This is a genomic window from Massilia sp. LC238 (assembly GCF_000735635.1).
Taxonomy (GTDB): domain Bacteria; phylum Pseudomonadota; class Gammaproteobacteria; order Burkholderiales; family Burkholderiaceae_D; genus Telluria; species Telluria varians.
Genome location: NZ_JNNN01000007.1, coordinates 1 through 57671 on the forward strand (window position 1 = coordinate 1; position 57671 = coordinate 57671).

The window sequence follows — 57671 nt, forward strand, 5'->3', positions numbered from 1 at the left end:
GTCGACGACTTCCTGCCCTGGAACTGTGCCGCCAAGCTGGCCGGCTGAACTCCGCTTCCCAGCGGTGTAGCAAGCATCATCTCGTTTTTGCTACCGGTGCTCAAGACGGTGCTGGGATGACGCTTACTACTCAACCATATACGGATGAGGTGCGCCAGTATTGTTAAGTTCTGCGGCACGAAGCTCCGGGTCTTTCCTCGAATAGCCGACTTTGACCAGATCGGGTATGGCTTTATTGGTGATAACGTAGACCCAGCCTTTCATACGTTAAATCCTCTTTATGTCCAAGCTAAATGTGCGAAATGCACCTAGAATTGATGTCGATACATTAACAGACACTTGCAATTTTATGCAATTGAATATCGTCACTGCGTTATAAGTGGCCGATAATTAGTTACGACCTGGATCGCTTGGCACGGGACGACCGAGAGCGGTGCAAGCCGGTAAGCTTTGCGCGTAGGGCAAGTTGTCGATGGGTCGTCTCACACTCCGTACCCCTCGAGCTTCCGTGTGTCAAGACGTTCGACTTCAGTGGCTGAGTGATCTAGCGGCGTACGGTCCAGGGGAAGAGGCGGACGCTCCACTAGAACAATGCCGTTAAATCCATAAACCGTGGGCGGGCAGGATAGACAGCTAGTTTTCCGAGATTTGACGAAATCTGCTTCCGGGCAACATCTAAGCGGCGTTGCTGAGCTTGGCTGCGCAGTAGCGTTTCACGGTACTCTCAGATAGTTGAAAGTGTCTCGCTGTGGCACTGATCGATTTTTTGTTCTCGACCTTCCACATCTTCACGGCTGCGGCATCAGCTTTAGCAGGACGGCCAAGGCTCTCCTTGCCACGATGGGTCAACCCAGTAGCGGTCAACGACTTTTTCGCAAGGCTACGTCCGGCAGAAGTCCGCTCGGCAATGCGTGCCTTTTCCATTTCTGCGACCTGTGCCAGCACTGCTACGATGAGTTCACCCACGCCTGCAGCAATCGGACCAAGACCACGGACATGAACGGTAACATTGCGAGCTAGCAGGCTTTTTATTGTCATCTGTACGTCGATTGCGTCACGTCCCAAGCGGTCTACAGCGTACACGTGAACAGTATCGCCTTCGCGAACGTAGCTCATGAGCTGATTGAAGCCAGGGCGGTGCAGGGCTGGTATGCCGCCTGACACTCCTTCGTCGCTAAATTCCTTATCGAAGTTGATGCCATGCGACATTGCAGCACGTTGCGCTTCGGTTGACTGACCGTTGGTCGATACGCGGTAGTAGGCGATGTTGCTCAACTTGGTCTCCAGGTGCAAAAGATAGTGAGACCATTATGGACCAGTTCATAGTCGTCGCACAGTAAGTTTTGACCCAAGAAGATCGGGCTGAACAAGGGTAGCTCTGAAGTTACAGCTTGTGAACCTATCGTCGAGAAATAAGACTGGCACCAACGGTCAAGAGCTGCTAGCGCCCGAGCACTTTCTTCTTGACGCCACCTTGTGCCGCTCGAGTCTGCTTGATTTTCGGTAAGTTAGAAAAGATTGATTCCAAAGTGTTTTACTACGAGTGCGAACACTCCAAAGCAAGCCATGGTGAGCAGGGCGCAAGATCCGAGTGTCCACCAAAAACCCAGTCGTTGCAGCAGCCAAGGGAATGCCAGAAACATCGGCAGGGTCGGCACGACATACCAGAAGGTGTAAAAGGCATGGTTCGCAAGCTTGGTCGCTGGCTGATTTTCCAGATGTAGCCATACCAGCGTGAGCAACGTAATCATGGGCAGGGCAGCGACAAACCCGCCGAAGCGATCACTACGTTTTGCCACCTCCGACACCAGTACGACGACTGCAGCGGTGATCAAGTATTTAGTGATGAGCCATTTCATCATTTCTCCTTTTTACCTCGTTATTCCGGTGGCCGTCGGAACGGCCACCGGGCCACACTTATTTAATTGAGAAGCGCACGCTGACAGCCTTCTTGTCAGCGAACGTGATGGCAGCAACTGCCTTGCTGCCTGGAGCGAGTTTGGCGTCGCCTTTCACGACCAGAGTGTTGTCGGTGCCTGCCTCAAGTGGCAGCTCGGTCTTCTCTCTGCCCTTGAGCACGGTCAGGGTGCCGGATGCGCCTGCGGTAGGCAGTGCCTTACCGTGATCGTCGACGTAAATCTTAGTGCTGCCGTCTTTGTCCACCAGTTCGAACGCCAAGTCGCCTGCGCTTTGCACGATGCCGCCGTGCTTGGCCTTCGCGCCGTGGGCAAGGACGTTACCCGACAGGGCTACACTGGCCGCAAGGGCTACTACTGCAAAGATCTTTTTCATTTTCATACTCCAAAAAACTGTGGCGGCTCGGGATGGGCCGCCGCCACTTCGCCCGTAATTCAATAAGTTTCGCCGCCTTTTTCAGCCAGCAATCGCTCAAGGGGTCGTTGACCAACCTTCCAGAAGATGAGCGGCGTCAGCAACGAATCAAGCAAGGTGGAACTAATCAATCCGCCGAAAATCACGACAGCCACCGGATGGAGGATTTCCTTGCCCGGTGCATCTGCAGCCAAGAGCAATGGTGTCAGAGCAAACGCTGCCACGAGTGCGGTCATCAAGACTGGCGTCAGGCGTTCGATTGAGCCGCGCACAATCATTGGCCAACCGAAGGTCTCTCCCTCGAACTTGCAGAGGTTGATGTAGTGGCTCACCTTCAGGATGCCGTTACGGGTCGCAATGCCAGCCAGGGTGATGAAACCCACCATTGAGGCGACTGACAACGAGACCCCGGCGATCCACATGGCGATGACGCTGCCGACCAAGGCAAACGGAATATTGCCCATGATGACGAGTGCCAGCGTTGAGGAGCGATAGCGTGAATAGAGCACCAGGAAAATGAGCACAAGCGAGGCCATCGACAGCCCGACAATGAGCTGCTGCGCCTGTTCCTGCGCCTGGAATTGGCCTTCAACGCTCACGAAATAGCCACCTGGAAGCTGGCTGGACGACACCGTTTTGCGCACGTCTTCGATGATCCTCGACATGTTCGAGCCATCGGTGTTGGCATACACGACAATGCGGCGGCGTCCGTTTTCGCGTCCGATCTGGTTTGGACCGTCGCCTTCCTCGACCGTTGCGACCGCCGACAATGGGATCTGTCCGGCAGGACTCGTCAGCATTACCCGCGCCAGGTCCTGCGGAGAGCGGTCGACGTCGGCGAGCCGCACGACCAGATCGAAACGGCGTGCGCCGTCGATCACCTGGGTGACGCGAGTACCTTCTGCAAGCGCCTGCAAGGCCTGAAGCACGTCGCCCGCCGCCAAGCCATATTGCGCGGCTTTGCGATAATCGATGCGTACCTTGATCTGCGGAATCAGGACCTGGCGCTCAACCGACAGGTCGACCAGCCCTGGCACGGTCCGCAGGCGTTGCTGCAATCCATCGGCCAGCCCACGCAGGGTATCGATATCGTCGCCGTAGATTTTCAAAGCAATCTGCGCGCGCACGCCAGACAACAGGTGATCCAGACGGTGCGAGATCGGCTGACCGATTGCCACCGATGCCGGAATTACAGAAAGCTGGTTGCGAATGCTGGCCATGATCTCTTCGCGCGACCGCTCGGAGGGTTTCAGGTCAACGTCGATCTCGGACGAGTGAACACCTTCGGCATGCTCGTCAAGTTCGGCGCGACCAGTGCGACGGCCAACCCTAGTCACTTCGGGAACCTGGGCAATGAGCGTTTCAGCAAGGGAGCCCATGCGATTGGCTTCTGCAAGCGAAGTACCTGGCGTGAACGTCATGCCCATTACCAGCGAGCCTTCGTTAAACGCGGGCAGGAAAGCGCGTGGGAAGAATGGAACAGATGCGGCGGCTGCCACCACAGCGATGAGGGCAATTGCCAGCATCAAGCGGATGTGCGAGAAGGTCCAGTTCAGCGCGGCGGTATCCCATTGCTTCATACGGCGCACAATCGGGCTGTCAGCACGGTGCAGGGACTTCATGCGGGGCAGCAGATAGTAGGCCAGCGCCGGGGTGACAGTCATCGATACAAGCATCGACGCCAGGATCGAGGCGATGTAGGCAATGCCCAGCGGTGCGAACAGTCGTCCTTCGATACCGGGCAAGGCAAACAGCGGCACAAACACAAGCACGACGATCACAGTGGCGTAGACGATGCCCGAGCGCACCTCAACCGAGGCACGCCAGATCACTTCCAGCACCGACTGGCCATCTTCTTTCCGCTGCTTGAGCCTGCGTACGATGTTCTCTACGTCAACCACGGCATCGTCAACCAGTTCGCCGATCGCGATCGCCAGTCCCCCAAGGGTCATCACGTTAATAGACTGCCCGAGCAAATGGAAGGCAAGTGCAGTTACCGCCAGCGAGAGTGGAATGGCGATCAAAGAAATCAGCGTTGTGCGAACGCTGAGCAGAAAGGCAAACAGGACGATAGCGACAAGAATAGCGCCGTCGCGTAGAGCCTCGACAACATTGCTGATCGAGGAATCGATGAAGTTAGCTTGCCGGAACAGGACCACCGGTTGCGATATGCCAGCGGGGAGCCCCTGTTTGAGTTCAGCAAGCGCCGTCTCGATGTCGTGCGTCAGCCGCACCGTGTCGCCCGCTGGTTGCTTCTGGACGCTGACGATGACTGCGGGTTTGCCGTTCAGGCCTGCGTCGCCTCGCTTGAACGCAGGAGCATAGCGAACGCTGGCGACCTGTTCGAGCAGGACCGGAGCTCCGTTGCGGTAGGCAACAGACAAGCCGCTGATATCTTCCAGGCGATTAGTGCGACCGAGGTTGCGGATGAGGTATTCGCGGTTGTTCAAGTCGACGAAGCCGCCGCTGGTGTTGGCCGCGAAGCCGCGTAACGCATTGGTAACCTGTTCCAGCGACACGCCGAATTGTGCCATGCGCGCCGTATCCGGCTCTACCCGCAACTGGCGTACTTCACCGCCAATTGGGATCACCTGCGACACGCCGGGTATCGACAGCAGGCGCGGGCGTAGTACGAAGTCGGCATACTCACGCGCCTTCATCGGATCGGTTTTGGCAACGTCGATCGGAAGCGCAATGAGCATGATCTCGCCCATGATCGACGAAACTGGCCCCATCACAGGCGCTATGTTACCGGGCAGTTGTTCCTTGACCAGCGTGATTCGTTCTGAGACGAGTTGCCGGTTGCGGTAAATGTCGGTACCCCAGTCGAACTCGGCGTACACGATCGACAAGCCAACGCCTGACACCGAGCGCACCCGAGTGACTCCGGGCATGCCGTTGAGCGACGTCTCGATGGGGAACGAGACTAGCTGCTCGACTTCTTCCGGGGCCATGCCGCCAGCTTCGGTCAGCACGGTAACGACCGGCTTGTTCAGGTCAGGGAAAACGTCTACTGGCGTGCGCCATGCTGTCATGGCACCGTAGGCCATCAGCATCAGTGCTGCTGCGAGTACGAACAGGCGGTTATGGAGGCTAAAGCGAACTATTGAATTGAACATGGATGGTCACCTGATCTGGTTGATCAGCGAAGTGCCGATGACAACCACCCTGTTGTCAGGTGTAAGGCCCTTGGTAACGATGACGGTACGCGCGTCGAGCGCGGTCGCCTCCACCGGCAGGGCAATGAAGCGCTGGGCACCGGATTTGATCCAGACCACCGTTTCATTGGCCGGATTGCGTGCCAGTGCCGCAGCAGGTAGAGCGATACCCTTGACCTTCGTATCGAGCCTGGCCAACACGGTGACCGGCTGTCCTACCGCCAAGTCGAGGTTTTTACCGCGAGCACTGAAATTGATGGGTACGGCTCCGTCGCGCAGGGCACGGCCACCGCCCAGAAGCGTCAGCTGGACATCTGGCACGTCAACGAGCGTCGCAGTGCTGATCTTGCGGGCGATGCTGGTATCCGAGGACAGGGCTTCAATTGTCATGCGTTGGGGATCGACAATCTCAAAAAGCACGTCCCGCGACTCGACAATTTGGCCATTGAGCACCGACGCGCTGGCAATGATTCCGCTGGCGGGCGCGACAATCACCTCAACGCCGCTGATTGACCTTGCCACCGCACGTTCCTGGCCGATGGTGCTGGCCAGTTCTGCCTGGGCCGCTTCAATTTCCTTCGCTGGCACCACACCTTCAAGCGACTTCAGGCGCAATACGCGCTTCGCTAGCAAGGTACTGTTGGCGCGTAATTCGGCAAGCTCCGCAGCCTGGTTGCCGCGCTCAATGGCAGCTCCGGTAGGGCGCAGGCGAGCCAGGACCTGGCCCTTGACCACGCGCTGCCCCGCGACTGGCAGACCATTCGGCCCCGGTGCAATTTGTCCTGCAAATGGTGCCTGTACCCGGCCACCAGCGTTCGGATCAATACTTGCACGGCCATTCAAGGCCACGCTGCGCGCAAATTCCCCTTCCTTGACCATGACGGTCCGCACGCCCATGCGGCGCTGCGCCAGTTTTGGCACATTGACGCTGCCGTCAGGCAGACGCGCCAGACCGCCAACGCTGGAAGTGGCTTGTCCGTCCAGATGTTCGCCGTTCGGGCCATGTGCGCCAGGGGCCGCCAGCAAGGAGGTTGCATACATGCCAGCGACAAGGCTGGCAACAATTCGTTGAGTAATTTTCATATTAAAGTTCCTTTCGTTGACGGCGGCGGACGACGAATACTGCGGCAGCTGCGAGAATGGCAGCAGCAATTGCGGCAAGTAGCCAGCGACTCGTGCCATGCTCATGTCCGTGGTCGTCGGCCTCTTCGGCTACTGTCAGCGTGCCTTCAAGTAGATCGCTTTCTTCACCAGCAACCAGTGTGAACAGCAGGGCATGGGTGCCCGGCTTGGAAATCGCGGCAAGGAATTTCGGATCGTCAACTGCGTAATCGCCGAGGTCGGCGTGGAACTTGGCTTTGGCCTTCAGATCCTTGTACTGGACCTCCAGCACGCCGTTCAATACGGGCTCGTTCGTTTCGTAGCGGTCGATCATGATCGACAACTCGCCGCCTGAGAGGTGGCCAAGCAGCTCGAACGCTTCGGTGAAGGTCTCAATGCGGGGTACGGTCGCGCTGGCACCGGTCGAATTTGCCTGCCCGTCGAGGTGTTCGCCATTTGGTCCGTGCGCGCCAGGGCTGGCGAACGCCGACGTTACGGCGAGCATGGCGGCAAAAAATAGATATAGGTATTTCATGGAAGGATTCCTAAGGCTTGATTGAGTTGGGCGTGGGCAGCGCCGAGTGCAATTTTTTGTTGAGCGACCGCAACGTCGGCTTCGTGCGTGAGAGCGCGCGAGCGAAGCAATTCAGCGAGGCCTCGTTCACCAGCGCGGAACGCTTTTTCAAACAGGGTCGTGTGTTCGTGCAGGGCAGTCGCGCGCTCAGTGGCGACGGTCAGTGCAGTCCGAGCATCCGCAAGCCGTATTCTGGCCATCTGAATGTCGGCGTCGGCGTTGGCCTGCATTTCGGCTGCCTCTGCAGCAGAGGTTGCGATTACTGTCTGCGCCTGGGCTTCAATGGTGCGGTTGCGCGCAGCGGTTCCGATCGGGATCTGAAGGGCTACACCGATGCTGTTGACAGGTTCACGCTGCAGTCGTTCGTCTTCCCGGCGCACCGACAAGGAAATGGTCGGCGGCGCTGAGCGGGTTGCTGTAGCGAGACGCAGAGCGGCACGTGCACGCTGCTCAGATGCCTGCGCCGCCGCTAGACGTGGATTGATGGAAGTCGCGGCATCGTGCAAAGGCTCAGGTTCGAGTGCTGGCAAGCTCGACAGGCCTGTTGTGACCTGGAAGCGAGATAGTGCTTCGGTTGCTGCCGTGCGAGCGTTCGTCACATCGATTTGAGCGGCCAAGACTTCCTGTTGCGCGAGCAGACCGTCGCTACGTGCTAGGTCGCCAGCGTTGACTCTCTGCTGTACTTCGTCACGAAGTCCCTCGAGATGGTGAAGGTGGTCCTGCTTTTCCTCCAGCCTGACCTGCGCAGCGGCAGCCTCCCACATGCGGTTACGGACCACACCGGCAACGGCCAGCCGCGTAGCGCTTAAATGCGCGGTGACTTCGTCAGTGCTGCGTGCGGCCAGTGCTAAGCGGGCGCTTTTCTGACCTGGCAGCCAGAACGAGCTCGCAACCGAGATTTCGGATTCTCGCTGATCGCGTTCGGACGCCCCTTGGTCGATGCGCTGGGACAAGCCGAGCGTCGGGTTCGAGGCGAGCCAGGAACGCGCATTTTCGCGTGCAGCGGAGGCTTCGCCCTCGCGAGCCTCGAGTGTGCGTGCAGCGGGTGCGCGCTGCCATGCGCTCTCGACGGCGTGTTTAAGGGTGTTGCCAACCGAAGTCGGCAAGGGTGGTGCTGCAAAAGCCCAGCATGGCAAGGCGAAGGCGGCACCGACAACGTAATAAGACAGGCGACAGGTGCGCATGTGTTCTCCATCGGATGAGATTCAAGAATCACCGAGGGCGAGCACGTCAGCGCAACATCGTTACGCCAGATCTTTCGATTATGCGTGCAGCATTCCCCCGGCAGCATGGCCGAGGGCGAGGGTAGGAGGTCGGTGTGGTCCGTCGAGGAACGGTTCAGGGGGTGGTTGAGCCACATATGCCCCAACCTCTGATACTGACTGTTCAGGAGGGACCGTCAGGCGCGGGAAGCCGAGGCCCGCAGGCTGTGAGGGAGAAGAATGTTCTTGAGCATGGTCAAGAGACTCATCCGATTCGTCGTAGTGAACGGAGCCGTCTTCCTCGTGGTGGTGGTAGGTGCCTTCGTCGTGCTCTAGCTCATGAATAAGCGACACCGCGCCAACGGCAGGCGGCAGGCTGCCTTGCATGGCGAATCCATACAAGGGCAAGCACAACAGCATGAGGAGACAGAAAATCCGGCGCAAAAGAATCACCTATTAAATGTAAAGAAATTATACCAGTAGCCACTACCGTTTCTCATGTGAATATGTTTCAATCCCTTCGATTTTACGAAATTCAGTTGACTACACACGTGTTCTCTGAACGACAAGGCCCCTACATGAACGAATCGGCAAACGGCGACAGCAGGCCGTGTTACACACTTTGGCAGATGACCGCGTACATGTTCCGTCTGGGGGCGCTCGGATTTGGCGGTCCGGTCGCGCTTGTCGGGTACATGCACCGCGACCTTGTAGAGTCGCGTAAGTGGGTTTCTGAGGCGGACTACAAGGAGGGTCTGGCCCTGTCCCAGCTAGCGCCAGGCCCTTTGGCTGCCCAGCTCGCGATTTACTTGGGTTACGTGCACTACCGGGTGCTAGGCGCGACGTTGGTCGGTGTCGCGTTCGTTATCCCGTCATTTGTCATCGTTGTCGCCCTTGGGTGGGCGTATGTGCGGTTCGGCGGATTGCCCTGGATGCAGGCGATGTTCTACGGCGTAGGGGCCGCAGTGATTGGCATCATCGTGATGAGCGCCAAGAAGCTCACGGAAAAAAGCGTGGGAGAGGATAAGCTTCTCTGGGCAATTTATGCTGCATTGGCCGTCGTGACGGTCATAACAGAATCGGAAATCGCATGGCTGTTCATCGCCGCTGGTGTGCTGGTCTGGTTTTGGCGTGCGCCACCGAAATGGTTCCAGTCAGGCAGGGCGAACGCATTGACGGTCACGCAACTGCCTGTCTTGTCGAGTCTTTATGCAACGGCAGATTTGCCGCTGCTCTGGCAGATCGCGGCGTTCTTTGCGAAAGCTGGTGCCTTTGTGTTTGGGTCGGGCCTCGCAATTGTTCCGTTCCTCTATGGAGGTGTGGTGACAGAGTACCAGTGGCTAACTGAGAAGCAGTTCGTTGATGCTGTTGCTGTCGCGATGATCACACCCGGCCCGGTAGTCATCACGGTCGCCTTTATCGGCTATCTTGTTGCGGGCATCTCGGGCGCGACTGTCGCCGCGCTGGCCACGTTCTTGCCGTGCTATCTTTTCACGATTATTCCGGCCCCATACTTCAAAAAATATGGAAAAGCACCGGGGGTAGTTGCCTTCGTTGACGGAATTACCGCTGCGGCCATTGGAGCCATTGCTGGATCGGTCGTTGTCATTGCCAAGCGGACAATTGTCGATACGCCTACCGCTGTGGTCGCGCTTGTCACGATTGTCCTGCTGTGGAAATTCAAGAAGCTCCAAGAGCCTGTGATCGTCATAGCCGCCGCAGTAACAGGCGTTATCGTTTATCCGCTCTTCCCACATTGATGCAAGATCTACACTAAAATCTTACCTCTTAACTGATAGCACGACCCGCACAGCCTCGTCAAAACTTAGTTCGCCTGCGATGATCTGTTCACGCAGGCCAGCTAACTCCTCGCCGCCTTCCAGTCCTGAGAGCTTCACGATGCCGTAGGAGCTGTCGAACGCTAATTCCAAGTGGCGGCGCTCCTCCATGCTCACTGTTTGCATACCTGTCTCCCTCCGTGCGTACTGCGAATGTTGAAACTGTTGTCCTGTTCGGAAGCTGTGTTGACTCGATGGTATCAACTGAACAGGGTAAATATGCAGAGCTAACCTGGTGACGACGTATCGCAGCCATTCGCAGGCATTGTTATATAGCAGCTAAATTGATCACTGGTGACCATCATGCCGCAGCAGCTAGTCCATCTTTAAGTCGACGCTTTTCGGTCACATTCTTGTTTTCATCAACCAACTTCAACGCCGCCGCGAGTGCTTCTACATCGGCTAGGAACTCGCTTGGGTCGGGGAGTAGGGGCGGGGCTTCGTCGCCACCCTCATGGGTGAAATTGGAGCATCGCGTCATTCCGTTATACACGGCAGTAGCCTCTTTATCGCTGACAGATACGTAGCGTAGTTTGGAGGTCTCGATGGATCGTCTGAAGCGCTTGATTGTTCCTGCGAACAGATGTTCCTCGATGAGAAGCTCCCATGTATCCCTCATCCGCCTATAGCCATTGCGGACCGTATCATTGTAGAGCTCGTGGTCGCTATCTTCCTCCAGGGCTTTCTTTGCTCGCTTGGCCTGGTCGCGAAGGTCATTAACACGTGCGCTCAACTTCTTAGCTTCGAATGGCAGACTTTCACTGCAGATGCCTTTTTTCGTGCCTGCTGAAAAAATATGGCGGCTTTCGTTGGCAACGCCAAGATCCTTCGCAAAATCCTTCAACGACCACGCGAACGCCAGATCATGTGTAAAGACAATGATTTGCCTGTTCTTTGCTTCAAGAACGAGGCGCTTTGCGATCCTCTCGCGGCGCACATGGTCTAGTGACGATACTGGGTCGTCAAAAATGAGACCTGATCGACTTGGCTCAATTCCGACTTCTGCGAGGAACAAGGCCATCGCGATTACCCGCTGCTCACCTTCACTCAGTATGTCTGACACCTTCGTGCGCACATACTGCGGCGTGGTGCGCAGCTTTAGTTGTTGCATTCGAGCCCCTTTTTGACCGGTCATTTCCAGCGCGACGTCAAGTCTGTTCAGTCCAAGATTCGCTATCTCCTGTGCAAACGCGGAGCGAAGTTCCTCGGTTACGTGCGACTCGTACAATTCGCCAATAAAAGTGGTGACAAGGCGAGTGTTACAGCCTTTTATGGCCTCGCCAAATGCATGGTCGCGTTTGTGCCACTCGATTGCATCAAGCACCTTGGGCAGCAACTGCGCAAGTTTTGCTCTGGCTTCCAATTCCGTGAGAATTTTACTTTTGCGCTCCCGTTCTTCCGGTGTCAATGCAACTTCGAGCCGCGCAGCCTCTGCAGTCTGCTTTTCGATTAGTACGTCGAGTGCCAGGATCGGGGATGTAGGCAGCGCCTCTTGCGGGTTGAGTGTGCGGTTTGCAGCTGTTGAGAGAACGCTAGCACGACGCGCACCCAATGCCCCCACATACTCTCGTATCGCTGTTGCCAGCGCTGGCTCGCTCTCATCGAGCTCACCCAGCAGCACACGATCGGACGGAAAGGTCTCGAGACCCAATTTCGATATTGCGCGATACAACTTCTTTGTGGCTTCTCGCGATTCGGTCGCTTTTTTTTGTGCATCGGCTTCAATAAACTGAAAGAACGATTTCAGGCGATCGATAGCTTCGCCTGTGAGAGGCTGTTGACAGAGAACGCAGTGTGCGTTGTCCGGACCTGGAAAGTCGTTCGTCGGGTACGCTACCTCTGTCGCGTATTTCGCTGCACTCCTCAGCAAAACCTCCCACGGTTCAGTGCCCGTACCTACGACAAAAGCGCCGCCAGCCTGGAGCATTTCGGCAGCCAGCTTTGATGCGCTTTCTGCCGCCGTCATGGATATGAAGGCGTTTGCAAGCTGGCTTAGCGTCCCGTCTGTTAGAGGAACCTCAAGCGCGGATACTTCATTGCGCAATGTGCTAAGCCGTGTCGTGGTGCGACGAATACCTGCAGCAAGCTTGACTGGGTCTTCATCCCGGAGGAGTTTGGTAATCGATTGTCTCTCTGCTTCTTCTTCTTTTGAGAGGGTGGCGAGTTTTATGAAGGTTTCCGGCAGACTTTTTTGGCCAAGTTTTGCGTATGCTTGCCCGACCAAGGTGGCACCTGATAGTGGCAATAGCTGGGCGTGATCGAAGAAATTTGCTTTTCTATCCGCTTCAATAAGGCGCTGAACCGCGCCCAATGTCTCTGACAGACTGTGAATCACGTCCATGCCGCAAGGGACGAAAAGAACCTTAGCCTGGTTGTCGACGAACACGCGAGCGCAGTGCGAATCGAAAACCGACATTTGCGAAAGCGGTGCGGGCGGCACGGTGTCTGCGGCCCAGTCGTGCGAATGGAGCTGGTCGCCCTCATTCCACTCAATTATCGCACTGGCTGGTACTGATCCGGAAGATGCAGTGTAGACATCCGGAAGAATGGTCTCTACGTTGCGTGCACGGCAAGCTTTTTTGAGCGCCCGCGCATAGCCAGACTTGCCCGCACCGTTGTGCCCGTAGACAACAGTAAGCCCCATCCGGTGGAACGTCAGCGCCTGAGTGCGGTCGATCGCATTGAGATTCTTCGGGCTACGCATTGCAATAAGACTAACATCTTCGCCTGCTTGCGCAGCTGAGGGCAGGGTAGCTGGGTCAAGGCGGACAGCAGCAAGTCCTTGTCGAGCAGGCAGACCGTGATGCAACTTGGCCAAGGCAGCTAGATCCTGTAAATCATCCTGGGTCAGGCTGCCGGTTAGCAACCTGCGGATCGCGTCATCGATCCATGCTGGCTGCTCAGAGGCCCATGAAACGATTTTCTGAATTATTTGCATTTGTGCCTGCTGACTTGTCCAGTTACTTGCCGTTACGACTAGCGTAAAGAAGTCTGAGCAATGTTGCAACGAAAGAATAATTCGATAGACAAGTAGTAGCCAATTTTCACCAATAGTTGTACTGCGAAACTTGTTCCTCGGAACCGCGTGCATTTGGTGTGTGAAAGCTAACAGTCGTAACACAACATCAAAGATTAATTAGCCGCACACACGGGGTCGATAGGATTGCGCGTTTCGCAACCCGATGCTACTGTATGCCTGTACAGTATTTGGCTTGGGGAGGCGGCATGTCAAAGGGAACGTCGCGAACGTTTGTGTCAATTCCATCAGATTTCCCAAGGGCAAACCTGATCGATGACGTGCTGTCTAATTACGAGCTGTGCTTGGATCTTGTCCGCCAACTTGTGGAAGAGGTAAGAAAAGAACAGCTCCGACACCCACTCATTCCGACCATAGAAATTGTTGAGCTGCATCTTGAGATTGCGCAACGGTTCGGTTGGGGTGGCGTACCTGGCGAAGTTGAGTGGATTTTTCGGAACGTCGTGCGTGTGCTGGGCTGCGAATCGCCTGGATCCTCGGTACAGTGATCAAGCCTTGTATGAGTGCACGCAAGGAGGGCCTGTCTGGCTAACGACTGCTGGTGAGAAAAATGGCTAACAGCGACGAATCCATGCGTGATCGAGAAGAGACGGAATTCATGGTGCCCGATGAGTTTCCTCGTGAGCGCATCAGTGGCGCAGTACCTGGTGCTCAACCTAAATATCTTGCTACGCTCTACAAAGGGCGTTACTACTTGAGTGGATGCACGCCCCCTGAGCTGTATGATCGATGGCGCGTTTGCGAGGATCTAGCCGCTCAACTCGCTGTGAAATCGTTGGCGTCGAAAGCGGGGAAACGTTCACATATGACGGAGAACGCAATTCTCCACCAGTATTACGAAAGGCTGGTTGAGACAAGCTGGACGTCGAGGGATGAAGCGTGTTGGATCATGCGGAGGGTAGCCCAGCAAATTGGATGGCTTCAGACTGACGGGCCATGGGTGACCGAGAAGTGACCGTGTTGGATGAGGTTTAGCGTTGGTCTGAGCTGGACTTTGACAGATGAAGTTGACGCCTGACGCTCGCAGAATGTAGTTACATGCAGGCGATCTGCTGGCTTCATTGTCGCGTTCTTCGCGTCTGGTGCACCGGAATCATCGACGTAGCGTTGCGGTGAGGCTACGATAAGTAGTGTTTCACCTGCTATCGAACATACTCTCGAGTTGCATGATGGTCTAGGTCGCCGTCGCTCCCTGCTCAGTGTATAATTTGTAGTATGAGTCCATACTATATGGACAAACATGATGTGATAGGAGAATGCTATGAGCCTCCGTGGACTTCAAGTCAACAATTTTAATGTGCGGAACGAACCGAAGAAATCGCCTGGTGAAGAGGTCAAAATTTCACCAGAAGCAATCGATCGTGTGAGGGCGGCGAACCGTTATTTCGACGCTAATCCTCCTCGTGCACATTCCCAATCTGAGCTTGACTCTCTGTTCAAACGCCGCTAAGCATGGTTGTGCCGTATTTTGTTGGAATTGATCCCAGCTATCCGGAATTTCAAAAAGAGCTTGACGCGTTGTTTCTGCATCACGAGGCACTTGCGAGTGCCTTCGGTGACACTGTCAAACAAATGATGCTGTGGTCGGACCTTGAGCGACTGGCAGCTCCTCAGCTTGTCGAAAGTGCTTTCGACGGATCCTACGCGCTGTACAAGCTTACTTATCAAAGCGGTGCGTTGGAGCTTTACGCTCGCCTTGAAGGTAATGTCTTGGCGTTCATTACAATCCTGAAACCTAAGATGGTAGCGAAACGCTAGTCGTTTTACATGTAGCTTCCCAGATCTTCCAGGATCAGATGTGCGGCATTGCAGGGTGGCAGTTCCCTGTCACCCGACGTCGATACCCTGCTGCTCTCTAGCAGTGCAGGCAGCAAGACATGCCGCCGTGAGGAGGAGGGTGGTGCCGCGATGGCATCATGTGCAGCAGTGGGATTGCCAACCAACACGACTTGCTGAACACCGCGCGTAACAGCGGTATAGATCAGCGCTTGGTCGAGCAGTCGTGATTTCCGTATTGGTATGATCACTCGTTCGAACTGACTGCCTTGGCTCTTGTGTACGGTGATCGAGTAGGCGTGCACCAGTGCCTGAAGCTGTGTTGAATTAAAACGGTACTCGGTCCCTTCAAACTGAGCTCTGCAGCAAACGGATTCGCCATCCGTAACTTTCAGTGCCTCAATAATAATCCCAAGTGAGCCATTGCGAAGCCCTAGTTCGTAGTTGTTTTCTGTGAAAATGACGAGGTCGCCGACGCAAATGGGTAGCTTTTCGGGGCTGAGAGCACCGACGACGCCAAACTGGGGGTCGTAGCATTGAATCTGCTCAGGCTCCTGACGATACCTCGCGTGTAACGCGGAATTGAGTGCTCGGACGCCGCCAACATTGCTGCGTGTGGTGGAGAGAATTTGCACAGCGTAATCGCTGCCGTTACCGCCAAGTTCCTCGTACACACGCAGAACTGTCGCATCCAGCTCGGCGTCACTACACGGAACGAACGACACGCCCGACCCTTTTCCCAGGTAGCGGGAAAATTGCGGCGGCTCGTGCCTACGTATGGCAGCCGCGACCGATGGAATGCCGCTCGCAGAACTCTGCCGTTTGGTTACTTTTAATTCAGTCTGCACGATCCATGGATTGCCCACGAGCGCATGGAGTACGAGACCTGGACCAATGGGCGGCAACTGCGAAGGATCTCCAACAAGAACGATTCGCGTTCCTGGAGGAATCTGCAGTAAAAGACGATACATGAGGATGACATCGACCATGCTCATCTCGTCGATCACGACTATCGAGCCATGCCCTAGAGGTAGTGAATCGACCTTGTTCAGGAACGAAGCAATCGTCATGCTCTCTCGTCCAGTCGCTTCAGTCATGCGCTGCGCTGCGCGACCGGCCAAGGCCAACTGATGAATGGCGATACATGGTTGCGACGCTTCCAGTGCCCGATACAACGCCTTTAACACGGTCGTCTTTCCGGTGCCTGCTCCTCCAAGTATCAGGCACAGATTGCTGGCAGCGCTGGCAATGACGGCCACGCGTTGCTCAGCGGTGAGCGAGAACCCATTTTCAGACTCATATTGCGCGATCGAACGGGCCACCTGTGCTTCATGGACCTCAGTGTTTGCTAACAGGGAATGCTGACCCATCGCTTCGCCACACGCGATCTCACGAAGCCGAGTTGCCACATACTGCTCAATGACGTACGTACCGGCAGGCTGAAAGAAGTCGCCGACACGCCGGTACCGCGCGTCATTGTCGAGCGCAAGTGCCTTCGTAACGAGCGGATGAAGACCAAACAGTTTGTACAGTCGTGATCTAAGCCCATCAGAAGGCAGACACGTATGGCCATCGGACAAGCCGCTATATAAGGCTTCCTCGGTGGCGGCGTTAAGGCGGCGGGGGTCGTCTTGTGTAACGCCGAACTGGCGTTGCGCGAGCTGATCGACAGTTTTCCATCTTTCGGCGAAGGACACCAGTCGGTATGGATTTTCCTCTAGCTTTGCCTGGGCTTGTTCTCCATAAAAATCAGCAATCTTTTGCCCAATACGGCGATGTATTCCCAGTCGATCGAGCCACAGCAAGGTCCCGGCTACCCTATGGGTTTCGAAGGCATGGCATAGCAGGTCAGCAGCCTCTAGGCTGACAATTTCGCCGAGAAGCTCGAGGTTTCTTCTGTCGATGTGCTCGATCAAGGCAGGGCCAAACCGGTCGTAGAGTTTTGATGCCTTGACGTGCCCAATGCCAGCGCACATTGTTGAGTTGGCTATCCATTCAACAATATTGCTGCCTGAAGGGAGAACAAGTTGCGCAATTGTCACTTCGATCTGCTGCTCATCATTCCACATGACGAGGCTACCGCTGACCACCCAACGCTGTCCTCTGTCGACCAACGATGCGTCGTTGATGACACTACTTTTGCAAACGGCAATATATCGCTCGTAAGCATCTGACACGCCGCTGAAAATGACACCTCCATGCTTGCCGCGACTGCGTATGCCGGTTACCCGCAACTGGACGGTAAGCGCACGCATTACTGTACGAGCCTTCCGGTCTTAAACAGATGGTCGGCCAAAAACTTATACTTCTTTAATAGGTCTTGTAATAGTGTAACTTGCGCCTTGAGAGCGGCGTTTTGTTCTTCCAGCGTTTTCACACGTTGCTCGACACCTGCCTTTGCAATTTGCGCACGCCGGTTCGCGGCTTTTTCTGATTTGATCTCTTCGGGGGTCTTCAAGCGGCTCCCGATCTCGACGTCAGAATCGACAGGATCGAGTAAGCCAGTCGTGCGCAACCGCGCTTCGAGCTTACTCAATTCGCCTTTTACAGTAGGGTTCTGGCGCAGCACTGAAACGGCAAAGCCACACTCATGTGCAATATCGATCCGGCTCAACTTGTCGCCGCGCACGTAATCCGCCCAGTCGTTAGTACGGTCGCGCTCCTTGATCCAAGCACGGAACCGTTCAACGTTTTCAATTGCAATCTGCTGCCCATTACGTCCGTCAGTCATAAGTCCTCCGGCATCAAGGTTTCTTCTTTTGGGGCATGGGCCTCATCAGCTGCTCCGGCGTGAGCCCTTTGATCTTGGCGTTATAAATAAACCGATTAGCAATCTCCGCCATCTTATTAAGCTCGCCCTTTAGTTGATCATTCTCTTCTTGAAGCTTGACTAATCGTTCCATCGCTTCAAGGGTGCTCCTGGGCCGTGCCACTCTACTAAGCTTATTGGCCTCAAATCGGAGCTGTTCCTTTTTAACTGCATAAGCTCTTTTTACTGCTAACTTCTTATTTAGTGCTTGTCTCGTTGGCTCGTATCCAAGTATGCTTTTTGAACCCTTGCAGATAAAATCCCATTTGAATGGTTCGAGTTTTGGCCATTGTCTAATCATGTCGACGATTTCGTTCACGTCTTCATCGGTAATGGCGTTATGCACTCCGCGACCCCATCAGGTCATCTAGGCATGCCAAAAGTTCCGTCCCGTATTCGATGGCTAAGTTTTTCCTATCAGCAAGTCGGACACTCATCGTCTCTGCTTTCTCGGCAATTAATGTCTGTTCATGACTGAAATCAGTACCAGCGAGCTCCACTGGACTTCCGTCTGGAATCCGTGGATCATTTAAGACAGCGATCAGCTCATCTAGCTTCTTAATCTGCGGACCCATTACGGTCACCCAACGAGTTGCCGAACGCTCGCCACGAGCGATCGCCGCTTGCGCGGCGTTATAGGTTTTTGACATCAGATCACGGTCGGCAGCGATAATCTCTGACGCAAATTTGTCCCCTTTGCACATCAGAAGCTCCGAGCAGTTCAGGCAGTCAGCGAATTTGTTGCACGGACCAACCCGCCAGCTCCGTCGGCAAAGCCCGTATCGGCTACGATGAATTGGGCCTTGACCGTAGATCTCAGCTTCTTCAGAAGTAATCGGATCCTTAGGAGCCTGTACGATTTCGATGTCCATCATCGCCGCCACTGCCGAGGCGGTTTTACCCTCATCATTGTCGAGGTAGGTCAGTGTTTGCCGATTACTAGTACGGCTGCTCCAAGCGGTGATAACGTCAATCGTCACCCCACTTTGTTTCGCTAATCGGTTAAGCAGGTGACGGTATGAATGCGACTTCAATTTTTTCGGCTCAAAGCCGTGACGAGTATAAAAACACAGTGGACGACCACTGTTTTTGTACGTCCTTTCCTTCCCATCAAGCCGCATTCCGTAATAGCTTGATCTAAAAGGGGTGAGTAAGATTGGACTTGTGACCCAGCCAGTCGAGAACTGATGACGAAGGCAGCAGAGCAGGGACTCTGACATCTTAAGTGGAAGCACTCCAGGTCCTGCAGCTGGCTCCTGATACGGGAAGTGGGGATTCAACCGATGATGATCCTTGACCACCATTGACCAAAGGGTATTCAACGTATGCCCAGTAAGCCTTCTTTGACCCGTTAGACTCTCAACATAAGACGTGGCAGAACCTATCGAGAAAAAGCCCAACGCGTCTCGAACTTGATCCGGAGAAAGTACCTGATCGTCGGCCACCTCTGGGCAATTTTTGTGGCGATAAAATTTGCTTGGACTGCCCTCCATATATCGTGCCAGTCTGCGGCCTTCTTCCGTTAATTCCTGAAGGCGCCGGATCGCCTCAATGGCAATTTCTGCCATCGTGCGAGGAATTGGTTTGCGGCAAAATTCTTTGGTTTTCGGCACCCAATATTTGAAATAATATTGAGTATTTCCGTCCCGATCGACGTCTTGGGCAAGGCAGTCCATCCTGAATCTTCGTACCTCGCTAATACGGATCGGAGCACAAAGCAAAATGGCGGTAATACTCGTAATGAGGACATCGCCACCCTCCAGAGGCTGCTCATATCCCCGACCAAACACTTCGCCGATCGCCAACAGCGCGTCCTGGTTTGGAAGCTTTTTATCCTTGAGTTCCTTCGTTGCAGATGCGCCGAACTGCCTGTCGTAACTGAGATCTCCATGGAACTGATGATTCCAATAATGAGCCGCACTTGTAACGATTCCTAGATCAGCCAGTGTCTTAAGAATGTTAAGGAGTTCGGCGGCGACAAGGTGGGCCGCCTTGCGTTGGGACAATAGAGCGGTAGCTTCATCAAAGTTCCTCTGATTTACTTTTGTGATATCAGGAATATTTCCATCAATCCGAAGCGAATATTCTAATGCGCGCAGTGCTGTCAATTCACGGGCAATGTTTAAATGTGGCCTAGTGTGATGGCGATACCGAAGATAGGCTTTCGCAGCTTCCATGAAATCCGGATGCATTAGCTGCGCCGATGCCGGGGAAGCTGAAGCATGTAACGCGCTATTTTCGTAGTTCGTAAATCTAATTGCACGATGTATGGTTACCCACCTATAGCTTTCCCACGCAAAGCCAGCTTGCTCACTCCAAGTCGGAATTAAATCGCGCGACATCGAAATGAAAGCGTCGAGATTCTGTTTGGCGTCCAAGTCCCGACGAGGGACGAAATTGAAAATTTTAGCCATTTTTGACCTGCAATTCTTTCTTTCGAACATTGCACCGATCAATACAGGCTTGAACCGCACGTATATCCGGGGCGAGATCAATCGGACACAGCAATTGTCGACTGCCGCCGATTTTTATCATCGCATTTTCTTCGTCTTGTCGCCGGAGAAGTGCATTGAGAACTTCTACGTGAGGCGCGTAGACCAACGGTTCAAAATGCTTACATCGATAGCATGGAACCGGCACTGTGGTCGTGGCACAGAAACTGTGTTTGCCGCATGTTCCAACTTTCGACAAATTCTCTTCGTGCGCAAACTCGAGGCTGCTCTCAGGATCGTAGGCACGACTCGCGTGAGAATCGTCGTCTAGAAGTTTTCCGGTAAACGACATAGCCAGGGGTACCAGCGCACCACCCATAGCCTCGTCGATACGTCGAGCTTCCTCGGCAGGGTCGTTGTAATACGCATCCAACGATTGCTCATATGTGTGGCCAAGCCAGAACGACAGGACATGTTTCGCCATCCCTAAACGTGCAAGCTGCCTCGCCCTGGTATGACGTAAACGAGTCGCCGTAACCTGAAGAGGCTTACCAGTCCTGTGACTTAGTGGTGGTTCGAGGCGCGCTAATCCGCGACGACCGTCCCTCCAAATCTCCGCTGGACCGGTGACTGTCCATGCTACATATTTACCAACTTTCGTAGGCACAGTGTGGAACAGTCGACTACCAAGATGAACGCGCCAATCGACTTTATAATGATTTGTAAGCTCGGTTATTGCCGTTAGCAATTGTGTTTGATCTGCGAAAACTGGCAGCTGATCGAGTTCATCCTCGGTCAGCGAAAACTGAAATGTATCCTCATACAATTGCTTCAATTCGTGTTTCTGGATCTGGAAAAGGTTCCACAAGTGATCTGCCACTGGATGGACTTCACTCTTGCTGTCGCGGAAACTATTTTCAGCACGCCGATCCTTTGCTCCAGGGAAGAAAATTTCACGCCCTCCAAGAGCTCCATCATTCGCAGCTCCGTCACGAAAGTCGCCGATCTTAAGTTGGGCTAGCTGAACTGGGCGTCGTGCGTATTGCATGGAAAGCAAACGCAACAGGGTTAGCTGTGTTCCGCTTTTTCCTGCATCGTAGTTTTCCCAAACGCGATGGAGGAGTGCGTCGAACTCGTTTTCTGTGAGCCAGCTTTTTTCCGGATCATCAGAGAGCGCATTTCTTGCGCCCTTCGGACTTGGCAATGTTTTGGCGAGAAACTGCAGTGCACTCTCTGAAATAGCATCAGGGTAGCGGTCATGCCAATACATAAAGAACGATTTAACTACGCCCTTCTCGCGTAAAAACTTTTTGTTGTCAAGCGCCTTCAGTACCCAACTTTCATCAAAGGTCTGAAATTGACCGCTGGCAAGGGAAAACGCGATACGACTAACGCATGTCGTTAAGACAATGGGGGAGTATTTTCGCGTCCTTGAAAATTTTAGAATATGATCTCGAAAAGACTGTGCAGTCGCCCGCCCCAGAAAATTCAAACTAGAGCAATCGCTTGTACCTACACCGACATGAACGAATAGATCGCCATCCCAACGAAAATCGCCTGGTTGCGATGTCGGACGGGCAGTCTGATTGAGGTCAGTCGTGAGATCTGCTACATCTAAAATGAAAGAACTCGATTTAGTCATTCGCAGATGCACTCTCAAGGTGTGGTCGATCAAAAATTCACAGAAAACAGTTTTTTCAAGCTATTACCCTTTTAAAAACGGGCAATATAATTGCATTAAAAAACTAGCTTCATCTTCGAAGCTAAGTTTGGTGCCTATAACTGTGCTTCGGACTGGACGCTCAAGGGTGACCAGATGGACCTCCGCAACGCATGTCTATAGGTAATTACTGTACGTATATACAGTACACCGTCTGTCTAAACTTGACAAGTGAATCTTAGATTGACGCAATTTAACTCATGATGCCGGTGGTTAATCCGCGTTGGCGATCTGAAGCGCGATCTCACTTGCTCGGAGGACAGTCTCATCCGAGGTTGATTGTGGCCGCTCTGTATCGAATGCGATTGTCAGACCAAAACTCAGCGACTGTTGCTGAATATGTCGTTGGTTATACCTTCTCGACATGTCTGAGTCTCGGCACCAGCCCATCAGGGTCTCTCGATACTCCCGTTCTTTTTCAGGAGCCAGTTTTTTTCTATCGGCATGTTGCGAGAAGCGGAAATTCCAGTCGTGCCTGAGCAAGTGTGGATGCGTAGTTCCAATGCCCGGATACGATTTCTTGAGACCACGCAAGACTTGGTCGAAATTTGAAATCGACAACGGCCTTCCTTGTCCCCGTCCGCGACGATGGGTCACAAATATTGCGTCCTCGTCGCCAAAGCCGACGTCTGGAACTGCGGCTCGATACTCTGTAATATATTCAAAAATTTGTTTCTCAAGCTCCGGCGTAATGGGCACGACGCGCCCCATGGTTTTTGCCACCGGTTGGTTTACTCGAGTGTCGTACAAATCATGATGGTTACGTTGTATTTCCAATGAGGCAATCGAGCCACCGGTCGATTCCTTCAGGTGTTTAATCTTGAGGGCTAAAAGTTCCCCGCGCCGCATCCCGGTTTCGTACAAGATTCTGAGCATGACAACGTTGCGAAGTCGCGCGCCTCTATCGGCATCATAGCTGAGTTTGTCAAACGGCCTTTTCCATAAAGCAATCAACTGATCACGCGCTTTTTCAGAAAGCCGCTTTTTCAATATCTCTTGATCAGCGGCCCCAACAGAGCCTAGCTTTTTCGTTAATTTCTTTGTAAGCCTGATCTTCTGAGTTTTGATCATTTGCGCGATTTCCGGTTTATCTGCACCTTTTATCGCGTTGTTAGCGAGCCAGTCGAGGTAGCCTGCGGCGTACATAATATATGTGTTGCCTTTCGATGCACTAATCGTTTCCCCTCGCTTGCCGCGCCGCGCCACGCTCAGGTATTGAGCGAGTTCGTCGATTTCATACGGTTCCAGGAACTGTCGACTCTGAAATCTGGCTGTCAGGTCGAATGAATTTTTGACTTGCCACTCGCAAACGCGCTTGATTGCCTCAAGGTAGACCAGTTGTGTCGCTGGTGTTGTCGTCAGGCGGATGCTGGTGGCGATGTACGCTGTTGGATAAAACAGCGGAAACCCAGGCTGTTCGCTGTCATAGAGTTGGGAGAAGCGCTCGCCATCCGAGGCGATGAACGATTTAATTTTAAAACGCACCATTTTCCCCTAGACCGAGCCTGTTGACAAAAAACTCAAATTTTTTAGAAGTCTATGGTGCGTTTACATTTTTAGCAAGCGTATTTTGCCTGTCGAGCGAGCCATCATGGTACAATTTTGCTCTGAAAAGATTGTGAATATTTAAGTTGGAGAAGGTCTGTGCGTTTACAAAAACCTGCTAATAGGCTCGTAGTCCTCGATACCGAAACCACCGGCCTGAATCCCCGCACGGGTGACCGCATCATCGAGGTCGGGTGCGTCGAGATCGTCAACCGCAAGCTGACCGGCAATAACTTTCACCGTTATATCAACCCGGAGCGCGACTCGGACGAGGCCGCGCTGGCGGTGCACGGCCTGACCACCGAATTCCTGAGCGACAAGCCGAAGTTTGCCGAGATCGTCGAGGAACTGCGCGAATACGTGCAGGGCGCCGAAGTCATCATCCACAACGCGCCCTTCGACCTGGGCTTCCTGAACCACGAGTTCCAGCGCCTCGGCCTGCCGCCGTTCACCTCGCACTGCAGCGGCGTGATCGATACCCTGGTGCAGGCCAAGGAACTCCATCCGGGCAAGCGCAACTCGCTGGACGCGCTATGCGACCGCTACGAAATCTCGAACGCGCACCGCAAGCTGCACGGCGCATTGCTGGACTCGGAGCTGCTGGCCGACGTCTACCTCGCAATGACGCGCGGCCAGAACTCGCTGACCATGGATGTGGCGGTCGAAGCGAGCTCCGGCGGCGAACTGGGCGATGCCGGGCCGCTGGGCGAGATCATCGTGGTGGCAGCCAGTGCCGACGAACTCGCCGCGCACGAAGAAGTCCTGGCCGGCCTGGACAAGAATGTGAAGGGCAGCTGCCTCTGGCGGAATTATTCGCCCGCAGGGGTGACGGCCGAGTGATCCTGTGGCATAATACGCCTCGCTTCGGGAGGTTAGCTCAGGGGTAGAGCACTGCATTCACACTGCAGGGGTCGCAAGTTCGAAACTTGCACTTCCCACCAAGAATTCACAGAGAAAAGACGTTGATTGCGAAAGCGGTCAGCGTCTTTTTTGTTTTCACGGCTGTCCCGCCACGTAGGCCCTGAGGTCGGGCGTAATGGTCCAGGCGTACAGGGAATGGTCGCGCATCCGCACGATCTGCTCGGGCGGCCACTGCCCGCCCATGTGGAAGTCGTGCGACACCACGCGGCTGCCCGGGCGCAGCTGGCGCCATAGCTGCGGCATCAACTTCAGGTTCACCTCGAACAGCAAATACAGCATGACGACCGTGGCCGGGCTGAAATCGGTCGCGAACAGGTCTGCCTGCTGGAAGCGTACTCTCCGCTCCACGCCGGCGCGGCGCGCATTCTTGCGCGCTTCGCGGATGCGCTCGGGATCCAGATCGATGCCGACGCCGCGTGCGCCATGACGCCGCGCTGCCTCGATCACGATGCGGCCGTCGCCACAGCCCAGGTCGTAGACGGTGTCGTCGCGGCCGACCCGGCCCAGCGCCAGCATGCGCCGCACCACATCCGGTGGCGTGGAGACATAGGGCACGACCGGCAGCCGCGCAGCCGCGGCGTGCGGGGGCAGCAGTAGTGCCGGTGCCAATGAGGCACCGGCCAGGGCGGCCGTACCGTGGACCACGCTACGGCGCATTCGCGAAGCCGGCGCGCTTGCGGCCTCATGGGGTGGGGAGGGAAGCTGGCCGGGCACGCGGGAACTCCTGGGTGATCGATCAATACCTCCAAGCTTACCCGATTCGTGCACCGGCAGGCTCAGGATCGTCGTAGATGTACGATGACTGCCCTCCAAGCGGAGCGACCTGCGCATCGCTGCTTGAGTTTGAGAGCAGGCTCTGCTATGTTCTTGTGATCAGTCATCGTACAACATTGCTAGGGATCTCATGAAATACCTGCTTGTGCTGCTGTTCTTGATCTGCGGTCCCGCAAGCTCCCTGGCGCAGGAACGCACCGACAGGTATGGCGTCTACGAGATCGTCCTGAAGGGGCGGGATGCCGGCAATCCCTTCATCGACCTCGAGTTGAGCGCCACCTTCACCAAGGGCGCCGAGAGCTTCAGCCCGGAAGGCTTCTACGACGGCAAGGGCACCTACCGGATCCGCTTCATGCCGACCAGCGTCGGCGCATGGACCTGGGTCACCCGCAGCAACCATCCGGACCTGGACGGAAAGCAGGGCAGTTTTCTTTCCGTCGAGAGCGCCAACAAGGGGCCGGTGCGGGTGGCCAACGTCCACCACTTCGCCCATGCCGACGGCACGCCTTTCTACCCCTTCGGCACCACCATCTATGAATGGGCCTTCCAGCCGGAAGCAAAGAAGCTGCAAACCCTGGCCACCCTGCAGAAACACGCTTTCAACAAGGCGCGCATGCTGGCGGTGCCGCCCTACAAGCCGAACTACCTCAGCGGCCCGGGCAAGCTCACCGAGTTCCCGTTCGTGGGCAGCTCGCGCGCCGACTTCGACTTCTCGCGCTTCAATCCGGTGTACTTCCAGAACCTGGAGCGGGACGTGAAGCGGCTCTCGGATCTCGGCATCCAGGTCGACCTGATCCTGTTCCGGCCCTACGACAAGGGCCAGTGGGGCTTCGACACCACCAGCGACGCCGTCAACCAGCGCTTCGTGCGCTACATGGTTGCGCGCTTCGCGGCTTTCCAGAACATCTGGTGGAGCCTGGCCAACGAGAACAGCTACATCAAGCACCTGAGCGACGAGGACTTCGACCGCTACTTCCAGATCGTCCAGAAATACGACCCCTACGGCCACCTGCGCTCGATCCACAATGCCGACCGCATCTATGACTACAACAAGCCCTGGGTCACGCACGTAAGCCTGCAGTACTACAACGCGGTCAAGGTCTTCGGCGTCTCGCCGCTGCTGCGCGACATCTACCGCAAGCCCATCGTGCACGACGAGATCAACTACGAAGGCAATTCGGCCAGCCGCTGGGGCCAGCTCAGCGGCGAAGAATTGACGCGCCGCTTCTGGATCGCGCTGCTAGGCGGCGCCTACGCCACGCACGGCGAGATCCTTGACAACGGCTGGATCGGCGGCGGCGGTTTCCTGGCCGGCGCCAGCCCCGAGCGGATCGGCTTCCTGCGCAAGATCGTGGAAAGCGGTCCGCCGGAAGGACTCAAGCCGATCGACCAGCTGTTCGTGATGAACGCGGCCGGCAAGGCGGGTGAATACTATTTATATTATTTTGGCGACGAGCGTCTGCGCGAATGGCCCTTCGTGCTGCCGGTCGGCGAACTCAAGAAAGGGATGCGCTTCAAGGTGGACCTGATCGACACCTGGAACATGACGGTCGATCCGGTACCAGGCACCTTCGAGATCGGCGAGCTGACGCGCTACCGCGTCGCCGACAAGGACAAGCGCGTGCTCGCGCTGCCGGGCAAACCCTACATGGCCTTGCGCATCCAGCGCGTCGGCGCCATGCCCACCGGTCCCGGCGCGCCGCTGCCCGGCGCCGCCGCCGACGATTGACGTCTACCAGTTAAGAGAAGCACATGAACTTCAGTATCGATCGCAGCGCCAGGTTGCGCCATGCGTTGGCGGGCCTGGCGCTGTGCCTGCCCGCGCTGGCGGCAGCGCAAGCGCCTGCGCACCCGTTGCACTTTCATTTCGGCAGCCAGCCGGCGCCCGGCGCCATCCAGGTCAAGTGGAAGGCGGACAGCGGCGCGCCCTTGTACGATGCCGCCCTGGGCTACGGTTTCGTCGAGCGTACCGGGGCGCTGCCTGCGCGCACCGTGCACACGAGCGGGATCCGCAGCGATGGCAAGGGCTTCGCGATCAGCGAGCCGGCCTTCGAGGTCGAGAAAGGTTTCGAAAAGGACCATTACAACAACTATGGCATGGCGTTTCGCATCAAGGCGGCCCCGGGCGCCTACGCGATCAGGGTCAACACCACCTCGCCGATCGAGGACACCATCGTCTCGGTGACCGGCATGCAGGCCAGCCGCCTGGGCCCCGGCGTGTTCTGGGATGCGGCCAGCCTGTTGCCGAACAGGACGGTAATCAGCGCACAAGGCAGGCAATGGTCCTATCGCTACGTGAACGGGCGCGGCTTCATCGACATCGAGATCGAGCCGAAGCGCACCGGTACGCCGGTCGGCGTCGAGGACATCGTGCTCGCGCCGATCGCGCCCCAGGTGCGGGAGGCCGGCAGGCTGCCCACCATCTACACGCTGGGCGATTCGACCGTCAAATCCTATACTTTCGACGAGGCGCCGATGAGCGGCTGGGGGCAGGTCGTCGACAAGCTGTTCGACCCGCGCCAGTTCAGGCTGCTGAATTATTCGATGGGCGGGCGGTCCTTTCGCAACGCCTATGCGGAAGGGCGCCTCAATGACCTCTTGATGGACGGCCGTGTCGGCGACATCGTGATGATCCAGTTCGGCCATAACGACGAGAGCCTGGACGAGGCGCGGCGCTTCGGGCGCGGATCGACCGAGGCGATGTACGAGACCTTCTTTACCGAGTTCTACTTGCCGGCGATCCGCGCGCGCGGCATGGTGCCGGTCTTCGTCACGCCGATGTCGCGCGTGAACGGCAACGCGCGACCCGGCGACGTGTTCGTCGATTCCTTCAACAAGCGCCGCTTTCCCGCGCTGATGAAGAAGCTGGGCGCGGCGCATGGGGTCACGGTGGTGGACCTGAACGCGCGCAGCGTCGACTACTACAACGAGGTGGGCGCCACGGGCCTCATGCCGATGGTGATGGCGATCGAGGCCGGCGAGACGCCCGGCAAGACCAACGACGGCAGCTACGCCAACGGCCACCCCGCCAACAAGATCGACGGCACCCATTTCCGCGAGTCGCTGTCGAAACAGTATGCGCGCATGGTCGTCGGTGAACTGGCGCGGCTGGCAGGGCAGGGCGACAGTGTCGCTGCCGGCATCGTTGCCGGACTGCGCAGCGAGGTGCGGGCCGCGATCGCCGCCGGCGACTGGTCGTCGGTCCATCCTGAAACCGCGCGCGACGTCGTGGCCGGCGAAGGCGCGTATTACCGCGACCAGGTCGAGAAGCTGCTGCAACTGCGCATCCTGAGCAAGGATGCGCAAGGCAATTTCAATCCGCAGCAGACCATGCAGACCCGCGAATTCGCCGCGGCGCTCGCCAGGGCGATGGGCCTGCCTGCGGCGAGACTGGCGCAGTACGCCGACGGCCCGCTCTCGCGCGAACTGATGGGCGTGATCCTGCTCGATGCCTACCGCGCCCGCTTCGCCGCCAGGCCGGCCTACATGACCGAGTACAACGGCAAGACCGTGCCGCCGGGCGCGCCCGGCTACGACCCCAACCTCGACAGCGGCGCGCAGGGCGCCATGTACTACCCGCTGGTCGGCTGGGAGCGTTTGCTCGATCGCGGCGAGGTGTCGGCCCCGTATACCGCCAGCTTGAAAGAAGCCTATGAACTCGGCCTGGTGCGCGCGGAGGCAGGGATCCAGCGCGGCCGCATGCTCAATGGCAGCCAGCTCGAACCGAAGGCGCTCGTCAGCCGCGCCAAGGCGGCCAAGGCGCTGTACTTCATGTGGGTGCTGGCGCAGCCGCCGAAAGCAGAGAACGATAATCCGGTTGGATATTGATGAATCTCAATAGATGGTGCATAATACGCGCACTCGGGAGGTTAGCTCAGGGGTAGAGCACTGCATTCACACTGCAGGGGTCGCAAGTTCGAAACTTGCACTTCCCACCAGAATAAGAAAATGCCCGCAACGTGCAAACGTTGCGGGCATTTTTTCATTCTAGGGTCCGGGAAGACGGGCGCGACGGGCGCAATACGCGCCCGTTTCACGTGCTAGGCCCTAGGCGTCACTTGTCCTTCGCGCAGCCAGCTGAACAGCACCGCCATCATGAAGGGCCCCACGAACAGCCCGATCACACCCAGCGTCGACACGCCCCCCAGCAGGCCGAACAGCACCGCCAGGAAAGGCAGGTTGACGCGGTGGCCGATCAGTTTCGGGCGGATGAACTTGTCGACCATGAACAGCTCCACTGCACCCCAGGTGAACAGGCCCAGCGCGGCGCCCGCGTTGCCCTGGCCGAGCAGCAGCAGCGAGACCATGGTGAAGGAGAGCGGCGCGCCGCCGGGGATCAGGGCCAGGTAGCCGGTGATCACGCCCAGCATCGCCGGGGCCGGCGCGCCGGCGACGTAGTAGGCGACGCCCAGCACGATCCCCTCCAGCAGCGCGATCGAGCACAGGCCGAGCGCGGTGCCGCGCACGGACAGGGGCAGGATGCGGCGCAGGTTGCCGTAGTGGTCGGGCAGCAGGCGGCTGCCTGCGCCATCGACGTAGCGCACCACGGCGGGGCCGTGCAGGTAGAGGATGAACAGGGTGAGCAGGGTCAGGAACAGGTACAGGGCATTGGCGAGGATCACCGAGCCCCAGAAGCGCGCCGCGCCCGTCAGGTGCGGCATGACGCCGCCCAGGGTGGACTGGATCAGCGCGTTCAGGCCGCCCGGCACCGCGAGGTGTTCGTTCCACCATTCCAGGATACGCTCGGCCACCACCGGGATGCCGGCCAGCCAGGCTGGCGCCGCCACCCCGACTTCGTTGAGCTCGGCCAGCAGGCGCTGCAGGCCGACCAGCTCGTTGCCGAGCGCCTTGAACAGCAGCAGCGAGGGTCCGACGAAGCACAGCACCAGCAATCCGAGCAGGATGCTGGCGCTGGCCATGCGCGGCAGCCCGCGCGCCTGCAGGCGTTCGTGCAGCGGCCAGGTTATGACCGCCAGCAGGCCGGCCCAGGCCAGCGAGCCGAGGAAGTGCTGCAGCAGCAGCGCCAGTGCGATTGTGAACAGCACCGGCAGCACGAGTGACGAGTAGCGCATCCTGGCCTGGACCCCTTGTTATGTTGTGTTAAGTGTTCAGGCGCGCTGGAGCGCAGCGATGCGCTCCTCGCACGACGGGTGGCTGCTGAACAGCGACATCACGCCGCCGCCGGCGATGCCCGATGCCGCCATGTTCTTCGGCAGCGCGCCGGCGCTGATCCCGCCCAGCCGTGCCAGCGCATCGATCATCGGACGCGGCGTGCCCATGATTTGCGCGGCGCCGCGGTCGGCACGGAATTCGCGCTGGCGCGAGAACCAGGCCACGATGATGCTGGCCAGGATACCGAACAGGATATCGCAGACGATGGCGGTGACGGTGTACGCGATGCCCGGGCCGCTGCTTTCCTCGTCCTTGCGCAGGAAGCTGTCCACCGCGTAGGCGACCACGCGCGCCAGGAAGATCACGAAGGTGTTCACCACGCCCTGGATCAGGGTCAGCGTCACCATGTCGCCATTGGCGATGTGCGCGACCTCGTGCGCCAGCACGGCCTCGACCTCGTCCTGCGTCATGGACGTCAGCAGGCCGGTCGATACCGCCACCAGCGACGCGTTCTTCGAGGCGCCGGTGGCAAAGGCATTCGGTTCGCCTTCGTACACGGCGACTTCCGGCATGGCGATGCCGGCGCGCTGGGCCTGGGCCGCCACGGTGGCCATCAGCCAGGCTTCGGTCGCGTTCGAGGGCTGCCCGATCACGCGCGCGCCGGTCGACCACTTGGCCATGGGTTTACTGATCAGGAGCGAGATGAAGGCGCCGCCGAAGCCCATCAGGCCGGCGAAGACGAGCAGGGCGCCGAGGTTCAGGCCGTTGGCGGTGAGGAAGCGGTTGACACCCAGCAGGCTGGCGGAAATGCCCAGCACCAGCATGATGGCAAGGTTGGTGGCGATAAGAAGTACGGTGCGTTTCATGGTTCCGGTATGCGTTGATCGATAGCGGCAGGACGGCTTGGGGGCCGGTCCTGCTCAGCCATAAGGATAACGCACCCGGCTGGTCTGGGAAAAGCGAAGAAATTCGAAGTTTTACTTCATAAATACAGAAGTGCTACCTCTGGGGCGCATGCCCGGCGCCCAGCGGGAGGGCTCAACCGTGCAGGTCTTCGTCCTTGAGGGTGCCGTTGACGTACAGGCGCAGCAGGATCGCGACCGGCGGCGGGACCACGACGCCGGTCTCGAAGCGGCTGCCGCTGGACTGGGTGACGCCGAAGCGGCTCCAGAATTTCTCCTGGCTTTCGCGTTTGCGGATGCGCAGCCGGCGCAGTTCGTGCGGCGCGGCGGGCCAGGGCGCGTTCTGGGGCGCCGGTTCCGCTACCAGGTCTATTCCGACGGTGTCCACACCGAATTCCTCACCCATCTTGCCAGCCATAAGTAATCCCTTTCGTTCGCCCATGTCGATCTCACCTGCGACCGGATGGGCCGCACCAAAGACTTGATCGTAGCCGGAAAGAGATACCCCAAGGCTCACGAAAAATCACGACCATGCACTTTTTGTAAATTGAACTTTTGGCACAGGGGCCAACGGCGGCGCGAACTCGGGTATGATCTGGAAGTTGCTTTTTGTCATCATATTGGAATGTCCACCCGCCCGGCGATGAATACCAAGACCGACCCGGCCAGCGCTGCTGCGAGCAGTTTCGCCACGCGCGCCGTCAACCTCGTCAACTCCGGCCTGATCGTGCTCGACGCCGGCCACGAAATCGTCCTGTGGAACGGCTGGATGGTGCCGCGCTCCGGCTATGCCGCCGCGCGGGTGCGCGAGCGTTCCTTGTTCGAGGTCTTCCCGGAACTGCGCGGCTCGCGGGTCGAGTCGGCGGTGCTGGCAGCCCTCACCGAGGAGACCGCGACCACGATCCCGGCCTCGAGCGGCCGGGCCCCGTTCCCGCTGCGCGAGGCGGGCAGCTTCGATGGGGCGCGCATCGAGCAGGCGGTGAGCGTGACGCCCTTCAGCGAAGGCGGCGAACGCTTCTGCCTGGTCGAGATCCGCGATGTCAGCGGCGCCGCCGACCGCGAGCGGCGCCTGCTCGACCACGCGGAATCGCTGCGCGCCCGTTCCTATGTGGACGGCCTGACCGGCATCGCCAACCGCCGCCATTTCGACGTCGCCCTCGACCGCGAGCTGCGCCGCGCCCAGCGCAACGGCGGCGCGCTGTCGCTGGTCCTGATGGACATCGATTCCTTCAAGGCCTACAACGACCACTTCGGCCACCAGGAGGGCGACGCCTGCCTGAGCACCGTGGCGCAGGCGCTGGCCGCGATGTGCAAGCGCCCGGCCGATGTCGCCGCGCGCTACGGCGGCGAGGAGTTCGCGGCGATCCTGCCGGACACCACGATCGAGCAGGCGCGCGCCCATGCGAACGCGATCCGCGAACACGTGGCTTCGCTGGGTTTGCCGCATGCGCCGGCGGCGGTCCGTCCTTATGTGACCCTGAGCATCGGGGTGGCCGGCTTCGAGCGCGGCCGCGCCATCGAGCCGGCCCAGCTGATAGAGGCGGCCGACAAGGCCCTCTACGCTGCCAAGCGCGGCGGACGCGACCGGGTGGTGGTCGACGGCGACGTCGCGGCCGCGGCCGTCCTGTCCTGTCAGATTCGATAGCGCCAGGTCCGGCCGGCGTCGTGTACACTCGGATCGCCAGGCCTGCGCCGTGCCTGGTGCGGACATGAAGGGATTTGAATGGCTCCTATGCTGATCGGCCATTACCAACCAACGCTGGTGCTGCTCTCGATCCTGGTGGCGATCTTCGCCTCGTACACGGCCCTGAGCCTGTCGATGCGGGTCAAGCAGTCGCACGGCCATGCGCCGCATGCCTGGATGGCGGGCGGCGCCTTCGCCATGGGCAGCGGCATCTGAGCCATGCACTTCATCGGTATGCTGGACTTCCGCCTGCCGATGCCGCTCGCCTACGATCCCCTGATCACCTTCATCTCCTGGCTGCTGCCGGTGGTCGTGTCCGGGATGGCCTTGTGGCAGCTGCGCCACCGCGAACTCTCCGTGCGCCACCTGGCCTGGGGCGCGATCCTGATAGGCCTCGGCATCAATGCCATGCACTACACCGGCATGGCCGGCATGCGCATGGACCCGGCCATCCGCTACGATCTCTGGCTGTTCGCCGCCTCGGTGGCGATCGCCATCGGCGCCTCCGCCGGCGCGCTGTGGATCGGGTTCCGCCTCAACGAGAACGTCAGACATCCGCGCCTGCTGCAGCTGGGCGCCGCCGTCGTCATGGGCGGCGCGATCGCGGGCATGCACTACACCGGCATGGCCGCGGCCCACTTCGATGCCGCCAGCGTCTGCCGCGCCGCCGACAACGGCGTCAACCAGGACCACCTGGCCATCCTGGTCGCCGTGGCCAGCTTCGCGGTGCTCAGCATCGCGCTGCTGGCGGCGGTGTTCGATACCCGCCTGGAGTCGCGCAACCGCACCCTGGCGGCCTCGCAGGAAGCGGCCGTCGAGCGCCAGGAGCTCTACCTGCGCGAGCAGAAGGCGCGGGTCGAGGCCGAGCACCTGAGCCAGCTGAAGGACGAATTCCTGGCCACCCTGTCGCACGAACTGCGCTCGCCGCTCAATGCCATGCTGGGCTGGTCGCAGCTGCTGCTGCAGGGCCATCGCGACGAGGCCATGCTGCGCCGCGGCCTGGACCTGCCGCGGCGGCGTCGCCCGGCCCGGTCGACCAGCCGGCCGGCCAGGCGGGGGGCGGCCTGGCCGGGCTGACGCTGCTGGTGGTGGACGACGAACCCGATTCGCTGGAACTGGTGCAGCAGGTGCTGGCCGAGAGCGGCGCCCGGATCGTGACCGCGACGGGCGCGGCGGATGCCCTGCGCATGCTCGAGCGCCACCGTCCCGACCTCCTGATCAGCGACATCGGCATGCCCCTGATGGACGGCTTCGAGCTGATCCGGCAAGTCCGGGCCGAGCGTGACAGGACCCTGGCCGGCGTGCCGGCGATCGCGCTCACCGCCTTTTCGCGCCGCGAGGACCAGCAGCGCGCCTTGGCGGCGGGCTTCGACGAATACCTGGCCAAGCCGCTGCGGCCGGCGGAGCTGTTGCAGACGGTGGTGGGAATGGCGGGGTGCAGCGCCCTGAGCCGCTCGGCCTAACCGGCCGGGTGCAAGTGCAGGTCGGGCAGCACCAGGTGCAGCTGCAGTTTGCGCTCCAGGCCCGGGTTCGCGCCCGCGGCCTCCACGCCCTCGACGATGAAGGCCCGGTTGCGGCCCGCCTCCTTGCCCTTGTAGAGCGCGCGGTCCGCCAGCGCGATCGCCTGCTCCCAGCCAAAAGCTTCGCTCGATCCGAGCGGCAGCGAGACTGCGCCGGCGGTCGCACTCACCGAGAGGGCGGTGCCGTCTTCCAGCAGCACCGGCGTGCTGGCGATGGCATTCAGGATGCGCTGCACCAGCAGCGGACGCCGGGCTTCGCTCACGCCCTGCGAATACACCAGGAATTCCTCGCCGCCCCAGCGCAGCACCATGTCCGTGTCGCGCACCACGCCGTTCAGGCGGCGTCCCACCTCGACCAGCACCGCGTCGCCGGCGGCATGGCCGTGCTGGTCGTTGATGCGCTTGAAGTGGTCGATGTCGAGCAGCGTGAAGCAGTCGTCGCTGGCTGCCTGCTGGGCGCGCATGCGGTCGACGAAGGAACGGCGGTTGTACAGGCCGGTAAGCGGGTCGTGCGCCGAGCGGTGCGCCAGTTCGGCGTTCAGTTCGGCCAGGCGCAAGCTGGTCGCCTGCGACTTCCGGTACAGCATGAACACGAAGGCGGACAGCAGCAGGGCGATGCCGGCGCCGAGCGAGGCCAGGGCCAGGCGCAGGTTGCGGTTGTCGATCTCGGCGTCCTTGACCGCGTTCTCCTGGCGCAGGCGGTCGATCTGGGCGGCGCGCTGTTTCGCATTGAACTGTTCCTGCAGCGCGGCGAAGGCCTTGTCGCGGCGCTCCAGTTCCAGCGATTCCTGGATCTTCTCGCGCTCGCGCACCGTCTGCAGCGCCTGCTTGTGCAGGCCGGCCCGTTCCAGGGCTTCGCCCTTCTCGGCCAGGATGTTCGACACCGCCAGCATGGCGCCGGCCTTGCGCAGCTCCTGCGTGGTGCGGTCGATGTGGACCGTGCCTTCGGCCATCCGGCCCTGGCCGAACAGCGCGAAACCGAGGTTGGCATAGACCATCTGGATGATGCTCTGGTCGGTCACCGCCTCGGACAGCGCCACGGCGGCGCGGGCGGCGCGCTCGGCCTCGACCCAGCGCTGGGCCCGCAGGTAAGCGTCGGAGACGTTGCCCAGTACGCTCGCCTCGATCCAGCGCAAGTCGTGCTTGCGCGCCAATGCCAGCGCGTGCTCAAAGGCGGCGTGCGCCTGCGGCAGCTGGCGCAGGGTGACGTAGGCGCGGCCGTCGAGGAAGTACATCAGGGCTTCGACCCGCGGCGGGAGTTCCTCGCCGGCGCGCGCCTCGCGGTAGGCGCGCGTGGTGTCGAGGGCCTTGACCGGGTCGCCGCTGTTCACGTACAGGCGCGCCAGGGCCAGGCGCAGGTCGGCTTCGCGCGGACTCCACAGGGTCGGTGTGCGCTGCACCAGTTCGAGGGCGTGCAGGTAGTGCGCGAGGGCGCGGTCGTGCTGGCCGGTGGTGTTGTAGATCGCGCCATACGCCGTTTCGGCGTTCGCGGCGAACTCGGTGCTGTGCAGCTCGCGGTACTCGGTGTTCAGGTTTTCCAGCAGGGCCATCGCGCCGGCCGGGTCGTTGTCGTTGAGCCGCTTGTGGACCCGCCCCAGGCTGGCCAGGGCCAGCTGCAGGGCGTCCCCCTCGCGCGTGGCGAGCCGGATGATGCGTTCGTCGACCGCATAGCTGTCCGCCAGCCGGCCGGCGTCGATATGGATGCGGCGCAGCAGGCGCAGGTAGGCGACGTGGAGGGCATAGGGCGCTCCCTCGGTGAACGCGGGCGCTTCCGCCAGCAGGCGCGCGCGTGCATCGGGATTGCTGCGCTCGGCCAGCTGGCCCAGCTCGCGCAGGCGCAGCTCCGCCGCGACCGGGCCTGCGGCCCCGGCATGCGCGCCCGGGACCGCGGCGGCGCAGGCCAGCGCCAGCAGCAGGGCGGGCAGGGGCCGGCGCCAGGTGCGCATCGCCTGGGGTGATGCCTGTCGAGTCGTCATGGTGCGCAGCTGCAGCAAAAGAGGGGGTGCGTGGAAGGGCCGCAGGGCCCGGGCGCCGCCGGCCGCGGCGACAGGAAGATTATGTTCTGTTGACTTGTGGAAATCAAGCAGCGCCGCGCGGCCAGGACGAATACGCAACGGTCGTGGTTTTTTGATTGAAACAAAAGAATTATTCGGTTTTCATTACTTTACTTTGATTCCGACTAGCAATCTGGTGATAATGTCACGTCTGCGGCTTCGGGCAGGAGCGGAAGCGGCAAGAGGCGAGAGTCGGTTCACGGGTCGGGCATGCGGTCTAAGCGGCCGGATGGCGAGCACGCAAGGCATACGGTGCAGCGGCAAACACAAGACGCGGAACCAAACTATTTTTGATTGGAGAACAAGTAGTGAGTCTTTTCAGAACCAAAAATCTTGACACGATGGTCGCGGCGGCCCAGAAGCCGGGCGGCCTCAAGAAAGTGCTGGGTCCGTTCGACCTCGTGTTGATGGGCATCGGGGCCATCGTCGGCACCGGCATCTTCGTCCTGACCGGCACCGGCGCCGTCACCGCCGGTCCGGCCCTCACACTGTCCTTCATCATCGCCGCAATCGCCTGCGGCTTCGCCGCGCTCTGCTATGCCGAATTCGCATCGAGCGTACCGGTGGCCGGCTCGATCTACACCTACAGCTACTTCACCCTGGGCGAGATCGTCGCCTGGATGATCGGCTGGGACCTGCTGCTCGAATATGGGCTCGCCACTTCGGCGGTCGCGGTCGGCTGGTCGGGCTACTTCCAGTCCCTGCTCAAGGGTATCGGCATCGTCCTGCCGGAAGCGCTGCGCGCGGCCCCGGGCGCCCAGCCGGGCGTGAACACCCTGTTCAACCTGCCCGCTTTCCTGATCATGATGTGCCTGACCTTCCTGCTGTCGCTCGGCGTGCGCGAGTCGGCGCGCCTGAACAACATCATGGTGATCATCAAGACCGGCGTCGTGATCCTGTTCATCGTCGTCGGCGTCAACTACGTCAAGCCCGACAACTGGCAGCCCTTCATGCCCTTCGGCGCGGGCAGCGTTCTGAGCGCCGCGGCGCTGGTGTTCTTCGCCTTCATCGGCTTCGACGCCGTGACCTCGGCGGCCGAGGAAGTCAAGAATCCGGCGCGCGATCTGCCGATCGGCATCATCGGTTCGCTGGCCGTGTGCACCGTGCTGTACGTGGCCGTGGCGGCGATCATGACCGGCATCGTGCCCTACATGCAGTTCGAAGGCGTCGACCACCCGGTCTCGCTGGCGCTGCAGGTAGCGGGCCAGGACTGGGTCGCCGGCTTCGTCGACCTGGCCGCGATCCTGGGCATGAGCACCGTGATCCTGGTGATGGCCTACGGCCAGACCCGCATCCTGTTCGCCATGTCGCGCGACGGCCTGCTGCCGGCCAAGCTGTCGGAAGTGCATCCGAAGTACGGCACCCCGTACTTCGCCACCTGGATGGTCGGCATCATCTTCGGCCTGATCGCCGCGCTGGTGCCGCTCGGCGTGCTGGCCGAGCTGGTCAACATCGGCACTCTGGCCGCGTTCTCGCTGGTCTCGGTGGCCGTGATCATCCTGCGCAAGAAGCGTCCGGACCTGCCGCGCGCCTTCCGCTGCCCGGGCGTGCCGGTGATTCCTGCGCTGGCCATCATCTTCTGCCTGGTCCTGATGTCCTTCCTGAGCTGGCACACCTGGGTCGCCTTCGGCATCTGGATCGCGATCGGCCTGGCCGTGTACTTCCTGTACGCCCGCCAGCGCTCGCTGCTGCACAAGCAGTAAGTCCGCGCTAGCACGATCATGAAGCGCCCGGTCCACGCGAGTGGCCGGGCGCTTTCCGTTCCGCCTTCCATTCGTCCTCCGTGGTAAGCTTGCCCGCAGTTCCACTAACGGAGAATGCTTCCATGAGCGCCATCGTGCTCGGCAAGGGTGACGCCCTCCTGATCGTCGACCTGCAGAACGACTTCCTTCCCGGCGGCGCGCTGGCCGTGCCGCGCGGCGACCTCGTCATCGCCCCGATCAACGCGCTGATCGACCTGTACCACGAGCGTGGCCTGCCCATCTACGCCTCGCGCGACTGGCATCCCGAGGACCATTGCTCGTTCACGGCCCAAGGCGGACCCTGGCCGCCGCATTGCGTGGCGGCCACCGAGGGCGCCCTGTTCAGCGAGGTCCTGCAGCTGCCCGAGGAGGCGATCGTGATCTCCAAGGCCCTCACGGCGGCCGAGGATGCCTACTCCGCCTTCAACGGCACCGGCCTGGCGCGCAGCATGCTTGCCGACGGCATCACCCGGCTGGCGGTGTGCGGCCTGGCCACCGACTACTGCGTGCTCAATACGGTGCTGGACGGGGTCGAGGCCGGCTTCGAGGTGCTGCTGGCGCTCGAGGCGACCCGCGCCGTCGAAGTCAAGCCCGGCGACGGCGACCGCGCCATCGCGCGCATGCTGGCCAAGGGCGCGGTGCCGGTGCGGCTCTCGGCCGGCCAGCTGGTGGCCGACGTGGCGCTCGGCGCCCGGCTCTAGGTACGGCCTGGCCCGCTTGCCCTGCTATGCGCGCCAGCGCACGGTGCGGCCCCGCCAAAGGCCGTAGCCTGCCGGTTCCTGCCTGCCACCCGGCGGGCCCACCAGCAAGGGGAATCGAATGGCAACGGTCGGCGACTTCCTGCTCGAACGCCTGCGGCAATGGGGCGTGCGGCGCATCTTTGGCTATCCAGGCGACGGCATCAACGGGATCATGGCCGCCTTCGGGCGCCAGGACGCCCTCGAGTTCATCCAGACCCGGCACGAGGAAATGGCGGCCTTCATGGCCTGCGGCCACGCCAAGTTCACCGGCGAGGTCGGCGTCTGCCTGGCCACCTCGGGACCGGGCGCGATCCACCTGCTGAACGGCCTCTACGACGCCAAGCTCGACCACCAGCCGGTGGTGGCCATCGTCGGCCAGCAGAAGCGCGGCGCGCTCGGCGCCAGCTACCAGCAGGAAGTCGACCTCGTCAGCCTGTTCAAGGACGTCGCCGGCGAGTACGTGCAGATGGCAACGTCGAGCGAACAGGTACGCCACCTGGTCGACCGCGCGGTGCGCATCGCCCTCAGCGAACGCTGCGTTACCTGCATCATCCTGCCGAACGACCTGCAGGAGGAAGACGCGGTACCGAACCCGCCGCGCGAGCACGGCTACACCTTCAGCGGGATCGGCGCCGGCAGCCGCGCCCTGGCGCCGCCTGATGAGGCGCTGCGGGCAGCGGCCGCGATCCTGAATGCCGGCAGCAAGGTGGCGATCCTGGCCGGGGCGGGCGCCCACGGGGCCCATGACGAACTCGCCGAGGTGGCCGAACTGCTGGGCGCCGGCGTGGCCAAGGCCCTGCTGGGCAAGGCCGTGCTGGCGGACGAGCTGCCCTTTGTCACCGGATCGGTCGGCATCCTCGGCACCCGGGCCAGCAACGCCATGCTGCAGGATTGCGACACCCTCCTGATGGTGGGCTCGAGTTTCCCCTACGCCGAATTCCTGCCGCCCGAAGGGCAGGCGCGCGGCGTCCAGATCGACATCGACGGCCGCATGCTGGGCCTGCGCTATCCGATGGAGGCCAACCTGATGGGCGACGCCAGGGCCACGCTGCGCGCCCTGATTCCCCACCTCGAACGCAAGGAGGAGCGCGCCTGGCGCCGGAAGATCGAAGCCGATATCGTGGACAGCCGGCGCCAGCTGGCGCAGAAGGCCCTGGAGCCGGCCAAGCCGGTCAATCCGCAGCGTGTGTTCACCGAACTGTCGCCGCGCCTGCCGGAGGGCGCGATCCTGGCCGGGGACTCCGGCTCGGTGGCGGCCTGGTATGCGCTGCACCTGCAGCTGCGTCCCGGCATGCTGGCTTCGCTGTCCGGCACGCTTGCGACCATGGGTTCGGCCGTGCCCTACGCGCTGGCGGCCAAGATGGCCCATCCGGACCGCCCGGTGATCGCGCTGGCCGGCGACGGCGCCATGCAGATGAACGGCATCAACGGCCTGGTGTCGGTCGCCTGGCACTGGCAGCACCGCCGCTGGCCGAACGCGGCCTTCGTCGTGCTGGTGCTGAACAACCGCGACCTGAACTTCGTCACCTGGGAACAGCGCGGGATGCAGGGCGAACCGAAGTTCCAGCCGTCGCAGCTGCTGCCCGATTTCTCCTACGCCGACTATGCGCGCATGCTCGGCCTGGCCGGCGAGCGCATCGAGGATCCGGAACAGCTGGGGGCGGCCTGGGAGCGGGCCTTGGGGAGCGACAAACCCTTCGTGCTGGAAGCGGTGGTGGACCCGAACATCCCGCCGCTGCCGCCGCAGACAGTCGAGAAGCAGCGCGAGCAGTACGAGGAGGCGATCGGAAAGGGCGACAGCGAGGCGGCGGATGTGCGGCGCGGCGCCGATGCGCAGTCCGATTCTTGAACATTTGGTAAGATTTTGGCTGACCCGTTTTTGTATTTTTGTAATCCCTTTCTTACACATTCACAGCGCCGCTACCGATTCTGTGTACATGGCCCAGGCCGGATAATGTTGCAATCGTCCCAAGAGACCAACAATGCCATCCGAGACCATGAATTCGATGCTGTTAGCAGAGACTACCGATGTCGCAGTAAGCCGCGTTCCCGCCACCCGGGAACGCGCGAAGCCGCTGTACTTTTCGCTGTACCAGAATCCGCAAGCACATCTGGACGAGGCGCGTGCCTATGTCGCCGACCAGGTCGCCGCCGTGCAGGCGCTGCCGGCCGACCTGCCGTCGACCATCGCCGAGCTGCCGGCCTGGGTCGAGGAGCGCACCGATGCCGTCGGCGCCCAGTACCGCGAGTACCTGGCCGCGCGCAAGAACGGCGCGCCGCGCCGCTATTTTTCATGCCGCGCGCACGCCCTGTACTTCATCAAGGCGGTGGCCCCGACCAAGCTGGTCGACGGCGCCTGGCTCTACGGCCTGCTCAAGCACTGGGACAACCCGGCCTACCACGAGCTGATCAAGACCTACCTGGAAGAGCTGGGCGAGGGTGCACCAAGCAAGAACCACGTCACCATCTACCGCAAGCTGCTGGCCACCCACGGCTGCGAGGGCTGGGAACACCTGGATGAGGATCACTTCGTGCAGGGCGCGATCCAGCTCGCGCTCGGCCACAATACCGAGCACTTCCTGCCCGAGGTCATCGGCTACAACCTCGGCTACGAGCAGCTGCCGCTGCACCTGCTCATCACCTCGTACGAGCTGAACGAATTCGGCATCGACCCGTATTACTTCACGCTGCACGTCACCGTCGACAATGCCGCCAGCGGCCATGCCCAGAAGGCGGTGCAGGCCCTGACGCAGCTGATGCCGCGCGTGGGCGACCGCGAAGCCTTCTATCGCCGCGTGCTGGACGGCTACTGCCTGAACGACATCGGCGCCAGCACCACCTCCTGCATCGCCGAGTTCGACCTGCAGGCCGAACTGGTGAACATCCTTGCCGCCAAGAGCGGCGTCGGCAAGAACATGCACTCGGATTACTGCCGCGTCGCCGGCCGCTCGGTCAACGACTGGCTGGCCACGCCATCGCAGATCCCCGACTTCCTGGCGGCGCTGGAAAAGGCCGGCTGGATCAAGCGTGGCGAAGAGGCAGAGCACAGCCGCTTCTGGCGCCTGGTGCACGGCGAGAAGGCCGAGATGTTCGGCGTTTTCAACGCCTATGAACAGCAGGTGCTGCGCGACTGGATCCAGTCGGCCCCGGGCGGCGAGCGCGCCGAAGGACCGCGCCTGCTCACCTGGCGCGCACGCCAGCGCACCCTGGACAACCTCGGCGAGCACGCGGACCGCAGCGCGCATTTCCCGGAACGGGGCCTGATCCGCCGCCATCCACGCCTGGAAGCGCCGGACAACGAACTGCGCCTGCTCGAGGAGAAGGTGGCCGGGGCTGCCGGCAAGCAGGAAGCGATGGAACTGCTGGGCGCCCTGATGTCGCCCGAGGTCCACCACACGGCGGCCGGCCTGATGGCTACCCGCATGTACACGCGGCTGTTCGACGCTTGAGGCCGCCGCCACCGGAATTCCCGCGCGCCGGCCACAGCCGGCGCGCTCAATAATTATTACAAGGATCTATTCGTGCAAATCCTGGAACAGCGCTTCCTGCGTGGACCCAACGTCCACGCCGACTCTCCCTGCCTGCTGAGCGTGATCGACCTGCAGGACCTGTATGGCATCTCCTCGAAAGACATCCCAGGCTTCAACGACGCCCTGCTGGGCGCGCTGCCTTCGCTCGCCAGACAGATCCTGCCGATCGGCCAGCGCGGCGGCTTCGCCCAGCGCCTGCGTGAAGGCACCTACCTCGGCCGCGTGATCGAGCAGGTGACGCTCGAGCTGCAGACACTGGCCGCAGGCGAGTCGACGTCGCCGGCCAGCTACGGGCGCACGCGCCCGGTTGCCGGCCGTCCCGGCGTATTCCGGATCGTCTGTGCTTACCAGTCCGAGAAGCTGGTGCAGCCCGCGTTCCAGCTGGCGGTGGACCTGGTCACCGCGTTTGGTAACGAGGAAGACTTCGACCTGGCCCCGCGCCTGGACGAGCTGCGCTCGGTCGCCGCGCGCCACGCCATCGGCACCAGCACTGCGGCGGTGCTGGCGGCGGCGCACGAGCGCGGCATACCGACCCAGCGCATTACCGAGGACGCCAACCTGTTCCTGCTGGGCTGGGGCGTCAAGCAGAAGCGCCTGCAGGCCACCACCACCGGCGACACCAGCTTCATCGCGGTGAAGATCGCCAGCGACAAGCAGCTCACCAAGACCCTGCTCAAGGAAGCGGGCGTGCCGGTGCCAGAAGGTTCGGTGGTCACCTCCGCCGAGGATGCCTGCCGGGCCGCCGCGCGCATGCGGGCGCCGGTCACGCTCAAGCCGCTCGATGGCAACCAGGGCAAGGGCGTCACGGTCGACTGCCGCGACGACGAGCAGGTGAGCCGCGCCTTCGAGTTCGCGCGCCAGTACGGCCGCCGCATCATCGTCGAGCGCTTCGTCGAAGGCCGCGACTACCGCGTGCTGGTCGCCGGCGGCCAGGTGGCGGCAGCCTCGATGCGCCGTCCGGCCCACGTGGTCGGCGACGGCCTCGCCACCGTGCGCGAACTGGTCGAGCGCGAGAACGAGAACCCGGCGCGCGGCTCCGGCCACACCAACATCCTGACCAGGATCGCGCTCGACGACCATGCAGCCGACATCCTGCGCAAGCAAGGCTTCGACTTCGACAGCGTGCTGCCGGTCGGCGTCACGGCCGAACTGCGCGGCAACGCCAACCTGTCCACCGGCGGCACCGCCGAGGACGTAACAAGCCTGCTGCCGGAATCGACGCGCCTGCTGTGCGTCAGGGCCGCCGCCAAGATCGGCCTGGACGTGGCCGGCATCGACATTGTCTGCCGCGACATCGCGCTGCCGCTCGAGGCCCAGCGCGGCGCCGTCATTGAGGTCAACGCCGCGCCCGGCATCCGCATGCACCAGTACCCGAGCGCGGGCGAGCCGCGCGACGCCGGCGACGCCATCGTGCAGGGGCTGATGGGCGGCTCCGACGGCCGCATCCCGCTGATCGCCGTGACCGGCACCAACGGCAAGACCACCACCACGCTCCTGATCGCCCACACGGTGCGCCTGGCGGGCAAGGTGACCGGCGTGACCACCACCGAAGGCGTCTTCATCGACGGCAAGCAGGTGGCAAAGGGCGACTGCACCGGCTACTGGTCGGCGCGCACCGTGCTCGGCTCGCCCGACGTCGAGGTGGCGGTGCTGGAGACGGCGCGCGGCGGCATCCTCAAGCGCGGCCTGGCCTTCGATCGCTGCGACGTCGGCGTGGTGCTGAACATCGCCGCCGACCACCTCGGCCTGGATGGCGTCGATACCGTGGAAGACCTGGCCCAGGTCAAGGCGGTCGTCGCCACCTCGGCCTCGCGCGCCGTGGTGTTGAACGCGGAAGACCCGCTGTGCGTGGCGATGGGACGCCGCGCCAAGCCGGAAGCGGAGATCGTCTACTTCTCGATGGACCCCGAGAATCCGGTGTTCCTGCAGCACCTGGAAGACGGCGGCCGCGGCGTCTACCTGCAGGACAACGCGGTGGTGGTCGCCGACGGCAACCTGCACCAGGAACTGGTGCGGGTCGAAAGCATGCCGTTGGCCTTCGGCGGGCGCGCCCGTTTCAACATCGCCAACAGCCTGGCAGCGGCGGCGGCCCTGATGGCTTCCGGCTTCAGCAACCTGCAGATCGCCACCGGCCTGTCTACTTTCGTGTCGAACGGCCGCACCAATCCGCTGCGCACCAATATGTTCGACATCCGCGGCGTGACCGTGATCGTCGACTACGCGCACAACCCGGCGGCCTACAAGGCGATGGCCGAGATGGCGCGCGCCCTGCTGCCGGGACAGCTGGTGGGCATCGTCACCGCCCCGGGCGACCGCCGCGACGAGGACCTGCGCGAGGTCGGCCGGGTGTGCGGCGCGCGCTTCGACGAGCTGGTGGTGTACGAGTCGCAAAACCGCGGGCGCGCGGTGGGCGAGGCGGTGGACCTGATCCTCGACGGCGCGGAAGAAGCCGCCGGCATAAGCGACACGCTGCACCGGGTGATCGAGGTGGGTGAGGCGATCCGCCACGGCCTGAGCCTGTGCCGTCCCGGCGACGTGCTGGTGTTCGCCTGCGGCTCCTCGCTGCAGGTGTTCGTGGATGCCTTGCGGGTCAATGATCCGGAGAGCGCGGACCTGGTGGCGGCGCAGGTTTGAGACCCGCGCCAACGAAACAGCGGCCTGCGGGCCGCTTTTTTGTTGGGGTCAGGTCTGACATTGAGACACGGCCTGAGCAATACACCTCGGTAACGCTCGAGCTCGTGTCCGAATGTCAGACCTGACCCCGGGTTGTCAGGTCAGAAGAAGAACTGCAGCGCCAGGGTCCAGACGTTGGGCTTGAGGACGTCCGGCTTTCGCATGGGCAGGCGCTCGTACTCGAGCGTGACGGCGGCGTTCGGGGTAATCGAGTACTGCAGGCCGAAGGCGCCATAGGCGCCGGTGTCGGTCTTCTTGCCGAGCGCGCCTGGGGCCGGCGGCGGCAGGGCCGGGCGGCGGGTCTGGGCCACGCCCACCTTGCCGTAGGCGCTCAGTTTCTCGGTCAGCGGGATGCTGGGCTTGACGGCAATGTACATGCCATAGCCGTTCTTCAGGTCGACGGCGCCGCCTTCGACCGCCAGGCGCTTGCCGAACTGGTAGCCGCCGAAGACCTTCGGGCTGGCCTTGGTCGCCGCGCCGACGTAGTCGACGCCGGACACCGCCACGCCGGCATAGGCTTGCCCCGCGCCGGCGCGCACCGGCTCGGCAGCCTGGACGGCGCCGGCGAATGCCATGCCTGCGAAGAGAACGGCCAACACTTTCTGCATACCTTTTCCTTCCGAATTCGAGCCGGTCCGCTGTCGTGAGGAGCGGGCCGGGTTACGGATGAGCAAGGTAACAGTTGAATGCACGCATTAAAATAGCAATTTGTAACTAATTGCAAAAGTTTGGCGCATTCATGGCCAAGGATTTATCAGTTTAAGTAATGCTTAAGCAAAACGCCCCGTACAGGGGCGTTTTGCGTGGACTCGGGGGCGCGGGAGTCAGATCGCTTCCGCCTCGATCCTGCGCGCCAGTTCCGGCTTGTCCGGACGCAGGGCATCGGTCAGTTCCGACAGCGTGGTGCCGCAGCCGAAGACCAGCACGTCGCCCGGCTGGCACAGCGACAGGCCATGGCGGATCGCCTGGTGCGAGGGCAGTACCACGCTGAGCGAATCGTCGGCCAGATTGCCCAATTTCGCGCCGCGCACCAGCAGGGCGGCGGTTTCGCCATCGGCGCGGCCGCGGTTCTCGGTCTCGTACACCACCAGGTCGTCGAAGCCGGCCGCACAGGTGCGTCCGATGTCGACCAGGTCGGCGTCGCGGCGGTCGCCCGGCGCGGCCACCACGCCGACCAGGCGGCCGGCGCTCAGGGCGCGCGCGCTTTCGGCCAGCGCGGCGTAGGCGGCGCAGTTGTGGGCGTAGTCGACGATCACGGTCACGCCATCGACGTCGAACACGTTCGAGCGCATGGGGTTGTGCTTGGCGTCCGAGACGAAGCTGCGCAGGCCCTCGGCGATCTCGAGGTTGCCGAAGCCGTGGGCGGTGAGGGCCGCCGCCGCCGCGAGGGCATTCGCGATGTTGTAGCGCGCTGCCCCGCCCAGCGAGACCGGCATCTGGCGCGCATCGACCAGTGCCTCGTGGCGTGCGCCGTTGGCCAGCACCAGGGTCTGGTCCTGCAGGTAGACCGCACGCCCGCCGTTTTCCAGGTGGCGCAGCAGGACCGGGTTGTCGGCGTCGAGCGAGAAGTAGATCACTTCGACGCTGTCGCGCAGCTCGCCCGCCATCGCCACGCAGTAGTCGTCCTCGGCATTGAGCACCACCGCGCGCGAGGCGCGCTGGGCCACCACCGCCTTCACCTTGGCCAGATCGTCGAGGGTCTCGACGCCGTCCAGGCCCAGGTGGTCGCTGGAGACGTTCAGCACCACCGAGACGTCGACGCGGTCATAGGCCAGGCCGCGCTTGAGGATGCCGCCGCGCGCCGTCTCGAGCACCGCGAAGTCGACTTCCGGGCTGGAGAGGACGCTGCGCGCCGAGCGGTAGCCGGTGCAGTCGCCTTTCGTGGTGAGCACGCCGTCGACGTACACGCCCTCGGTGGTGGTCACGCCGGTGCGCAGGCCGGTCTGGCGCACCGCATGGGCGATCAGGAGCGAGGTGGTGGTCTTGCCGTTGGTGCCGGTGATGGCCACGGTCGGAATGCGGCCGTCGCATTCGCCGAACAGGGCGTCGACGATGGCGGCGCCGGCGTCGCGCGGGGTGCCGCGGCTCGGATACTGGTGCATGCGGATGCCGGGCGCCGCGTTGACCTCGATGATGCCGCCTTTCTGCTCGCGCAGGGGGCGGGCGATATCCTGGCACACGATGTCGATGCCGGCGATGTCCAGGCCGATGGTGCGGGCGGCGCGGATGCAGATGTCGCGCGTTTCTTCCGGCAGCAGGTCGGTCACGTCCTCGGCGGTGCCGCCGGTGGACAGGTTGGCGTTGCCGCGCAGGTCGGCCGTCACGCCGCTGGCCAGCACGGTGTCGAATGCATAGCCCTGCTTGGCCAGGGTTTCCTCGGCCAGCGCATCCATCGGGATCTTGGTCAGGATGTTGGTGTGGCCTTCGCCGCGCGCCGGGTTGCGGTTCTCGATCTCGACCAGTTCGCGGATCGTCGAGTGGCCGTCGCCCACCACGCAGGGCGGACGGCGCCAGGAGGCTGCAGCCACCTTGCGGCCGGTGACCAGGACGCGGTAGTCGCGTCCCACTAGATGCTCTTCGACGATGATCTTGCGGCCGTACTTGCGCGCGTGGGCAAAGGCGCGCGCGACTTCCTCCGGCGTGGCGCAGTTGGTGGTCACGCCCTTGCCCTGGTTGCCGTCGAGCGGCTTGACCGTCGCCGGGCCAAACAGGCGCCGCGCGGCGCGCAGCGCTTCCTCCTCGGTCGAGACGGTGCTGCCTGCCGGGACCGGGACGCCGGCCACGTCCAGCAGGGCCTTGGTCAGCTGCTTGTCGCTGGCGATGCCGACTGCGATCGAATTGGTGGCGCCGGTGATGGTGGCCTGCAGGCGCTTCTGGCGACTGCCCCAGCCGAGCTGGAACAGGTTGGCTTCATCGGTCAGGCGCAGGGCAGGAATGCCGCGCCGCAGCGCCGCCTGCACCACGGCATTGGTGCTGGTGCCGATCGCATAGTCTTCCGCAATCTCGCGCAGTGCGTCCAGCGCCTTGGGCAGGTCATAGTCGCGGTCTTCGGCGGCCGCATGGACCAGGTCCAGCGCCACGCGCAGGGCCGCCTCGGCCACCTGTTCGGTTTGGTAGCCGCAGACGACCCGGCGGGTGCGCGGGGCGCCGGCCACCGCCAGGGTCGCGCCAAAGGTGCCGGGAGCACCGGTCAGGCGCTGCAGTTCATTGAGCACCGGCTCGATCGCCTCGACCAGCAGGGCGTCGTCGGCCAGGCGCACGGCGGCGTCCGGCGGCAGGGCCGGCAGCAGCTCGAACAGGCGCGCCGCGAAGCCCGGGGCCTTGGTGAAACCGTCGTCGATGACTGCCATCAGGCAGGGGCTGGCGGCGTACAGGTTGGGACCGCGCAGCATTCGTTTTTCTCTGATTTTCATGAAAGCGGGTTCCGTTTCGTTACATTTTCCAAAAAATCGAGCAGCGGGGGCGGCAGGCCTCGGCCGCCTTCGCTGTCCGCGGCCGGCAAGCGGTAGCTGCTGCCCGCCGGCAGCAGGTGCAGGCGCACGTCGATCAGCTCCGGGGTGTCGCGGTCCTTGATGTCGGCCACGTTGGTGATCATGGTGCGGCCGTCGACGATGGTGACGGCGCCCTGGCCCAGCACCTCGATGCCGACGCCGATGTCGACCACCAGCGCGGTGTCCTCGTCGATGCCGATGCCCTGCAGGTAAGGATTCTGGGCCACCACGCTGAGCAGGCGCGAGAGCCGCTGGCGCTCCGAGAAGTGCTGGTCGATCACCACCCGGTGCAGGAAGCCGAGTCCGGCGCCGAGGCTGACCGATCCCTTCTCGGGATGGAGTTCGACGCGCCCGGTAGCCAGCATGTGGCCGGACATGGCCGAGGCGCCGGCGCTGGTGCCGCCGATGGTCGCGCCGCGAACCTTGAGCGCGACGTGCATCGCGGCGTCCAGGGCGCTGCCGCCGAGCAGGGCCAGCAGGCGCTTCTGGTCGCCGCCGGTCATGAAGATGCCGGTGGCTTCATCCACCTGGCGCACGAATTCCTCGCTGTTGGCGTCCTGGCGGCTGGTCACCTCCAGGTGGCGGCGTTTTTCCACGCCCAGGGAACCGAAAGCTTCGTCGTAGATGCTCCACATCTCGTCGGCGACGGTGCTGGCCGCGGTGATCACGACGATGTTGGCATCCTCGCCACCGGACAGCTCGACGAAGCGCTTGAGGATTTCCATCTCGCGCTTGCGGTCCTCGTGGCCGCCGATGATCACCAGGTGGCCGTTCTTGTGTTGTTGTTCGCTCATCGCTGGGTCATCTTCGAATAGGGCATGTCCTGGTTGCAGTAAGCGCCGGCCTCAGTGCGGGTGACACCGATCAGGCCGATATCCACGTCCTTGTCGAACAGCTCGACGCCGCGCTTGAGCGCCTCCTCGAGCGACATGCCGTGCTCGATCCAGCCGTAGACCGTGCGCGCCAGCAGGTGGCGCACGATGTGTTCGCCGATCCCGCTGGCGGCGATGGCGCCGAGCGAGCCGACATAGAAGCCGCTACCGATGATCGGGCTGTCGCCCACCCGGCCCAGCAGGGAGGGCGCCGAGCCGCCGGTGGAGCAGGCCACGGCAAAGTGGCCGTCCGGCCCGCGCACCACGGCGCCGACGGTGTCGCAGGCCGAGGACTTCGGCAGCTGCAGCGGGGTCTTGTAGTTCCAGAAGCGATCGAACAGGCGGTTGTCGATGCCGGGCATGAGCGGCACCGAGCCGGCCAATTCCTGCATCAGCTTGCGGTGCTCAAGGCGCTGGCGCTCCGAGATGCGCGCGCCGCCGGGCAGGCCGATGGTGCGCGCGAAGCGCTGCGCGCCTTCGCCGGCCAGCATCACGTGCGGGGTGTCGGCGATGGCGCGCGCCAGCTTGACCGGGTTCGCCACGTCGCGCACGCAGGCCACCGTGCCGAGGCGGCCGCGGGTATCCATGATCGCCGCATCCATCTCGATGGTTTCGCCGTCCAGCCCCAGCGTGGCGCCGCTGCCGGCGTTGAAGCGGCCGTCGTCCTCGAGGGTGGTGACCGCGATGATGGCGGCGTCCAGCGCGTCGCCGTTGACTTCCAGCTGCGCCAGCGCGCGGCGCGCGGCCAGGACGCAGCCGTCTTCGTTTTCCGTCGGAGCGCCCGCGCCGCCGTGAACCACGACGGCGCCAGCCTGTTGGAGATTGCTCATGTATTCAGTACGCCTTGTTGTTGTGCGTTGCAAAATGCGTTTTGTTGTCACGCAGTTAAGAACAGCATTATGGACACCGGCGGGCGTGCACCAAATCGGTACAGTTGCCGTGCTTGTGTAAGAAGTTGCTTACAGGGAGCGGCCTGGCGCGCTATACAGGAGGGAAACGCCGCGCAGGGCGCTACGCAGGGCGCGGACCAGCTCGAGGCGTCCCGAGGGCGTCAGATAACGCCCAATCTCGACGTGCACCCCGCGCGCCTCGATCAGCACCAGGGTGCGCATGCCGCTATCGCGCAGGCTGACGCGGGCGTGGCTAGGGTCGAGCTGCACCGTCGACAGCCTGGCGCCGTCGGCACGCTCGACCAGCAGGCACTTAGGCTCCAGGCGGACGCGCTCGTGGTCGAGGGCGTGGCGGCAGTAGTGCAGGAGGGCGGCGCCCAGCGCCCCGGTCTCGAGCAGGGCGAAAGCGAGCACCATCCAGGCGCCGCGCCAGGTGAAGACCAGGGCGATGCCGAGCGTGGCCGTGCACAGCAGCGCATAGACGAGCAGCGCCTGGCGCGGCGTCATCGAGCAGTTGCGCTTCATCAGCCATTCGGCAGGGGCAGGGTCCATGGTCGCTGCTGTCGTCCTGTACATACGGGGTGTGTACGAGTTTGCCACAGACCGGAAAAAGGCATCGCCCGGACGGCGAAAACCGCCGCAGATCTGTTACCATACCGCCCCCTCCATTGATAAGCTTCCTATGGCGCTCGCATGCGGCCTTGATTTCGGCACCTCCAATTCCACCGTCGGCTGGCTCCCCGGCAGCAGCTACCAGGCCGGCGCCAGCGCCTTGCTGGCCCTGGAAGACGGCAAGGCGACCCTGCCTTCGGTCCTGTTCTTCAACGCGGACGACGAGCAGGTGAGTTACGGCCGCGCCGCCCTGGCCGAGTACCTCGAGGGCTACGAGGGGCGCCTGATGCGCTCCCTGAAAAGCCTGCTCGGCACCAGCCTGATCGACGGCCAGACCGAAGTAGGCGGGCGCGCGCTGCCCTTCAAGGCGCTGCTCGGCCAGTTCATTGGCGAAGTCAAGCGGCGCGCCGAACGCCAGGCCGGCCGCGAATTCGGCAGCGCCGTGTTCGGGCGTCCGGTCTTCTTCATCGACGACGACCCGGAGGCCGACCGCCGCGCCCAGGACACGCTGGAGGAAGTGGCCAGGTCGAGCGGCTTCCGCGAGATCTCGTTCCAGTACGAGCCGATCGCCGCCGCCTTCGACTACGAATCCCAGATCGACCGCGAAGAACTGGTCCTGATCGCCGACATCGGCGGCGGCACCTCGGACTTCTCGCTGGTGCGCCTCGGCCCGGCGCGCGCCGGGCGCACCGAGCGGCGCGACGACATCCTCGCCAACGGCGGCGTGCACATCGGCGGCACCGACTTCGACAAGTACCTGAGCCTGGCGAGCGTGATGCCGCTGCTCGGTTACGGCAGCAGCATGCTGTCCGGCGCGGCGATCCCGTCGAGCTACTACTTCAACCTGGCCACCTGGCACACCATCAACCAGGCCTACACGCGCAAGAGCGTCGCCCAGCTGGCCGACCTGGTGCGCGACGCGGCCGAGCCGGCCAAGTTGGTGCGCCTGCAGAAGCTGATCGACGAGCGCGCCGGCCACTGGTTGGCGATCCAGGTCGAAGCGGCCAAGATCGGCCTGTCCGGCAGCCCCTCGCTCACATTGGCCCTCGACCGCCTGGCGCCGCCGGAAACCCTGACCGTGACTCGCGAAGGCTTCGAGGCCGCCATCGGCCAGCTGGTCGACAGCGTCGGCGCCACCGTGCTGCGCCTGTTCCTTGATGCCGGCGTGGAACCCGATGCGGTGGACACGGTCTTCTTTACCGGCGGTTCGAGCGGCGTGTCGCTGCTGCGCGAACGGATCGCGGCGCTGGTGCCGCGCGCACGCAAGGTCGAGGGCGACCTGTTCGGCAGCATCGGCGCCGGCCTGGCGCTCGACGCGCTGCGCAAGTATGGTTAACAGCGATAACAGGAGGACGGAATATGAGTGTGTTTGAACGCCCGATCGTGATGCTCGACTTCGAGACCACCGGCCTGTCGCCCGAAATGGGCGACCGCATCACCGAAGTGGCCGCGCTGCGCATCGTCGGCGGCGAGATCCGCGAGCGCTACGTCTCGCTGGTGAACTGCGGCGTGCGCATCCCGTCCTTCATCACCCAGCTCACCGGGATCACCCAGGACATGGTCGACACCGCGCCGCCGAGCCAGAAGGTGGTGGCCGAGCTGCTCGACTTCATCGGCGGCGACACCCTGTCGGCCCACAACGCCAGCTTCGACGAGAAGTTCCTGAAGGCCGAGGGCTGGCGCATCGGCCGCCCGACCGGACACTGCGGCCTGGTCTGCTCGCTGAAGCTGTCGCGCCGCCTGTTCCCGGGCCTGCCCAGCTACAAGCTCGGCAACCTTTCGAACCGCCTCGGCATCCAGTTCAAAGGGGCGGCCCACCGGGCCGAGGCCGACGCGGAGGTGGCGGCCCACGTGCTGCTGCACGCCGCGCGCCACCTCGGCAGCACGCATGGCCTGCAGCGAGTGGCGCCGGACCTGCTGGTCTCGGTGAACAAGCTGGCCGCCGCCAAGGTCCCCGTCTTCCTGGACAAATACGCCAGCCTCGAGCGCGAGCGCGGCGCCGCCTGAGGCGAGTAACGATCGCTTACTACCACGTCCGCGCATGCATGTGGCATTCCCACGATTGTGCGGACGCAAATCACGCGAGGGTCGCTATCCTTAAAATTTTAACAACGGCGGGTGATTCTCCAAACCCGCCTTGTTGAACGGCCCGAAAGGCCGAAGGGGGTAGGGATGAATCGCCAGAACGACGCCCGCGAGGGACACGAAGTCTTCCAGTGGTTCCTGCCCGCCGCCGAGCGCGGCGATCCTTACGCACAGTTCAACCTCGGCCTGCTCTACAAGCACGGCGATGCCGTCGAGCGCGACGACGTACGCGCGCTCGAATGGATGCAGCGCGCGGCCCGCCAGGGCCTGGCCACCGCGCAGAACCACCTCGGTGCCATGTACTGCAACGGCCGCGGCGGACCGCGCAGCGACGAGCTCGCCGCGCTGTGGTTCGGGCGCGCCGCCGCCCAGGGCGATCCCGCCGCCCAGCAGAACCTGGGCCAGCTCTTCCGCAAGGGTCGCGGCGTCCCGCAGTCGCACGAACTCGCCTTCGGCTGGTTCTACCGGGCTGCGGAGCAGGGCCTGGCCAGCGCCCAGAACCTGCTGGGCGAATGCTACCTGCAGGGGCTCGGTGCGCCGGTCAGCCATCCGCTGGCGATGGCCTGGTTCCGCAAGGCCGCGCGCCAGGGGCACGGCCAGGCCCAGCTCAACCTCGCGCTGATGTACCGCCGCGGTGACGGCGTCGAGGCCGACGACGCGCAGGCCGTGTGCTGGTTCCGCGAAGCGGCGGCAGGGGGCATCACGGTGGCGCAGCGCTTCCTCGGCCTGGCCTATGCCAACGGCCAGGGCGTACCGAAAGACCCGGCGCGCGCCATTGCCTGGCTCGAGCGGGCAGCCGGGCAGGACGACGCCGAGGCGCACTACGGGCTCGGTACGCTGCTGGCGGCCGGCCACGGCAGCGGCGGCGACGAGCGGGCGCTGGAATGCTTCCTGCGCGCGGCCGCCCGCGGACACGTGCAGGCCCAGTACTGTGCCGGCGTCATGTATGCCACGGGGCGCGGCACCCGGCCCGATCCGGCCCGCGCGCTCGACTATTACCTGCAGGCCGCCGAGCAGGGCGCGGCCAATGCCCAGTTCAGCCTCGGGGTCATGTACGCCAAGGGCGAGGGGGTGCCGCGCGACGAGGCGCGCGCCGCTGAGTGGTACCGGCGTGCGGCCCAGCAGGGCGACGCCAGCGCCCAGAACAACCTCGGGGTCCTGTATGCCAACGGCCAGGGCGTGCCGCACGACGACACCCTGGCCAGCTACTGGTACCGGCAGGCGGCCGAGCAGGGCCATGCGCTGGCCCAGTACAACCTGGGCGGCATGGTCAACAGCGGCCGCGGCGTCGAGCGCGACCCGCTGCGCGCCTACATGTGGATGCTGTTGGCCGCCGGCGCCGGCCAGGAAGGCCGGCGCTCGCGCGGCAGCGTGGCCGGCCGGCTGGCCGGCACCGGCGGCACCTGGGCGCGCGCCCTGGCCACCCGGGTCCGGGCCGCGCGCCGCCAGCAGAAGGGGCAGTCGTCCGCGCGCCAGGCTTCCACCCGCCAGGGGTCGAGCGGGCAGGGTATCGCCCGCTAGCGCTGCGGGAAGGCGCTGCCGCGGTCGGCCGCATATGCGAGCCCGGCAATTCGCGTTATGATGGCCGTCGGCGCAAGCCGACCCCATGAATAACTCGAACATGAGAACGACATGACCCTGAGACACGCAACGCTCGTCGCCCTGCTGGCCGCGGCCTTCGGCGCCAATACGGCGCTGGCACAAAGCTGCCCCGCAAACGGCCCCTCCCTGACCTACCCGGTCTCGAAGAAGGTCGATCACACCGACAACTACCACGGCACCACGGTGGCCGATCCCTACCGCTGGCTCGAGGACGCGAACAGCCTTGAAACCAAGGACTGGGTGACGGCGCAGAACAAGGTGACCCAGGCTTACCTGGCGCAGATCCCGCAGCGTGCGGCGATCCGCGAGCGCCTGACCAAGCTGTGGAACTACGAGCGCTACAGCGTGCCGGGCAAGGAAGGCGGCCGCTACTTCTATTCGCGCAACGACGGCCTGCAGAACCAGTCGGTCCTGTACACCCAGAAGAGCCTGACCGACACCCCGCGCGTGCTGCTCGACCCGAATACCATGTCGAGTGACGGCACCGTCGCCCTGGCCGGCGCCGCCGTCAGCCCGGACGGCAAGCTGCTGGCCTACAGCACCGCCGCATCGGGTTCGGACTGGAACGAGATCCGCGTGCGCGACGTCGACACCGGCAAGGACCTGGAAGACCACATCAAGTGGGTCAAGTTCTCCAGCACCGCCTGGACCAAGGACGGCAAGGGCTTCTTCTACAGCCGCTACGACGAGCCGAAGGAAGCGACCAAGCTGGCCGACGTGAACTACTTCCAGAAGCTGTACTACCACCGTCTCGGCACCCCTCAGAGTGCCGACACGCTGGTGTACGACCGTCCCGACCAGAAGGAGTGGGGCTTCGGCGGCCACACCACCGACGACGGCCGCTACCTGATCATCACGACCACCAAGGGCACGGCGCCCAAGTACCGCATCTCGTACAAGGACCTGTCCAAGCCGGATTCCAAGGTGGTCGACCTGGTCGACAACTTCGACGCCGGCTACGACTTCATCGACAACATCGGCAGCGTGTTCTACTTCAGCACCGACCGCAACGCGCCAAAAAAACGCATCGTCGCGATCGACGTGAGCAAGCCGGCGGAGAACAACTGGAAAGAGATCGTCGCCGAAAGCGCCGATACCCTGGCCGGCGCCGACATCATCAACAACCAGCTGGTGCTCGAGTACCTGAAGGATGCGCGCAGCGTCGTGCGCGTGCATGACCTCAAGGGCAAGCTGGTGCGCGAAGTCAAGCTGCCGGGCATCGGTACCGTCGGCGGCCTGTCGGGCAAGCGGGGCGAGACCGAGACCTTCTACTCGTTCGCCGGCTTCACCACGCCGACCACGATCTACCGCCTGAATTTGAAAACCGGCCAGAGCACCGTGTTCCGCCAGCCGAAGGTCGACTTCAACCCGGCCGACTACGAGACCCGCCAGCAGTTCTTCACCAGCAAGGACGGCACCAAGGTCCCGATGTTCATCGTCTCGAAGAAGGGCATCAAGCTGGACGGCCAGAACCCGACCTACCTGTACGGCTACGGCGGCTTCAATATCTCGATGACGCCAGGCTTCTCGCCGGCCAACCTGGCCTGGATGGAGATGGGCGGCGTCTACGTGGTGGCCAACCTGCGCGGCGGCGGCGAATACGGCGAAGCCTGGCACCAGGCCGGCACCAAGCTACAGAAGCAGAACGTGTTCGACGACTTCATCGGGGCGGCCGAATGGCTGGTTGCCAACAAGGTGACCTCACCAAGCAAGCTGGCGATCGGCGGCGGCTCCAACGGCGGCCTGCTGGTGGGCGCGGCGATGACCCAGCGTCCGGAGCTGTTCGGCGCGGCGATCCCGGCCGTGGGCGTGATGGACATGCTGCGCTTCCACAAGTTCACCATCGGCTGGGCCTGGACCTCGGACTACGGCTCGTCGGAGAACCCGGAGGAGTTCAAGGCCCTGGTCAAGTACTCGCCGCTGCACAACCTGAAAGCGGGCACCTGCTACCCGGCGACCATGGTGACCACCGCCGACCACGATGACCGCGTGGTGCCGGCGCACAGCTTCAAGTACGCCGCGGCGGCCCAGGCTGCCCAGGCGGGCGCGGCGCCGATCCTGATCCGCATCGAGACCAAGGCGGGCCACGGCGCGGGCAAGCCGACCACCAAGCAGATCGAGGAAGTGGCCGATCGCTGGGGCTTCCTGGCGCGTGAACTGAAGATGGGCGAGGCTGCGCCGACGGCGCTTGGCGGCAGCAAGTAAGCTGCGCTTGACCTGTAAAAACAACGGCCGCTCGGAGCGATCCGGCGGCCGTTGTTGTTTTGATACGCCGGTCTAGCGCTGCACCACGACCAGCAAGGCTTTCGCCTCGGTCTTCCCCGCATTCCTGATCACATGGTCATGATCGGCCGGATAGCGCGCCGTCCCCCCATGCTTGATCTTCTTCTTTTCCGCCCCCACTTCCAGTTCGACCGTCCCGGTAATCACCGTCAGGTGCTCCTTGGTGCCCGGATCGTGGGCCTGCGAGGCCATCTCGCCGCCCGGCGCCAGGGTCAGCTCGTACCATTCGTACTTGCCCGCCAGGTCCATCGGCCCCAGGATGCGCAGCGAATAGCCGGCGTGGGCGCCGGGCAGGGTGGGGGTCTCGTGGGCGTCGACCACGCGGATCAGGTCCACCGAGCGCACTTCGGACGAGAGCAGCTCGCCGATCTCCACGCCCAGGGCATTGGCCAGGCGCCAGGTGATGGCGATGGTGGGATTGGCCTTTTCGCGCTCGATCTGGGACAGCATCGACTTCGACACCCCCGCGATGCGCGACAGGTCTTCCAGGGTCAGGCCGCGGGCCAGGCGCAGGCGCTGTAGCGTGGCGCCAACTTCGGGCGGAGCGTTATTTGTTAGAGTTTTGCTCATTGACTTATTACTGCCTGAATATGCTTATGCTTGGCTTGCCAAGTTCATTAGCTGGGGGTAAGATTCAATATATTGAATTTTCGTTCGACAT

The 57671-nt window shown here is 61.9% G+C and carries 45 protein-coding genes and 2 tRNA genes; 20 read left to right on the plus strand and 27 right to left on the minus strand.

Features of this window, described 5'->3' with window-relative positions; all coding sequences use genetic code 11:
* Positions 1 to 126: 126 nt before the first annotated feature.
* The 8 genes from FG94_RS28615 to FG94_RS01390 all read right to left on the minus strand — a co-directional run bounded on the left by FG94_RS28615 (position 127) and on the right by FG94_RS01390 (position 8348).
* A complete protein-coding gene (locus FG94_RS28615) occupies positions 127 to 264 on the minus strand; it encodes a GIY-YIG nuclease family protein (RefSeq protein WP_081925714.1) in 138 nt (45 codons plus the stop codon).
* Between the two features lie 411 nt (positions 265 to 675).
* Complete coding sequence (locus FG94_RS01360; protein ID WP_036206384.1) at positions 676 to 1275, minus strand: recombinase family protein; 600 nt, start codon at positions 1273 to 1275, stop codon at positions 676 to 678.
* A 233-nt stretch (positions 1276 to 1508) separates the two neighbouring features.
* Positions 1509 to 1859 (minus strand): DUF3147 family protein, encoded by a 351-nt coding sequence (locus FG94_RS01365; RefSeq protein ID WP_036206387.1) that lies wholly within the window; start codon positions 1857 to 1859, stop codon positions 1509 to 1511.
* A gap of 58 nt (positions 1860 to 1917) precedes the next feature.
* A complete protein-coding gene (locus tag FG94_RS01370; RefSeq protein WP_036206036.1) occupies positions 1918 to 2292 on the minus strand; it encodes a hypothetical protein in 375 nt (124 codons plus the stop codon).
* Between the two features lie 59 nt (positions 2293 to 2351).
* The gene (locus FG94_RS01375) at positions 2352 to 5450 is read right to left on the minus strand and encodes an efflux RND transporter permease subunit (protein WP_036206038.1); all 3099 of its coding nucleotides are present in this window, start codon (positions 5448 to 5450) and stop codon (positions 2352 to 2354) included.
* A 6-nt stretch (positions 5451 to 5456) separates the two neighbouring features.
* Entirely contained in the window at positions 5457 to 6572 is a 1116-nt protein-coding gene (locus FG94_RS01380; RefSeq protein ID WP_036206040.1) for an efflux RND transporter periplasmic adaptor subunit, read from the minus strand.
* 1 nt (position 6573) lies between these two features.
* A complete protein-coding gene (locus FG94_RS01385; RefSeq protein WP_036206042.1) occupies positions 6574 to 7125 on the minus strand; it encodes a hypothetical protein in 552 nt (183 codons plus the stop codon).
* Positions 7122 to 8348 (minus strand): TolC family protein, encoded by a 1227-nt coding sequence (locus FG94_RS01390; protein WP_036206044.1) that lies wholly within the window; start codon positions 8346 to 8348, stop codon positions 7122 to 7124. Before FG94_RS01390 ends, FG94_RS01385 begins: the two co-directional genes overlap by 4 nt.
* A 596-nt stretch (positions 8349 to 8944) precedes the next feature.
* Between FG94_RS01390 and FG94_RS01395 the strand changes: the two genes are divergently transcribed.
* Positions 8945 to 10126, plus strand: a complete 1182-nt coding sequence (locus FG94_RS01395; RefSeq protein ID WP_036206046.1) for a chromate transporter — start codon at positions 8945 to 8947, stop codon at positions 10124 to 10126.
* A gap of 21 nt (positions 10127 to 10147) precedes the next feature.
* Here the strand turns inward: FG94_RS01395 and FG94_RS27015 are convergent, their stop codons facing one another.
* Together FG94_RS27015 and FG94_RS01400 are read right to left on the minus strand one after the other, a co-directional pair.
* The gene (locus FG94_RS27015; RefSeq protein ID WP_152570801.1) at positions 10148 to 10330 is read right to left on the minus strand and encodes a hypothetical protein; all 183 of its coding nucleotides are present in this window, start codon (positions 10328 to 10330) and stop codon (positions 10148 to 10150) included.
* A gap of 175 nt (positions 10331 to 10505) precedes the next feature.
* Positions 10506 to 13295: an AAA family ATPase gene (locus FG94_RS01400; RefSeq protein WP_081925715.1), complete on the minus strand. Its 2790-nt coding sequence runs from the start codon at positions 13293 to 13295 to the stop codon at positions 10506 to 10508.
* Positions 13296 to 14693: 1398 nt separating this feature from the next.
* Here FG94_RS01400 and FG94_RS01405 point away from each other — a divergent pair.
* Positions 14694 to 14999 (plus strand): hypothetical protein, encoded by a 306-nt coding sequence (locus FG94_RS01405; protein WP_036206049.1) that lies wholly within the window; start codon positions 14694 to 14696, stop codon positions 14997 to 14999.
* A gap of 5 nt (positions 15000 to 15004) precedes the next feature.
* Here FG94_RS01405 and FG94_RS25745 read toward each other — a convergent pair whose 3' ends face one another.
* From FG94_RS25745 to FG94_RS01435, 6 genes are all read right to left on the minus strand, one after another.
* The gene (locus FG94_RS25745; protein ID WP_051995969.1) at positions 15005 to 17272 is read right to left on the minus strand and encodes an ATP-dependent RecD-like DNA helicase; all 2268 of its coding nucleotides are present in this window, start codon (positions 17270 to 17272) and stop codon (positions 15005 to 15007) included.
* A complete protein-coding gene (locus FG94_RS25750) occupies positions 17272 to 17748 on the minus strand; it encodes a VPA1267 family protein (RefSeq protein WP_051995971.1) in 477 nt (158 codons plus the stop codon). The genes FG94_RS25745 and FG94_RS25750 overlap by 1 nt, the downstream gene beginning before the upstream one ends.
* A gap of 13 nt (positions 17749 to 17761) precedes the next feature.
* Complete coding sequence (locus FG94_RS01420; protein WP_200879923.1) at positions 17762 to 18145, minus strand: hypothetical protein; 384 nt, start codon at positions 18143 to 18145, stop codon at positions 17762 to 17764.
* A 19-nt stretch (positions 18146 to 18164) separates the two neighbouring features.
* Complete coding sequence (locus tag FG94_RS01425; protein ID WP_036206053.1) at positions 18165 to 20240, minus strand: integrase; 2076 nt, start codon at positions 20238 to 20240, stop codon at positions 18165 to 18167.
* Positions 20233 to 21900, minus strand: coding sequence for a site-specific integrase (locus FG94_RS27020; protein WP_152570802.1), 1668 nt, complete (start codon positions 21898 to 21900; stop codon positions 20233 to 20235). The genes FG94_RS01425 and FG94_RS27020 overlap by 8 nt, the downstream gene beginning before the upstream one ends.
* A gap of 291 nt (positions 21901 to 22191) precedes the next feature.
* On the minus strand, positions 22192 to 23466 hold the full coding sequence (locus FG94_RS01435) for a site-specific integrase (RefSeq protein WP_051995973.1): 1275 nt from the start codon (positions 23464 to 23466) through the stop codon (positions 22192 to 22194).
* Between the two features lie 156 nt (positions 23467 to 23622).
* Here FG94_RS01435 and dnaQ point away from each other — a divergent pair, with 156 nt between their 5' ends.
* Positions 23623 to 24363, plus strand: a complete 741-nt coding sequence (dnaQ, locus tag FG94_RS01440; protein WP_036206057.1) for a DNA polymerase III subunit epsilon — start codon at positions 23623 to 23625, stop codon at positions 24361 to 24363.
* Positions 24364 to 24389: 26 nt separating this feature from the next.
* Positions 24390 to 24464 (plus strand) — tRNA-Val (locus FG94_RS01445).
* A gap of 55 nt (positions 24465 to 24519) precedes the next feature.
* On the opposite strand, the gene FG94_RS01450 is transcribed toward FG94_RS01445, so the two are convergent.
* Positions 24520 to 25101: a class I SAM-dependent methyltransferase gene (locus FG94_RS01450; RefSeq protein ID WP_036206059.1), complete on the minus strand. Its 582-nt coding sequence runs from the start codon at positions 25099 to 25101 to the stop codon at positions 24520 to 24522.
* A gap of 247 nt (positions 25102 to 25348) precedes the next feature.
* Between FG94_RS01450 and FG94_RS01455 the strand changes: the two genes are divergently transcribed.
* The 3 genes from FG94_RS01455 to FG94_RS01465 all read left to right on the plus strand — a co-directional run bounded on the left by FG94_RS01455 (position 25349) and on the right by FG94_RS01465 (position 29156).
* Complete coding sequence (locus FG94_RS01455) at positions 25349 to 26947, plus strand: DUF5605 domain-containing protein (RefSeq protein ID WP_051995975.1); 1599 nt, start codon at positions 25349 to 25351, stop codon at positions 26945 to 26947.
* Between the two features lie 23 nt (positions 26948 to 26970).
* A complete protein-coding gene (locus FG94_RS01460; RefSeq protein ID WP_051995977.1) occupies positions 26971 to 29046 on the plus strand; it encodes a GDSL-type esterase/lipase family protein in 2076 nt (691 codons plus the stop codon).
* A gap of 35 nt (positions 29047 to 29081) precedes the next feature.
* Positions 29082 to 29156, plus strand: a tRNA-Val gene (locus FG94_RS01465).
* A gap of 102 nt (positions 29157 to 29258) precedes the next feature.
* On the opposite strand, the gene FG94_RS01470 is transcribed toward FG94_RS01465, so the two are convergent.
* The 3 genes from FG94_RS01470 to FG94_RS28525 all read right to left on the minus strand — a co-directional run bounded on the left by FG94_RS01470 (position 29259) and on the right by FG94_RS28525 (position 31650).
* Entirely contained in the window at positions 29259 to 30290 is a 1032-nt protein-coding gene (locus tag FG94_RS01470; protein ID WP_051995979.1) for an AI-2E family transporter, read from the minus strand.
* 36 nt (positions 30291 to 30326) lie between these two features.
* Entirely contained in the window at positions 30327 to 31196 is an 870-nt protein-coding gene (gene htpX / locus FG94_RS01475; RefSeq protein ID WP_036206060.1) for a protease HtpX, read from the minus strand.
* Between the two features lie 172 nt (positions 31197 to 31368).
* Entirely contained in the window at positions 31369 to 31650 is a 282-nt protein-coding gene (locus tag FG94_RS28525; protein ID WP_036206062.1) for a DNA-binding transcriptional regulator, read from the minus strand.
* A 207-nt stretch (positions 31651 to 31857) separates the two neighbouring features.
* Here FG94_RS28525 and FG94_RS01485 point away from each other — a divergent pair, with 207 nt between their 5' ends.
* From FG94_RS01485 to FG94_RS01495, 4 genes are all read left to right on the plus strand, one after another.
* The gene (locus tag FG94_RS01485; protein ID WP_229445808.1) at positions 31858 to 32877 is read left to right on the plus strand and encodes a GGDEF domain-containing protein; all 1020 of its coding nucleotides are present in this window, start codon (positions 31858 to 31860) and stop codon (positions 32875 to 32877) included.
* A 78-nt stretch (positions 32878 to 32955) separates the two neighbouring features.
* Entirely contained in the window at positions 32956 to 33132 is a 177-nt protein-coding gene (locus FG94_RS26355) for an MHYT domain-containing protein (protein WP_081925716.1), read from the plus strand.
* A 3-nt stretch (positions 33133 to 33135) separates the two neighbouring features.
* On the plus strand, positions 33136 to 33993 hold the full coding sequence (locus FG94_RS01490) for an MHYT domain-containing protein (RefSeq protein WP_051995981.1): 858 nt from the start codon (positions 33136 to 33138) through the stop codon (positions 33991 to 33993).
* Positions 33994 to 34004: 11 nt separating this feature from the next.
* Positions 34005 to 34379 carry a response regulator gene (locus tag FG94_RS01495; protein ID WP_161783925.1) on the plus strand — a complete coding sequence of 125 codons (375 nt, stop codon included), beginning with the start codon at positions 34005 to 34007 and terminating at the stop codon, positions 34377 to 34379.
* Here FG94_RS01495 and FG94_RS01500 read toward each other — a convergent pair.
* On the minus strand, positions 34376 to 36412 hold the full coding sequence (locus FG94_RS01500; protein ID WP_229445810.1) for a tetratricopeptide repeat-containing diguanylate cyclase: 2037 nt from the start codon (positions 36410 to 36412) through the stop codon (positions 34376 to 34378). The genes FG94_RS01495 and FG94_RS01500 overlap by 4 nt on opposite strands.
* A gap of 386 nt (positions 36413 to 36798) precedes the next feature.
* On the opposite strand from FG94_RS01500, the gene FG94_RS01505 reads away from it, so the two are divergent.
* The 5 genes from FG94_RS01505 to cphA (FG94_RS01525) all read left to right on the plus strand — a co-directional run bounded on the left by FG94_RS01505 (position 36799) and on the right by cphA (FG94_RS01525) (position 45136).
* On the plus strand, positions 36799 to 38193 hold the full coding sequence (locus tag FG94_RS01505; protein ID WP_036206064.1) for an amino acid permease: 1395 nt from the start codon (positions 36799 to 36801) through the stop codon (positions 38191 to 38193).
* 122 nt (positions 38194 to 38315) lie between these two features.
* On the plus strand, positions 38316 to 38933 hold the full coding sequence (locus FG94_RS01510; RefSeq protein ID WP_036206066.1) for an isochorismatase family protein: 618 nt from the start codon (positions 38316 to 38318) through the stop codon (positions 38931 to 38933).
* A gap of 118 nt (positions 38934 to 39051) precedes the next feature.
* Positions 39052 to 40821: a thiamine pyrophosphate-requiring protein gene (locus FG94_RS01515; protein WP_036206068.1), complete on the plus strand. Its 1770-nt coding sequence runs from the start codon at positions 39052 to 39054 to the stop codon at positions 40819 to 40821.
* Between the two features lie 133 nt (positions 40822 to 40954).
* Positions 40955 to 42421, plus strand: a complete 1467-nt coding sequence (locus tag FG94_RS01520; RefSeq protein ID WP_229445811.1) for an iron-containing redox enzyme family protein — start codon at positions 40955 to 40957, stop codon at positions 42419 to 42421.
* A 72-nt stretch (positions 42422 to 42493) separates the two neighbouring features.
* Complete coding sequence (cphA, locus tag FG94_RS01525; RefSeq protein ID WP_036206072.1) at positions 42494 to 45136, plus strand: cyanophycin synthetase; 2643 nt, start codon at positions 42494 to 42496, stop codon at positions 45134 to 45136.
* Positions 45137 to 45276: 140 nt separating this feature from the next.
* Here cphA (FG94_RS01525) and FG94_RS01530 read toward each other — a convergent pair whose 3' ends face one another.
* The 5 genes from FG94_RS01530 to FG94_RS01550 all read right to left on the minus strand — a co-directional run bounded on the left by FG94_RS01530 (position 45277) and on the right by FG94_RS01550 (position 50980).
* A complete protein-coding gene (locus FG94_RS01530; protein WP_036206074.1) occupies positions 45277 to 45783 on the minus strand; it encodes an outer membrane beta-barrel protein in 507 nt (168 codons plus the stop codon).
* A gap of 216 nt (positions 45784 to 45999) precedes the next feature.
* Positions 46000 to 48588, minus strand: a complete 2589-nt coding sequence (gene cphA / locus FG94_RS01535; RefSeq protein ID WP_036206076.1) for a cyanophycin synthetase — start codon at positions 48586 to 48588, stop codon at positions 46000 to 46002.
* Positions 48585 to 49460 (minus strand): cyanophycinase, encoded by an 876-nt coding sequence (locus tag FG94_RS01540; RefSeq protein ID WP_036206080.1) that lies wholly within the window; start codon positions 49458 to 49460, stop codon positions 48585 to 48587. Before FG94_RS01540 ends, cphA (FG94_RS01535) begins: the two co-directional genes overlap by 4 nt.
* Positions 49457 to 50368, minus strand: a complete 912-nt coding sequence (locus FG94_RS01545; protein WP_036206083.1) for an isoaspartyl peptidase/L-asparaginase — start codon at positions 50366 to 50368, stop codon at positions 49457 to 49459. Before FG94_RS01545 ends, FG94_RS01540 begins: the two co-directional genes overlap by 4 nt.
* Before the next feature lie 129 nt (positions 50369 to 50497).
* Entirely contained in the window at positions 50498 to 50980 is a 483-nt protein-coding gene (locus FG94_RS01550; RefSeq protein ID WP_051995984.1) for a DUF2244 domain-containing protein, read from the minus strand.
* 130 nt (positions 50981 to 51110) lie between these two features.
* Here FG94_RS01550 and FG94_RS01555 point away from each other — a divergent pair, with 130 nt between their 5' ends.
* The 4 genes from FG94_RS01555 (at position 51111) to FG94_RS01570 (ending at position 56932) form a co-directional block, all read left to right on the plus strand.
* Positions 51111 to 52376 (plus strand): Hsp70 family protein, encoded by a 1266-nt coding sequence (locus FG94_RS01555; protein ID WP_036206086.1) that lies wholly within the window; start codon positions 51111 to 51113, stop codon positions 52374 to 52376.
* Positions 52377 to 52399: 23 nt separating this feature from the next.
* Positions 52400 to 53047: a PolC-type DNA polymerase III gene (locus tag FG94_RS01560; protein ID WP_200879924.1), complete on the plus strand. Its 648-nt coding sequence runs from the start codon at positions 52400 to 52402 to the stop codon at positions 53045 to 53047.
* A 165-nt stretch (positions 53048 to 53212) separates the two neighbouring features.
* Positions 53213 to 54646, plus strand: a complete 1434-nt coding sequence (locus FG94_RS01565; protein WP_051995986.1) for a tetratricopeptide repeat protein — start codon at positions 53213 to 53215, stop codon at positions 54644 to 54646.
* A gap of 111 nt (positions 54647 to 54757) precedes the next feature.
* Positions 54758 to 56932 (plus strand): prolyl oligopeptidase family protein, encoded by a 2175-nt coding sequence (locus FG94_RS01570; protein ID WP_081925719.1) that lies wholly within the window; start codon positions 54758 to 54760, stop codon positions 56930 to 56932.
* A gap of 72 nt (positions 56933 to 57004) precedes the next feature.
* Here the strand turns inward: FG94_RS01570 and FG94_RS01575 are convergent, their stop codons facing one another.
* On the minus strand, positions 57005 to 57580 hold the full coding sequence (locus tag FG94_RS01575; RefSeq protein WP_036206087.1) for a helix-turn-helix domain-containing protein: 576 nt from the start codon (positions 57578 to 57580) through the stop codon (positions 57005 to 57007).
* Positions 57581 to 57671 lie beyond the last annotated feature (91 nt).

Coding starts and splice junctions, on each gene's coding strand:
- FG94_RS28615 (WP_081925714.1), bottom strand. CDS start 264: ATGAAAGGCTGGGTCTACGTTATCACCAATAAAGCCATACCCGATCTG.
- FG94_RS01365 (WP_036206387.1), bottom strand. CDS start 1,859: ATGAAATGGCTCATCACTAAATACTTGATCACCGCTGCAGTCGTCGTA.
- FG94_RS01370 (WP_036206036.1), bottom strand. CDS start 2,292: ATGAAAAAGATCTTTGCAGTAGTAGCCCTTGCGGCCAGTGTAGCCCTG.
- FG94_RS01375 (WP_036206038.1), bottom strand. CDS start 5,450: ATGTTCAATTCAATAGTTCGCTTTAGCCTCCATAACCGCCTGTTCGTA.
- FG94_RS01380 (WP_036206040.1), bottom strand. CDS start 6,572: ATGAAAATTACTCAACGAATTGTTGCCAGCCTTGTCGCTGGCATGTAT.
- FG94_RS01385 (WP_036206042.1), bottom strand. CDS start 7,125: ATGAAATACCTATATCTATTTTTTGCCGCCATGCTCGCCGTAACGTCG.
- FG94_RS01390 (WP_036206044.1), bottom strand. CDS start 8,348: ATGCGCACCTGTCGCCTGTCTTATTACGTTGTCGGTGCCGCCTTCGCC.
- FG94_RS01395 (WP_036206046.1), top strand. CDS start 8,945: ATGAACGAATCGGCAAACGGCGACAGCAGGCCGTGTTACACACTTTGG.
- FG94_RS27015 (WP_152570801.1), bottom strand. CDS start 10,330: ATGCAAACAGTGAGCATGGAGGAGCGCCGCCACTTGGAATTAGCGTTC.
- FG94_RS01400 (WP_081925715.1), bottom strand. CDS start 13,295: ATGCACGCGGTTCCGAGGAACAAGTTTCGCAGTACAACTATTGGTGAA.
- FG94_RS01405 (WP_036206049.1), top strand. CDS start 14,694: ATGGTTGTGCCGTATTTTGTTGGAATTGATCCCAGCTATCCGGAATTT.
- FG94_RS25745 (WP_051995969.1), bottom strand. CDS start 17,272: ATGCGTGCGCTTACCGTCCAGTTGCGGGTAACCGGCATACGCAGTCGC.
- FG94_RS25750 (WP_051995971.1), bottom strand. CDS start 17,748: ATGACTGACGGACGTAATGGGCAGCAGATTGCAATTGAAAACGTTGAA.
- FG94_RS01425 (WP_036206053.1), bottom strand. CDS start 20,240: ATGGCTAAAATTTTCAATTTCGTCCCTCGTCGGGACTTGGACGCCAAA.
- FG94_RS27020 (WP_152570802.1), bottom strand. CDS start 21,900: ATGACTAAATCGAGTTCTTTCATTTTAGATGTAGCAGATCTCACGACT.
- FG94_RS01435 (WP_051995973.1), bottom strand. CDS start 23,466: ATGGTGCGTTTTAAAATTAAATCGTTCATCGCCTCGGATGGCGAGCGC.
- FG94_RS01450 (WP_036206059.1), bottom strand. CDS start 25,101: ATGCGCCGTAGCGTGGTCCACGGTACGGCCGCCCTGGCCGGTGCCTCA.
- FG94_RS01455 (WP_051995975.1), top strand. CDS start 25,349: ATGAAATACCTGCTTGTGCTGCTGTTCTTGATCTGCGGTCCCGCAAGC.
- FG94_RS01460 (WP_051995977.1), top strand. CDS start 26,971: ATGAACTTCAGTATCGATCGCAGCGCCAGGTTGCGCCATGCGTTGGCG.
- FG94_RS01470 (WP_051995979.1), bottom strand. CDS start 30,290: ATGCGCTACTCGTCACTCGTGCTGCCGGTGCTGTTCACAATCGCACTG.
- htpX (WP_036206060.1), bottom strand. CDS start 31,196: ATGAAACGCACCGTACTTCTTATCGCCACCAACCTTGCCATCATGCTG.
- FG94_RS28525 (WP_036206062.1), bottom strand. CDS start 31,650: ATGGCTGGCAAGATGGGTGAGGAATTCGGTGTGGACACCGTCGGAATA.
- FG94_RS01485 (WP_229445808.1), top strand. CDS start 31,858: ATGTCCACCCGCCCGGCGATGAATACCAAGACCGACCCGGCCAGCGCT.
- FG94_RS26355 (WP_081925716.1), top strand. CDS start 32,956: ATGGCTCCTATGCTGATCGGCCATTACCAACCAACGCTGGTGCTGCTC.
- FG94_RS01490 (WP_051995981.1), top strand. CDS start 33,136: ATGCACTTCATCGGTATGCTGGACTTCCGCCTGCCGATGCCGCTCGCC.
- FG94_RS01500 (WP_229445810.1), bottom strand. CDS start 36,412: ATGACGACTCGACAGGCATCACCCCAGGCGATGCGCACCTGGCGCCGG.
- FG94_RS01510 (WP_036206066.1), top strand. CDS start 38,316: ATGAGCGCCATCGTGCTCGGCAAGGGTGACGCCCTCCTGATCGTCGAC.
- FG94_RS01515 (WP_036206068.1), top strand. CDS start 39,052: ATGGCAACGGTCGGCGACTTCCTGCTCGAACGCCTGCGGCAATGGGGC.
- FG94_RS01520 (WP_229445811.1), top strand. CDS start 40,955: ATGCCATCCGAGACCATGAATTCGATGCTGTTAGCAGAGACTACCGAT.
- FG94_RS01530 (WP_036206074.1), bottom strand. CDS start 45,783: ATGCAGAAAGTGTTGGCCGTTCTCTTCGCAGGCATGGCATTCGCCGGC.
- cphA (WP_036206076.1), bottom strand. CDS start 48,588: ATGAAAATCAGAGAAAAACGAATGCTGCGCGGTCCCAACCTGTACGCC.
- FG94_RS01540 (WP_036206080.1), bottom strand. CDS start 49,460: ATGAGCGAACAACAACACAAGAACGGCCACCTGGTGATCATCGGCGGC.
- FG94_RS01545 (WP_036206083.1), bottom strand. CDS start 50,368: ATGAGCAATCTCCAACAGGCTGGCGCCGTCGTGGTTCACGGCGGCGCG.
- FG94_RS01550 (WP_051995984.1), bottom strand. CDS start 50,980: ATGGACCCTGCCCCTGCCGAATGGCTGATGAAGCGCAACTGCTCGATG.
- FG94_RS01555 (WP_036206086.1), top strand. CDS start 51,111: ATGGCGCTCGCATGCGGCCTTGATTTCGGCACCTCCAATTCCACCGTC.
- FG94_RS01560 (WP_200879924.1), top strand. CDS start 52,400: ATGAGTGTGTTTGAACGCCCGATCGTGATGCTCGACTTCGAGACCACC.
- FG94_RS01565 (WP_051995986.1), top strand. CDS start 53,213: ATGAATCGCCAGAACGACGCCCGCGAGGGACACGAAGTCTTCCAGTGG.
- FG94_RS01570 (WP_081925719.1), top strand. CDS start 54,758: ATGACCCTGAGACACGCAACGCTCGTCGCCCTGCTGGCCGCGGCCTTC.
- FG94_RS01575 (WP_036206087.1), bottom strand. CDS start 57,580: ATGAGCAAAACTCTAACAAATAACGCTCCGCCCGAAGTTGGCGCCACG.